Here is a 45,588-nt window from a genome sequence, read left to right as displayed (position 1 = left end):
GAAGGGCACGCCGAAGCTGTTGCCGGTGGAGCGGCTGGAGGCGTCGAAGGCATAGCCGGCGTTGATACCGAAGTAGGCGCCCGACCAGGTGAACACCGGCACGGGGGTGAACACGGGCGGCGGGGCGGCGCGGCGCGGCAGGTCGGCGGCCGAGGCGGCGCCGGTCAGGAGCGCCGTGGCGGCGCTCGCGAGAAGAAGCTTCTTGATCATCTGGTCCTCTGTCTCCCGTTGAGCGGGATGTGTGCCCGGCGACAAGGACGTCAGGACGCGGCTGAGCGATAGTGCAGAGATGCAACAGCCGGCCCGGGGGTCCGGAGCCCCACAGCAGTAAGGTGCGCTAGAGCACATCATTGCGGCGATTTGATCGGCCAATGAGAAACTATTAAAGGATGCTCGACTCAGGACAGACGCTTAATATTCTCTTGCTGTGGCGGATTGAGAGATCTTCTGGCGGCACGCTATCGATGCTCGCTCAGGACGAATCGTAGCTCTCTGGAATTCTAACGCAAGTTGTTTGGCTCGGTGCTGAAGACACGCTTATTGAGAAAGGGCAGTGGGGATCGGATCGCGATGTCGGCGTGTCCCCCGTCGGCCGATTCCCGCCCTGCGCCGCTCCGTGCGCTGCATGGCTGAGACCCATATCCGCCCGCATCCGGGCCTGGCATCGGCCCCCGGCGCCCTGGAGACTGCAGGATCGCTGGAGGCGGTCGTGTCCATCCTGCGGAGGACCGCACGGGCGGTCGCCAGCTCCGACGGGATTGCGGTCGTCCTGCGCGAGGATGACACCGTCTACTACGCGGCGGAAGACGCGATCGAGCCGCTGTGGCGCGGGCGCCGGTTCCGGCTGACCGAGTGCATCTCAGGCTGGTGCATTCTGAACGGCCAGACGGTGAGCGTGCCCGATATCGAGCGTGATCCACGGGTCCCAGTGGCGGCCTATCGCACCACATCGATGCGCAGCCTCGTCATCGTCCCGATTGGCGTTCCCGAGGCGGTGGCCGCGCTGGGTGCCTACTGGTGCGCCTCCGTCATCCCGGACGACGCGACCATCTGCCGGCTGGAGGCCCTGGCTCATCAGGCCGCGGCCGCATTCGGGCGGGTACGGCTTCTGTCCGAGGCGATCGGAGCCCAGGCCTCGGCGCAGCCCTCCGGTTCCTGACGCCCAGGGCCGCCGCCAGACGTATCGACCGCCGCTGGCCGGAGGGATCGTTCGGCCGTTCCGGTTGTTCCTCGCTTCCACGACCCCGTAGGATGTTCGACCTCCCCCATGAAGCGCTTCGTCCTCGTCGGTATCTTCGCGGCTCTCCTGATCGCCATCGTCCTCATTGCGGCCACGTGGTCGAAGGTCACGCCCGTGAACCCGGCCGTGACGCCCGACACCTCATCCACGCCCAATCCGACCGGTCAGCGGAAATGAAGGCTCGGCATCGGCGAGCGTACAGCCTACCGGGCGGCGGGATCCGGTCCGCGGCCGGATGCACCGTCCGAACCGTTGGCCTTGCGGGAACATGCGTTGCGCTGAGGCCTTGAACCGTCACCGGCTGTTCGGCAGGCCGTCAGGAGGGGCGCATGGGACAGGATGTCGACGCGGCACGCGAAGCCTTCGGGACTGTGCCCCCGGCGCGGCCCGCGCGACCCGTAGGAGAGACCGATCCGACGGCGGGCGGCAGCGGACCGCACGCCCCGGGCGCCGCCGTTCCGGATGCCCAGGTGGCGCCCGAGACCGGCGGCTACGACACCCGGCCGCCCCGGCCCATGCCAGACAACCGCAAGGGCGGCCACGGCGCCGGCTGACCTATCCCGGTGTGTCCACCGCAACGATCTGGCTAGAATGCGAGTATAACAGTTGCATAGATCTGCAAATTTTAGCCGATTCCTCAAGCGATCCCGTTAAATCACCTGATTCCGGAACGTCGTGCTCCACGAAAGGTTTGATGGTTCCGAAACCATCACGGAGCCCATCATGCGTATCTCTCTTGCCCTTGTCCTCGCGACCCTGCTCGGATCGAGCGCTGTCGCTCAGACCACGGTCACGGGCACGCCGGCTGCCCCCGATGCCAAGACGAGCCAGCAATCCGGCGGTCAGCAGAGCGTGACGCGGCCGAACACCGATAAGATGACCCCGAACGGCACCGGAACCGGTGCGGGCGGCAGCGTTCAACTTGAGAAGGGCGCGAACAGCTTCACGGAGGGCGAGACCCGCGCACGGTTGGCGAAGGCCGGCTTCATGGATGCCCGGGATCTCAAGAAGGATTCGGACGGCATCTGGCGGGGCACCGCCACGCATGGCGGTCAGACCGTTCAGGTCGGTCTCGATTTCAAGGGCAATGTGGCGGCGCAGTAATCCGTCCCCTGACGCGAATGTTGGCCGGCGAGACAGTTTGGCAGGAGAAAGTTCATGGCTCAACAGACCATCACGGCCCTCTACGACAGCTATGCGGATGCGCGTACCGCCGTTGGCGAGATCGAGGGCAGCGGGATCCCGCACGGCGATATCAGCCTCGTCAGCAACAACGAGGGCGATCGGCATGCCGGTGTCGTCGATGACGGAACCGGCGATGCCGCCGCCAAGGAGCGTGCCAAGGACGGCACCGGGGCTGGTGCGACCCTCGGCACGGTCGCGGGCGGTGCCGCGGGTCTCTTGGCGGGCCTCGGCCTGATCGCGATCCCGGGGGTCGGACCGGTGGTCGCCGCCGGCTGGCTCGTCGCCACACTGACGGGGGCCGGCATCGGCGCAGCCGCGGGGGGATTCGCTGGTGCACTGACGGGTGCCGGGGTGGGCGAGGCGGACGCCCATGCCTACGGCGAGGGCGTGCGGCGGGGTGGAACCCTCGTCACGGTCCGCCTCGACCCGGCGCGGGCCGCGCTGGCCCCAACGGTGACAGCGATCCTGGAGCGGCACGGTGCGGTCGACCTCGATGAGAAGGCGAATGCATGGCGTGCGGAGGGCTGGACGGCCCCGCAGATCACCACGGGCACCGGCCCTGCCGGGACGAACGGCGAGCGGGGTCGGGTCCGGTCCTATCCGGCCACCACCGACCTCTGATCCCTGTCGGTGATTCGGAAGACCTTCGAAGGCGGACCGGGCGATCGTTTCGAATCGATCGCCCGGTCCGCCGCGGCTGGTGTGCGCTGCGGGAGAAATACCGCCTATTCGCTAAGTCATCGTGCTAAATTTACTTCGTTTAAACCTTTGCCGGCCCCAAACGATGAGGTGACACAGCGCTTTTCGAAGGACCTCACATGACCGACACACACGATGAGGCGACCGAGACCTTGGCGGTCGTGACCGCCGAACTCGTTGCCGCCTACGTGTCGAACAATCCCGTTCCGGTCGCGGAGCTGCCGGCGCTGATCGCCCGGGTCCACGGAGCCGTCGCGGGCCTCGTCTCGGGCACCCTGACGGCGGAGGCCGGCACGGCAGCCCAGCCCGACATCGACCGGCCGAGCGCGGCCCAGATCCGCAAGTCGGTCCGTCCGGACGGGATCGTCAGCTTCATCGACGGCAAGACCTACAAGACGCTCAAGCGCCACCTGACCAGCCACGGGCTGGACCCGAGGGCCTACCGCGACCGCTACGGCCTGCCGGCCGATTACCCGATGGTCGCCCCGGCCTACGCCGAGCAACGCTCCGCCCTCGCCAAGGCGATCGGTCTTGGCCAGCCCGGCGCCATGGCCGAGCGCGAGCGCAAGGGTCGGGGCTAGGACCTGAGCGGGATGCTGCGCATCTCTCCGCAGGGTGGGCTAAGATACTCATAAATCGCAGTCCGGCCGTGAAACGCACCCATCCTTCCCCCCTCTGCGGGGGGAGGGTGATGCGCGGCCGCCCCTCAGCTTTATCCGGCACCGATACGCGAACCGATAGCCCGTGCGGGCGGGACGGCCCATGCATCCCCCGGACCGCGCAATGAGGCGCGACGGCGATCACCTTGGCCTTCCTGGGACGAATCTTCACAGGCACCACCGCAGGATCTGCATGCATCACGGCTTCGATCTGTTTAGAACATTTCATGAACATGGCGCATCGGCCGAGGCGGTTCAACCATCGGTGGCTGACAGGCTCGGATGCTGGTGGATCGCCGGGGATGGAGCAGGAAAACAGCAATGCCAACACGGCTCTACCGCTTCCATTGTACGGACGGCCACGAGCTGGTGACCGACCTCGACGGCAGCCCTTTGTCGAACGCGGCGCAAAGCGTGTTCATGCCGAGCGCGTGGCCCTTGCCCTGATGGAACGGGTGGTCGAGCGGTTCGATTGGTCGCGCTGGCAGGTCGAGGTCTACGATGCGCGGGGGGCCGGGTATGGAGCTGGGCCTTCCCCGACGTGAACGTCGATGCGCAGGCCACGTGAATGACACCGAGCGTGGCAGAAACTTGGAACGAGGGAGAACTGGAATGGCCTTCAAGCCGAAATCCGCGGCGGAGACCAAGGCGCGGGATCTGGGTCTCGCCCTGGCCCGGATCGCCGAGGACGAAGGGCTGCCGGCAAATATCGGGGTGGACCGGTTGCGCCAAGCGAGCCCGCGGCTGACGCCGCTCGCGGTCGGCCAGATGGTTCGCAAGGAGCGGGAGACCGTCGCAGAGACGCTGGCTGCACGCGGCCTCACGCTCGTCGACTACTCCGATCACGGACCGGGCCGCGGGATGGTGTTCACCATCGACGCGGACGGATGAGTCTCTCGGTGACCGGCCCGCTCAGGCAGCGGCCGGGCGGCGACCGCGCAGCAGGCGGCCGACACGGCGGAACAGCATGAGCGGCAGCTTGAGCAGCGCCCTGACCGCGAGGACCGCGGCGACCGTCAGGAGCGCCAGAATCGAGTTCAGCATAAGGACGTTCTCCCGGGGCCGGGCTGCCCCGTGGGGCTGATCACCCCAGGGGGCGCCTGGAACACGGCAAGACTATGAACGCGGGCGGTCCATTGGGTCGCAGGCAGCTGGATCGATGCGGTGCAGGCTGCTGAATGGCCTCGATCCGCACGCTAGGACGGAGCGAGCTTATCGGCAGCTTGTTGGAGCGCTCTCCGAAGGGGAGGCCAGTTCGGCGCGCGGACGCGCGACAACACGGAGAGATGAACCAGGCAAGCATGCGACGCCCACGATCCACGGCTTGGAGAGACGGCGATCCATTCCTCGTCCTGATGCGGTTACCGCAGGATGGCGGGGTGGCGTGGGTCTCCCGAACACCCCGGCATGGCGTACCGTGTCGCGACGCGATCAGGAGCGCGTGTGGAGCATCATCCCGGACGCGGAACCGTCACGGTGCCGCAGCCCTTTGCGTGTGCACCATCTGTATCAGAAAACCGGTGACCGCCGTTCGGGATGATGCGCGAGCAGGTCAGATCAGGAACATGCCGGCCGCAGGATCGCCGCCTCCATCCGTCCCGCCCCGCGCTCCTGTCGGGAACCGTAGGACCGTTCGTCGGACGGGCGGGGCCTCGACGCTTCCAACCGGCTGCGGCGAACTCGGCGATCTGGTGCGGACCTACGACTGGGCGCGCACGCCGCTCGGCCCGATCGCCGACTGGCCGCAGAGCCTGATCTTCGCCGTCAGCACCCTGCTGCTCTCGCCGGTGCCGATCGTGCTCCTGTGGGGCCCGGACGGCATCATGATCTACAACGATGCCTATTCGGGCTTCGCGGGTGGGCGCCACCCGCAACTCCTCGGCTCCAAGGTGCGCGAGGGTTGGCCGGAGGTCGCCGATTTCAACGACCACATGATGCGCGTGGTATTGGCCGGGGGGACGCTTTCCTACCGCGATCAGGAACTCACCCTGCGTCGCTACGGCAGGCCCGAGCCGGTCTGGATGAATCTCGACTACTCGCCGGTCTTCGACGAAGGTGGGAAGCCCGCGGGCGTCATCGCCATCGTGGTGGAGAGCACCGAGCGGGTGTTGGCCGAGCGGCGCCTGCGCGAGAGCGAGGCGCTGTCCCGCACGCTCGCCCAGGGCATCCCGCAGCTGATCTGGCGCGCTGGGATCGACGGCGCCTGCATCTGGGCGAGCCCGCAATGGATTGCCTATACGGGCCAGGACAACGACGGCAGCCTCGGATGGGGCTGACTGGAGGCCGTCCATCCCGACGACGTCGCCATCGCCCGGACCGCCTGGCAGGAAGCCGCGGCCAGCGGCCAGCTCTCCTATGAGCACAGGCTCTGCAACGCCCCCGGACAGCGCTACCGCTGGTTCCAGACCCGCGCGGCGGCGGTGCGCGACGGGGAGGGGCGGATCGTCGAGTGGCTCGGCACCTCCACCGACATCGACGACCTGCGCCAGCTTCAAGAGCGCCAACAAGTGATGGTCGCGGAGCTGCAGCACCGCACCCGCAACCTGCTCGGGGTCGTGCGCGCCATCGCCAAGCAGACCATGGCGCTGACCGGGCCGGGCGAGCTGTTCAAGGCGCAGTTCAACGACCGCCTGTCGGCGCTCTCGCGGGTGCAGGGTCTCCTGTCGCGCTCGGACCAGGAGCCGATCACGCTGCGCACGCTGATCGAGACGGAGCTCGCTGCCCTCAACGCCCCCGCAGCGCAGACGCGCGTCCGGATCGCGGGACCGGTGGTGCGCCTGCGCAAGGCAACCGTGCAGACCTTCGCGCTGGCCCTGCACGAGCTCGCCACCAACGCGCTCAAATACGGTGCCTTCACCACGCCGCAGGGCTCCTTAAGCGTGACGTGGCGAATCTGCGAGTCCGAGGACGGGCGCCGGCTCCTTGTGGACTGGGTCGAGGAGGGGCTGGTCCGCCCGTCTGGGGCCCAGGACGCGTCCCTGCGGGGCGGCTACGGGCGCGAGCTCATCGAGCGGGCGCTGCCCTACGCGCTGAAGGCCAGGACCCGCTATGCCTTAAGCGAGACGACACTCCAGTGTACGATAAACCTCCCCCATCCCGAGGGAGACACCGCAGGGAGCCTACCATGAGTTCGGACGGGGCGCTGACCGGCCGGCGGATCCTGCTGGTCGAGGACGATTACTTCATCGCCATCGACCTCAAATCATGGTTCGAGGAAGGCGGCGCGGAGGTGCTCGGCCCGGTGCCCAGCGTGGAGGAGGCGCTGGCGCTGATCGCCGGAACGGCCGCGATCGACGCGGCGGTGCTCGACATCAACCTGCAGGACGAACTCGTCTACCCCGTCGCCGACGCGCTGCGGGCCCGCGGCGTGCCGTTCCTGTTCGCCACGGGCTACGACCCGGCCGTCGTGCCGCCGCCCTATGGAGCCGTGGCCCTGTGCCAGAAGCCGATCGACCCGCAGGTCGTGGCCCGGACCTTGTTCGGCTGAAGCGCCGAACAGGATCCGGACACGCGGGCGCCCGCCGAGGTTACCAGCGGGCCTGCAATCCGGCGGCGATCACCTGGGCGGTGGCGCCGGGGCGCAGGTCGCCGGTGTAGCTCAGCGACAGCTGCACGCCCTCCGCCACCGGACCCGTCAGGCTCACCCCCAGGACCGCCCCGTCCCGGCCGAGCCGGCTCGTGCGCGTCGCGAACGGCACCCCGAACAGGCTCGAGCGCAGAGTGGCGACGGTGTCGCCCAGCTCGTGCGCCCAGTAGGCCCGGTCCTCCAGCCGCAGGCCCGCCGCTCCGTCCGCTGCCGTGCCGTCGACCGCAAGGCTCGTCACACGCCCGCCCACGAGGCTGCGCGCGCCGTCGAGGCCGGCGGTGGCGAAGCTCTGGTTCGCCAGTCCACCCCGCTCCGCCACCCGCGCCCGGGTCAGACGGTCGACGCTGAAGCCCACCTCCGGCACGCACTCCACCGGCAGGCCCAGGCCCAGCGCGGTGCCGGCAAAGCCCGACCCCCCGGCGTCCCAGCCCGAGGTCAGGCCGCTCGCCCGCGAGACGCCGGCGCCCAAAGCCGCGGTCCGGTCGATCCGACCGTCCGCGTAGGGTGGATGCCACCAACGTCCTGATCCCCCGTCTCCTGCTGGAGCAGCAAAGCTGCCAGCCGGACGCCCTGCACGGCTGCCCCCCTCGACCATAACGGCGACCCGTTCGGGCGCCTCGTTCACACCTTCGTGGCGAACGTCGCCGCCTGCGGCGACCTCTTCGACCGGCGCGAAGCCCAGGCGGCCTCGGCGGCGGTCATCCAGCTCTGCGCGAGCTGGCTGCAGGGGCGGGGGGAGGGCCGCACGTCCCGGAATCCGGATGTCCGGATCCGGGTCCGCCGCCTCGTGGAGGCGGAACTCGGCAATTCGCAGCTCACGCCGGCGCTGATCGCGACGCGGCTGGGCCTGTTGCGCTCGACGCTGTACCGGCTCTTCGCCCCGGACAGCATCGTCGCGTATATCCGCGACCGCCGCCTGATGGCCGCGATGCGGATGCTCGCACGCGAGGACGGGTCGAGGCCCGCCCGCATCGGGCAGGTCGCCTACGCGGTCGGTTTCGACGACGAGCGGACGTTCCGGCGGGCGTTCAAGCGCCGGTTCGGCTCCGTGCCCAGATCCGCACGGCGCTGCCTGGAAACCGGACCGCACCAGACTCCCCGGGCGGTGCTGCGCCACTGGATCGAGAGCCTTTGAAACGCTCCGTGGGCGGCTGTTCATCGCCTCGGGGAGCGACTTGGGGAAGCGTTCGACCGGTCGGCCACAATCGTCGCAAGGCGTGCGCATGTGTCCATCAAGCAGACACAGACCGTCCGATTTCACGACACTTTCTCGGAACTGTTCGGCACCCCGCCGTCGATCACGAAAAGTTAGGTTCCACCCGCCCCGGCCTGCGGCCTGCTGGCGGAACTTGACCGCGTCCGGGGCGTCGGGCCGTTCGCAACACTGACGGCCCCCTCGCAGGGCCCGTCCGGAGGGCACGATGGTGGGCGGGACAGGCAGAGCGACCGGGCGAGCGCCTCATGCGTGAGACGCACGACGTGTTCGCCTTCGCGCATATCGGCGACCTCCACCTGCAGGGCGGGGGCGACCGGAACGCCGACGACCTGCGGGCGATCCTCTCCGAGATCGACGGCCTCCACGGGTGCGGCCTCCTCGACTTCGCCTACCTGCCGGGCGACCTCGCCGAGGACGGGCTTGCGGCGCAGTACGCGATCCTGATCAACGCCCTGGCGGCCCATCCGCGCCTGCCGGTCTGCCTGATCGCCGGGGATCACGACCGCCAGTACGGTACGATGACGGATTTCGACGCCCTGTTCGCGCAGGTGGCGGGCAGCGCGCGGGGCGGTGATCACCACGCGCAAGACCATCACTTGTCCAAGTTCGGGCAGCCCGACCCCGTCAGGCAGTACTACTTCGCCGAAACGATTGCCGGCGTGCGCTGCCTGTTCCTCGACATGATCAGCGCCGGCTACGGCCAGAAGGGGGTCGGGCTCGATTTCCGGCTCGGTCCGTGCCAGCTCGCTTGGCTCCGGAACGAACTCGATCAGGCCGGCCAGAAGGGCCTGCCCTGCGCTGTCTTCACCCACACCTATCCGGACGACCTCAACGCGCCGGGCGAGAAGGCGGCGCTGGCCGGCCTGATCCGCGGCCACAACGTCCGCCTCGTCGAGATGGGCCACACCCATTACAATGAGCTCGCCCATGACGGGCGCACGCTCTACGCCTCGGCCCGCTCGGTCGGTCAGAACGAGGACGGCTCGGTGGGCTACGCGGTGGCGGCGATCGATGGCGCCGAGACGAACTGGCGCTTCAAGCCCCTCGACCAGGCACTCCCCGTCACGATGATCACGAGCCCCGCCGATCGGCGCCTCGCCACCGCGGCGCTCGGTCCCGACGCGACGATCACGGTGCGGGCCCTCGTGCTGTCGAACGCGCCGCAGGCGGCTTGGTGCTGCTGGGCGCGGGTCGATGACGGTCCGGCATATCCGATGAGCCCGGCCAGCCCGCGCATCGTCGAGGTGCGGGTCCCGTGGCCGGTCGGGTCGCGCCGCCTGTCCGTCGCGGTGACGGACGGGACCCTGAATCCATGCACCCTGGCGCCGAACACCGACACCGATTCGATCGAACCCGTCTCGCGCTGCTTCGTGCCGCCGCTGGCACCGGACCGACCCGGCAGCGACGCGTTCCGCACGCCGTTCTGGCCCGAGAAGGGCATCCGGGGCGACCAGCTCGGTCCCAACCGCAACGGGCGGGGCTGGTAGCCGGCCTGTACCGAAACGCGGCACACATCCCTTTCCCGACTCACCCGATACAGGACTACCGGAACCGATGGGCGCGCTGACGCTGACCCCCAACATCACGACCTGGGCGATCGCGGCCCTCGCGACCCTTGGCGTCATCCTGCGGCCGTTCTCATGGCCGGAGGCGATCTGGGCTGTGCTGGGCGCAGGCGCCCTGGTCGCCCTGGGGCTGCTCGCCCCCGCCACCGCCTGGGAGGGCGTGCTCAAGGGGACGGACGTCTACCTGTTCCTCGTCGGCATGATGCTGATGTCGGAGGTCGCTCGGAAGGAGGGCCTGTTCGACTGGCTGGCCTCGATCGCGGTGCGCGCCGCCAAGGGCTCGGCCTCCCGGCTGTTCACTCTGGTCTATCTCGTCGGCACGGTCGTCACGGTGTTCCTGTCGAACGACGCCTGCGCGGTGGTGCTGACGCCGGCCGTCTACGCGGCCACCAAGGCCGCCAAGGTCGAGAACCCGCTCCCATACCTGTTCGTCTGCGCCTTCATCGCCAACGCGGCGAGCTTCGTGCTGCCGATCTCGAACCCAGCCAACCTCGTGGTTTTCGCCGACCACATGCCGCCGCTGGTGCGCTGGCTCGGCCTGTTCGCGCTGCCCTCGGTGCTGGCCATCGTGACAACCTACGCGGTTTTGCGCCTGACCCAGGCCAAGTCCCTGCGCGGCCAGACCGTCGCCACCGACGTCGAAGCGCAGCCGCTCTCCCGCACCGGCCTTGTGGCCGGTCTCGGCATCGTGGCGACCGGCGGCGTGCTGATCGGCGCCTCGGCTCTCGGCCTCGATCTCGGCCTGCCGACCTTCGTGGCGGGCTTAGCCACCACCGTGGTCGTGCTGCTGCTCAAGCGCGGCGGCCTCGTGGAGGTCGCCAAGGATGTGTCGTGGAGCGTGCTGCCGCTGGTGGCCGGCCTGTTCGTGCTGGTGGAGGCCCTGGAAAAGACCGGCGTCCTCGCCATGCTGGCGGATCTGCTCAAGGGCTACGCCCACGCCGCCCCGGAAGCCACCGCCTGGGGGGCAGGCGGTCTGATCGCGGTGCTGTGCAACCTCGTCAACAACCTGCCGGCTGGCCTGATCGCGGGGGCCGCCGTCCACACAGCCCAGGTGCCCGAGAAGGTCGCGGGCGCCATCCTGATCGGCGTCGATCTGGGCCCGAACCTCTCGGTGACGGGGTCCCTGGCGACGATCCTCTGGCTCACCGCCATCCGCCGCGAGGGCCAGGATGTCGGCGCCTGGACCTTTCTGAAGCTCGGCCTGCTGGTGATGCCCTCCGCCCTCCTGCTGGCGCTCGCCGGTCTGCTGCTCGTCTGATTTTCACCCCGAGAACCCCAAGGTCCGCGCGTGACGGCTGCCCTCCTCTATCCCTTCATCCTGGTGGCCGGCGCGCTGCAGGCGCTCGGCAATGCCATGAACGCGCAGCTGCGGGGCAGGCTCGTCAACCCGTGGTTGGCCGCGACGGTGTCGTTCCTGCCGATCGTGTTCGTCTTCGCGACCCTGTTCTTCACGATGCCGACGCCGCTGCCGAGCCTCGACAGCTTGAGCAAGATGCCCTGGTACGCCCCGCTCGGGGGCGTGGCCGGCGCGGTGGCGGTGTTCGGCGGGCTCGCCTTCATCGACAAGGTCGGCGCCGGGCCGTTCAACGGCCTGACGCTCACCGCCAATATCCTCACCTCACTGGCGATGGACGCGTTCGGGTTGTTCGGCCTGCAGGCCTCGGGCTTCAAGCCGCTGCCCTGGCTCGGCGGCCTGCTGATGGCGGTGGGCGTCACCTTCATCGCGAAGTCCGGCGGCAAGAGCGAGGGCGGCGAGTCGGGGGTCGGCGGCAAGCTGCTCTACCCGTTCATCATCGTGGCCGGTGCCCTGATGGCGATCGGCGTGGTCTGGAACGCGCAGCTCCGGGGTGCCCTGGAGAATCCCTGGCTTGCCGCGACGGTCTCGTTCATCCCGGTCGTGTTCGTGTTCGCGCTGATCTTCCTGCTGCGTCCGTCGCCGCTGCCGAGCCGGGAGGATGTTGCGGGGGTCCGCTGGTGGATGCCGCTCGCCGGCATCACCGGGGCGGTGGCGGTGTTCGCCGGGCTGCTGTTCGTCGACAAGGTCGGGGCCGGCGCCTTCAATGGCCTCTTGATCACCGCCAACCTGCTCACCTCGATGGCGCTCGACCATTTCGGCTGGTTCGGCATGAAGCAGGTCAAGGCCGGCCGGCCGCGCCTGATTGGCGCCGCCGTGATGGTCGCCGGCATCGTGCTGATCTCCCTGTTCTGAGCGGCCGGAATGTGGGCCTTCCCCGCCTGGCTGCTGCGCCGTGAGGTCCTGCTCCTGGCGGGGGCCGTCCTGCTCGGCGTGGGCGGGGCGGCGGCGTGGTACCTGCTCCAGGCGACGGTGCTCACCATCGCGGTCGCCCCCCGGGACGGCACCGAGCCGGAGCTGATCAAGGCCTATGCCGACGCGCTCGACGCCGCGCACGAAAACGTTCGGCTGAAGATCCTGTCCTTCGACGACGTGCGCGAGAGCGCCGCCGCCCTGCAGGATGGGCGCGCCGACCTCGCGGTGGTCCGCCCCGACGTGCTCCTGCCGACCAATGGGTTGACCCTGGCGATCCTGCGTGACCAGGCGATGATCATCGCCTCGCCGGAACAAGCCGGGATCCCGAGTTTCCCGAAGCTCGCCGGCAAGCGGCTCGGGATCGCGGCCCACCGTGACGCCGACCTGGGGCTGCTGCGGAACATCCTCGGTTATTACGGGCTCACCCTGGAGGAGGCGGCCGGCCCCGCGCGGGATTCCACCGTCCTGCTGGTCCCGGTCGATCAGGAGGCGGTGGCGGGCGCCTTTCGCGAGAAGCGGATCGACGCCTTCGTCAGCATCATCGCCCCCTCGGCGCCCAAGGCGCTCGCCCTGGTGGGCGCCGTGCAAGGGTTCGCCCGCGGCGGCAAGGTGGCGTTCGTCACCGTGGAGGACGACGACGCCGTGATCGAGCGCTTCCCGCGGCTTCAGGCGGTGACCATTCCGGGGGGCCTGTTCGGCGGCCGGCCGAAGCTGCCGGCCGACGACGTGAAGACCGTGGGCGCCTCCTACCGGCTGATGGCCCGAGCCTCCCTGAGCCGCGTGGTGGTGGCCGATGTGACCCGGCAGCTCTTCGAGAAACGCACCGCCGCCACCCAGGTGACGGACGCCGCCGAGTACGTCCAGGCCCCGGCCTACGACACCACGGTAGCGGCGACGAGCGCGCGCATCCCGATCCATCCCGGCGCCATCGACTATTACGAGCGCGACCAGCACGGCTTCATCGAGCGCTACGGTGACACGCTCTACCTGCTCGGCGCGCTGGCGGGCGGCCTCGTCTCGATGCTGGCCTGGATCCGGCGGCGGCTGGCAAGCCTGCGCGGCGAGCGGATCGACGCGATCATCGACCGGCTCCTGGAGATCGCCGGGCAGGCCCGAGCCTTGCGTGATCCAGAGGCGATCGAGGCGCTCACCGTCGAGGTCGATGCACTCGCCATGGATGTGGTCCGCTACACCCGGGAGCGGGAGCCCGGCCCGCCGGTCCTGTCGGCGGCCTCGGTCGCCATCGATACGGCCCGGGCCACGATCGCGGATTGCCGGACCCGAGCCGACGAGGCCGGGGCACGCATCGGCCGCTCCGTGCGGCTGCACGGTTCGGGTCGGACCTGAAGGCCGGGCGCGGCGGTCGCCGGCAAGACGATTCGTGCGTTTCCGGGCCTCAGGCCACTGCATGAGAAGAAGGTGTTTGCGTCAGCTTCCGAGGAGAGAACAAGAGTCTCCACGGGTCGGGAAATTCGAAAGACGCCTCCATTGCCGTTGGGTGGGTCCGAGGCAACATTCCCAATATGCGCACGCAGTCCGAAATCCAGCCCACAACCTTCGATCCGTTCGGCGAACCCGTCGCGGACGGCGTCGCTCGCGCCTGCCCGGAGGTTGCGGGCGACCGGACCGCCCGGCGTGTCGGCGGTGCCGTGTTCTGGACGCTCGCCCTGGTGATCCTGGCCGGACGCATCTACGCCTACGACATGCCGGTGGTGCAGGATGTCGCCGCCCACGCGGTCCAGATGCTGGCCCTGCGCTGAGGGCATCGGCCAGATCTCCTGTATGCTGTGCTGCGCTCCTTGCGCCGAAGATGTGTCCCCTTCGGCGAAGAACGTTTAAATCTGATTTCGTCTTCCCGAATCGCTTGAGCAGAAGCTCGCGCTTCAGGCGGGACAGGCGGTCGATCCAGAAGACACCGTCGAGTTGATCGATCTCGTGCTGAATGGCCGCGGCCTCGAAACCTTCCGCGGTCTGCTCATGCTCAGCGCCCTCGAGGTCGCTATAGCCGAACCGGATGTGGGCCGGCCGGGTAATCCGTTCCCGCACCCCCGGCATGCTGACGCTGCCCTCCTCATGGGTCGCCGTCTCGGGTGAGGCCCAGAGCACAACCGGGTTCACGTAGACGCGCCGCTCCGCCTCCGGAGACATCCGGATCACCACGACCCGTGCGGGCACACCGATATGCGGGGCGGTGAGGCCGATGGCGCTGACGTCCAAGAGCGTGTCCCAGACATCGGTGACGAGCGCCGACAGGTCCGGCCCGAACGCCTCGACCGGGGCGGCCAGATGCGAAAGGCGCGAATCCGGGAACAGGACGAGAGGGCGGGCCGGCATGGGCGGTTCACTTGCAACGGTGTGGCTGCGGCCTTCCTGTATCGTGCCAGGGCGATAGGGCAATCCGGAGCGCGTGCGACCGGTGCCGTCGGGACGGGGAACCGGGAGACCGCGCGCCGATCTCCTCCGGATTCGCCAAGCCGCCTCAAAAACGCACGGGCCTTGCATTAGTCCTGCCGGCGCCACGGGAGTTCATCGTTTGGTCCGGACCGTCTGCCCGCACGATTGCCCCTCCGCCTGCAGCCTCGACGTGCAGGTGGAAGGCGGACGCGTCATCTCGGTCCGCGGGGGCGACAATCCCTACACGGCCGGCGTGATCTGCGCGAAGGTCAGTCGCTACGGCGAGCGCGTCCACCATCCGGATCGGCTCCTCCACCCGCTGGAGCGCGTCGGCCCGAAAGGTGGCGGGCAATGGCGGCGGATCTCCTGGGACGCGGCGCTCGACCGTCTGACCACGGCCTTCGCCGAGGCGGCGGAACGCCACGGCCCGGAAGCCGTCTGGCCGTACAATTCAGGCGGCACCATGGGCCTCGTCCAGCGGGACGGGATCCACCGCCTGACCCACACGATGGGCTATTCGCGGCGCAAGCGCACGATCTGCACGGCGATCGCCATCGCGGGCTGGAGCGCCGGGACCGGGCGGATCGCCGGGCCGGATCCCCGCGAGATGGCGCTGTCGGACCTGATTGTGGTCTGGGGCGGCAACCCGGTGAGCACCCAGGTCAACGCGATGACCCATATCAGCCGCGCCCGGAAGAACCGGGGTGCCAAGCTGGTGGTGATCGACCCCTATCGCACCGGCACCGCGGCGGCGGCCGACCTCCATCTCGCCCCCCGGCCAGGCACCGACGGGGCTCTGGCCTGCGCGGTGCTCCACGTCCTGTTCCGCGACGGCTATGCGGACCGGGCCTACCTCGCCGCCCATGCCGAGGATACGGCGGCGCTGGAGACCCATCTGGCCGCGCGCACGCCCGAATGGGCGGCGGCGATCACCGGCCTGGAGCCCGCCGCCATCGAGGCCTTCGCGGCGCTCTACGGCCGGACGCCGCGCAGCTACATCCGCTGCGGCTTCGGCTTCACCCGCAGCCGCAACGGCGCCGTGAACCTCCACGCGGTGACCTGCCTGCCGACCGTCACCGGTGCGTGGCAGCATGAAGGTGGGGGCGCCCTCTGGCAGCAGGCCGCGATCTTCAACTGGGACAAGACCCTGACGGAGGGGCTCGACGTCAAGGCGCCGGGCGTGCGCGAACTCGACATGAGCCGGCTCGGCGCCATCCTGGCCGATGATCCCGACACCCTGCAGGGCGGGCCGCCGGTGCGCGCCATGCTGATCCAGTCGGCCAATCCCGCCGTCTCGGCGCCGGATAGCGCCCGGGTGCGCGCCGGGCTCGCGCGGCCGGACGTGTTCGTGGCCGTGCACGAGCAGTTCATGACCGAGACCGCGGCGCTGGCCGACCTCGTCCTGCCGGCCACCACCTTCCTGGAGCACGACGACATCTACGGGGCCGGCGGCCACAGCCACATCCAGGCGGGGCCGGCGATCCTCGCGCCGCCCGGGGAGTGCCGCTCGAACCATGCCCTGCTCAGCGCGCTCGCCGCCCGGCTCGGGGCGGACCACGCCGGCTTCCAGCTGAGCGCCCGGGAACTCGCCGACGCCACCCTGGCCCGGTCGGGCTGGGGCGGCCTCGACCGGCTCGAGGCGGCCGGCTGGATCGACGCGCAACCGGACTTCGCCGAGAGCCACTTCCTCACCGGATTCGGCCATCCGGACGGGCGCTTCCGCTTCGCCCCCGACTGGGCGGCGCTCGGCCCCCGCGCGGCCGGGATGCCGATCCTGCCCGATCACTGGCCGGTGGCCGAGCCCGCCGATGCGGATCACCCGTTCCGGATGATCGCCCCGCCGGCCCGCCAGTTCCTCAACACGACCTTCACCAACGTACCCGAATCGCTCCGCCGCGAGGGGCGGCCGACCTGCCTGCTCCATCCGGAGGACGGCGCGCGGCTGGGGATCGCCACGGGCGACGCCATCGAGGTCGGGAATGTCCGTGGCCGGGTGCGGCTGCACGCGCGCCTCGCCGAGGGGCAGCAGCCGGGCGTCGTGGTGGTCGAGAGCCTGTGGCCGAGCGCGGCGTTCGGCGGTGGCAGCGGGATCAACACGCTGGTCGGGTCCGCCCCGGCGGCGCCCAACGACGGCGCCGCCTTCCACGACACTGCCGTCTGGGTCCGGGCTGCCTGAGTCCCAGTCCTGGTTTCGAAAGGTCGAGACCTTTCGCGGGTCCAGGGCAGAGCCCTGGTGCCGGACTTCGTCCGGTCTTGGGCTTCGTCCGGTCTTGGGCTTCGTCCGGTTTTGGGCTTCGCCCGACCTCAGGGCTCCGCCCTGAACACCCGCCAAAGGGCTTCAGCCCTTCTTCACGTTCCAGAACACCGGCACGCCGTCGAGCACCCCCGTCAGGGACGGCTTGTACGAGGTCTGGTTGAAGTATTGGCCGAGCGGCAGGTAGGGCAGGTCGATGAAGGCCTGCCGCTGGAGATCGGCCGCGAGCGCCTTGCGGGCGGCGGTGTCGGGGGCGTCGAGCCATTGATCCCGGAGGGCCTCGATCCGCGCGCTGGTCGGCCAGCCGATCGGCGCGGTCTGGCCGGTCCCCCGCAGGAAGGCGCTGACCGCCGGGTTGGCCTGATCGAGCCCCGCCCAGAAGGTGCAGAAGGCGCTCCAGCCGCCCTGGGCGACCGGGTCCTTCTTGGCCCGCCGCTGCACCACCGAGCCCCAGTCCATGATCTGGTAATCGACGTTGAAGCCCGCGCGGGTGAGCATGTCGGCGGTGACATCGGCCATCGCCTTCAGGCTCGGGAAGTCGGAGGCGCCCATCAGCACGACCTTCTCGCCCTTGTATCCGGCCGCCGCCAGCGCCTTCTTGGCGCCTTCGTAGTCGCGCTTGGCTGTCAGGACGTCGAGCCCGACATCGCTCGCCATCGGCAGGCCGGGGCAGAAGAAGCCGGTCGGCACGTGGGTCAGCTTGGGGTCGGTGCCGGTCACAGCCTGCATGACGTCGGTCTGATCGACCACCTTCAGCAGCACCTGCCGGATCGCCGGGTTGTCGAAGGGCGGCTGAAGCTGGTTCATCCGCAGGCAGCCGATCAAGCCGGTCGGGTCGGCGATCCGCGTCGTCAGCTTGCCCAGCGTCGGCACGAGGTCGGCCGGCGGCTGCTCCCACCAATCCATCTCTCCGGTCTGCATGGCCGAGGCGGCGGTGGCCTGATCGGGGATGACGTTCCACTCGACCCGGTCCACGAACACGCGCTTGGGACCGGAGGTCCATTGCGGTTCCCCACCCTCGCGGGGGACATAGCCGGCAAATCGCTCGTAGACGACGCGGGCGCCGACCACGCGCTCGTCGGCCTTGAAGCGGAACGGTCCGCTGCCGACCATCTCGGTCACCTGGGTGAACGGGTCGGTCTTGGCGAGCCGCTCCGGCATGATGGCGCAGATCGCGGAGGCGACCTTGCCGAGCGCGTCCGGCAGCAGCGGGAAGGGCTTTTTCAGGCGGAACTGGATCGTCCTGTCATCCGGTGCGGAGAGTTCGTCCGTATAAGCCATCAGCGTCTGGCCCATGGCGTCGCGCTTGCCCCAGCGGGCGATGCTCGCCACGCAATCCCGGGCGAGCACCGGGCTGCCGTCGTGGAACATCAGCCCGGGCCGGAGGGTGAGCCGCCAGAGCGTGCCGTCGTTCTCTACCGTATGCCCGGCCACCATCTGTGGCTGGGCGCTGTAGCTGGCATCGGTGCCGTAGAGCGTGTCGAACACCGCGAGCCCGTGGTTCCGGGTGACGTAGGCGGTCGTCCAGATCGGATCGAGCACCGTCAGGTCGGCCTGCGGGATGAACTTGAGGACCCGCGCGGCCGTGCCCTGCGCCAATGCCGGGGCGGCCAGCGCCGCGCCCGACAGGGCCATGAAGGATCGTCTGTTGAGCATGCCAGCCTGTCCACCCGGTGAGGTCCGCGGCAGCGTAGCATGCCCCGGGCCAGGAGAGGCAGGAACGGCCCGAGGGCTGTAACAGTCCCCCCGTCCCGCTGCGCAAACGGCGTCTCGCGCGGAAGAAACGGCATCTCGCGCGGAAGAACGGGTGCAAGAAGCACCTTATTCGAACCGGTATGAGCGCATGTCTCCGACGGCTGGTGGCATGAACAAGGTTTTGTCAACAGAAAGACTTTATTGGCTTCCACACGGCCGGGGTGGTCGCGCGCGGCCAATCAGGACGTCCCTCGGGCGTGGATCCGGTCGGCGAGACACAGCCGCCGTGCCGGTCCGATGACCGGACAGGCTTCTCCAGGATCACGTCACACCATGAATTTCACGGTCTCCGCGCGTGTCTCCGCGCGCCGGTTCGCCTATCAGCACGCATCCGTCCTCAACGCCCTGGACCAGGGCATGAGCTTGATCGCCGCCGGCATGGCCGACGTGACGATCACCGACGGGAGCGGCCGGACCCGATCGCCGGCGGCCCTCTATCAATCCCTGTTCGGCGGCAGCCGCGCCGGTGCGCCGCAGGGCGCGGCGGCCCCCGGGGTGCTGCAGGCCGCCTGATCGGCCCGAGGGTCGTACCCGATCGCGTTTCGATCGCGCACGGCCCTAAACCCGCGTTTTGGCGCACCCCCTTGCGCCGAACCGGTGTTCACTTCGGCGGCGGGCGCTCTGATTCCGGCGTTCCACCGGGGTCGTCACGACTGACCTTGTGAACAAAGAAATTCGGCGGATACGGAATCGTGTTTCTGGACATTCCGTGAGATCACGCCTAACCTAAGAGTGTTCGCGCCGCCGACGTTTCGGTTCGAATGCTTCCAAGGATCGCTGTACATGAAGCGCCGTAGCGCGCGGCCATTTATGGTCGAAGTCAAGAACGCCCGGACCCCCCGCACTGCTCTGAGAGATGTCGAGCCGCAGGCGCGACCCGACAAGGTTCTCTGGCCGGAGCTGGCCCAGGCGGCCGAGCCGAAGCCGAGGCGGGTGCTGCCGGCCCTCGATGCGGCGCCGGCCCCGGGTCTGAAGGAGCCGGATGCCCCGGCCCGTCGCGTCCTGCCGAGCCTCGTGCCCATGTTCCAGAACACGGACGAGCTAGAGCCGGAGCCCGCTATCGCGCCGCGGCGGACGCGGACCCGCCGCGAGAAGGCCCCCGCCGTCACGCCGGCGGTCCGGACGTCCACGCCGGTCGAAGCGCTGCCGGAGATCCGCGCTGCTGTGATCCAACCCGAGGCTCGTCCGTCGAAGCCGCTCGCTGCGGATCCGGCCGGGCCCGAACGGGGCACGCCACCGCGGCCCGCTTCCTGGCGTCGGACGAAGGAGCTCCGGCTCGGCGAACGCTGGAAGCGCCGTCTCCCGCCCTATCTCCGCTGAGACGGACGCGGGCCGTCCAACGGCCCTAGCCGTTCTTGCGGCGACCGGCGGTCGGCTCTGAGGATCGCATCACGCGCGACGGTGTTCGCCCTCGATAGGGGGCGGGCTCTCCCGGCAAACGCGGCCGATCACCGACGTTCACGCTGCCGCCAACTGGGGCATCGAACCGCCGGCCAAGCGCGAGTTGCGGTATCGCGCATCATCCGTGACTTCGCACTCGACCCACGGCGGCAGGATCACCGGCTGATCCTCGCGCTCGAGTTCGATCTCCGCCAGGATCAGGCCCGCCAGCGCGCCGCCGAACACATCGACGTCCCAGACGGCCCCGGCATGCACGACCCGAAAGCGCGTCTTCTCCAGGCGTCGGTTGGCCGGCACGCCCGCCAGCAGCGCCACGCCGTCCGCCCGGGGGATCGCGAACTCGACCTCTTCGCGGGATGTCCCGCGCCGCGGGCTCTTCCACGTCACCAGCATAAGCTGACCCGCTTGGCGGATGCGGATCGTGTTGGCGGTATCGGTGTAGAGATAGCCCTGAATCAGCGGCGTCCCCGACCGGCAGTGCGTCAGCACAGCCGGGCTCGCGATGAATTTGCGCTCGATTTTGACAGCCATGCTGCGACTCTGGGTCGTTGAACCCTGGAACTTTCGCTGACAAATCATCGCACCGCAAGCAGGCCGTCCGATCCTAAGGATCGCGTGGCAAGCATGGCTCTTTGCGCGCCGGAGCGGGATGCAAGACCGCATTTATCAACTATGTAAAGGCAGTGGGAGATCAAAGATTGCAGAATCGCTTCCGGAAAATTCATTCCTCTTGCCCGCGAGATCATCGCTGAAAACAGAATCAAAAAGCCCGAGTCTGAAAAAACGTCTCCGGAAGGCGCAGGCCAAGCCGCTCAAGCAGGTTGCTGCGCTGCCGTTCCGGGTCGGCCCGGACGGCCGGATCGAGGTGCTGCTGATCACCTCGCGGGATACCGGCCGGTGGATCATCCCTAAGGGCTGGCCGATGATCGGCCGCAAGGCGCATCAGGCCGCCGCGCGTGAGGCGTTTGAGGAGGCCGGTCTGACCGGACAGATCGCGGCCGATCCGGTCGGCTGGTACCGTTACGAGAAACGCCTCGCTCAAGGGCGCGCGTTGCGCTGCAAGGTGCGCGTCTATCCGCTCCGGGTCGAGGTCGAGCATCCACACTGGCCGGAGCAGGCGGAGCGGACGCTCCGGTGGTTCGCGCCGGAGGATGCAGCGCGCCTGGTCCACGAGGACGACCTTCGACGTCTGCTCGCGGGCTTCACCGCCGGACCTCGCAGCAGCCAAGTTTGAGGATCCGTGGCGCGAGTTGCATATTCCCGCGGCGGAATGCAACTTCTGATTAGTATTCGATGCGTAACCTGCCGGGCAATATCGCCGGTTGGATTGCTTCGATGTACCGTGCCTTCATCTGCTTGACCGAAGAGCACACCGCCTGGGTGGTGGTCCTCGCCGCCGGCGTGTGCTGGATCACCTGTTTGGTCGCGCTGAAGCTCGAACAGCGGGTCCGGACCCGCACCGGCGGCTCCGACCTGATCTGGCTCCTGGCGGCCGGATTCTCGATCGGCTCCGGAATCTGGAGCACGCATTTCATCGGCATGCTGGGCTACGATCCCGGCGTGGTCCTGGGCTACGAGCCACGCACCACATTGCTCTCGCTCGTCGTCGCCATCGCGGCGGCCTCGGCGGCTTTCCTGTTCGCGCGATCGGGCTCGTCTTCGGAACCGTCGACGCGGCCGTCGGCCTGGGCAGGCGCGGGTGCGGGCCTCGTCCTCGGCATCGGTATCGCCTGCATGCACGTCCTCGGCATCGCGGGGGTGCGGCTGCCCGGGCATTTCACCTGGGACGTTGCGCTCGCCGGCACCGCCATCGTGGCGGGCGTGCTCCTGGCGGCGGCCGGCATGGTGGTCCATGTCCGCGGCACCGACGGTCTCACCCGGGCGGCGGCGGCCACGATCCTGACGCTGGCGATCGCGCTGCTTCACTTCCTGGCCATGGCGGCGATCCAGGTCGTGCCGGATCCGGCCCTGGCTGTCCCGCAACTCGGCCTCGACCGCCGCGTGCTGGCCGGGGTGATCGCCGCCGTGATGGCGGTAATCCTGGGCTTCGGTGCCCTGACGCTGATGCTGGACCGTCTGCACAGCATGAACGTCGCGCTGGCCCGCCAGGGCCGCATGCTTCAGGAGAAGACTCGGCTGCTGGACGAAGCCCTCGACAGCATGGACCAGGGGCTCATCAAGGTCGATGCGGGCGGCATCGTGCGCGTGTGCAACGAGCGGGCGCTGGCGCTGCTCGACCTGCCGCGGGCGATGATGCAGGCTCAGCCGAGCTACCGGGCGGTCCTGCGCTATCAGGCCAGCCAGCAGGAGCGGAACCGCACCGACCGGGCCTTCCGGGTCTGGGTGGCGCGCAGCGAACCGGGGCAGGCTCATGTCCACGAGCGCGCGCGGCCGAACGGCCGCGTGCTCGAAGTCCGCTCCGTGCCCCTGGCGGATGGTGGCTTCGTGCGGACCTTCACCGACATCACGAAGCGCAAGGCCGCAGAGGCCGAGGTGGCGCGCCTCGCCCGGCACGACGTGCTCACCGGTCTGCCGAACCGGGCCCTGTTCCACGAGACCGTGGAGCGGAGTCTGGCCGACATCGCCCGGCACGCGGGCGACTGCGCGGTGCTGTACCTCGATCTCGACGGGTTCAAGGGCGTGAACGACAGCCTCGGCCATCAAGCCGGGGACGCGCTCCTGCGGCACATCGCGGGCGCCCTCGTGAGCGTTGCAGGGGCCGGGGCCGTGGCCCGCTTGGGGGGCGACGAGTTCGCTGTGCTGACCCCCGGCGGGTTCGCGGAGGCCGGCGCCCTGGCCGAGCGCCTCATCGCGCTGTTCGACAATCCGCTCTGCGTGGGTGAGCACCGGATCGGCGTCGGCCTCAGTGTCGGCATCGCGCTCGCCCCCGAGCACGGCATGGCGGCGGAGTGCCTGTACCGGCGCGCCGACCTCGCCCTCTACCGGGCCAAGGCCGAGGGGCGCGGCACGTTCCGCGTCTTCACGCCCGCCATGGACGAGGAGGCGGAGGCGCGCCGGGTGCTGGAGCGCGACCTGCGCCAAGCCATGGATGAGGACGGGCTCAGCCTCCACTACCAGCCGCAGGTGGACGGCCGGACCGGCGCGCTGATCGGGTTCGAGGCGCTTCTGCGCTGGGTCCACCCGGTGCGCGGCAACATCGCCCCGGACGTCTTCGTGCCGCTGGCTGAGGAGACCGGGCTGATCGTCGCGCTGGGCGAGTGGGTGCTGCGCGCGGCCTGCCTCGAGGCCGCGGGGTGGGCGCAGCCCCTGAAGGTCGCCGTCAACCTCTCGCCGCGGCAATTCCAAAGGCCTGAACTGCCCGAGCGGGTCCTGGCCATCCTGGTGCAGACCGGTCTGGCGCCCGGCCGCCTGGAACTCGAGGTCACCGAGAGCATCATCATCAACGACATGGACCGGGCCGTGGGCATTCTCCGGCGCCTGAGGAACTACGGCATCCGGATCAGCATGGATGATTTCGGGACCGGCTACGCGTCGCTGGCCACCCTCCAGGCCTTCCCGTTCGACAAGCTCAAGATCGACCGTTCCTTCGTGGCCCAGATCGGCTCGGAGCCACAGGCGGCCGTGATCGTGCGTGCCGTGCTCGGCCTCGGCCGCAGCCTGGGCATGGGGGTGGTGGCCGAGGGCGTCGAGACCGAGGCGCAGCGGGCGTTCCTCGCCGAGGAGGCCTGCGGCGAGATGCAGGGCTACCTCTTCGGAAAGCCGCGCCCGATCACCGACTACGCGACGGAGCTCGAACCCACCGCCGACCTGACTGCCCGGGCCGCACCCCGCCTCACGCGGGTCGGCTGACGCCGTCGGAGCGGGAACCGAGGCGGCATCCCGCCGTTGGTTCAGCAGATTGGATCGTTTCTAAGTTTTGAACGGTCTGCTGACACGACGCCCGGACGGCCTTTGCAGCCGCCGGTCCCACGGGAGCCTAATCATGAACGCCAAGTGCGAGACCTGCCGGTTCTTCGACGAGCACAAGGGCAACGGCGCCATCGCGCAGAACGATGCCGGCCTGTGCCGCTTCAACCCGCCCGTCAGCCAGCCTGCGCCCGAAGCGAAGGGGCTCTGGCCCGTGGTCGCCTCCGCGGACTGGTGCGGCCATTACACCCCCGAGATGACCGCGGCCGAGTGATCGCTGCGCACGGATGGCGGATGGGGCCGGCCTTCGGGTCGGCCCTTTCCTTTGGCCATGGTCCTTCGATGGCCGCGACGGATGGGCCCAGGTTTGTCCGAACCCCTGATCGTCGAGCGTACGCCGCCTTACCTTGGAGGCGATCCAGGGTGTCAACGTTGCCTTCAGGCATTCCGCTTCGCGACCGCCCGAGTCGGCCGGAGCCCAGTGATGCACCGCCTGCACAGTTCGATTTGAACCGGAGAGATTTTGATGGTGGGAGCTACCGCCACGGCGGCCCCGATACGAACCGACGAGCCTGTCCTGGCCACAGTCACCTTCACGGTGAACGGGCAGCGCCGCGAGCTCGAACTCGACACCCGCACCAGCCTGCTCGATGCCGCCCGCGAGCACCTGCACCTGACGGGTTCCAAAAAGGGCTGCGACCACGGCCAGTGCGGCGCCTGCACGATGATCGTCGACGGCCGGCGCATCAACGCCTGCCTGACGCTGGCAATCATGCATCAGGGCGCCGAGATCACCACGATCGAGGGCCTTGGCCAGCCGGACCACCTGCATCCGATGCAGGCCGCGTTCGTGAAGCATGACGGCTACCAGTGCGGCTACTGCACGCCGGGCCAGATCTGCTCGGGCGTCGCCGTCCTCGAAGAGATCAAGGCCGGCATCCCGAGCCATGTCACCGCCGACCTCGAAGCCACGCCTCAGGTGACGGAGGCCGAGATCCGCGAGCGCATGAGCGGCAACATCTGCCGTTGCGGCGCCTATTCCAACATCGTCGAGGCGATGACCGAGGTCGCGGGAGCGCGGGCATGAAGTCTTTCACATACGAGCGCCCCGGCTCCCCCGCCGAGGCCGCCGCCGCGGTCGCCCGCACGCCGGAGGCGAAGTTTATCGCCGGCGGGACCAACCTCCTCGACCTGATGAAGCTGCAGATCGAGACCCCGCGCCACCTCGTGGACGTGAACGGGCTCGGCCTCGACACGGTGGAGCCGACGGAGGAGGGCGGCCTGCGCATCGGCGCCCTGGTGCGCAACACCGACCTCGCCGCCCATCCGCGGGTGCGCATGGATTACGGCGTCCTCGCCCGCGCGTTGCTCGCAGGCGCCTCCGGCCAGTTGCGCAACAAGGCGACCACCGCCGGCAACCTGCTCCAGCGGACCCGCTGCCCGTACTTTTACGACACCGCGCAGGCCTGCAACAAGCGCCAGCCGGGCTCCGGCTGCTCCGCGCTGGACGGCGTGAGCCGCCAGCTTGCGGTGATCGGCGGCAGCGAGGCCTGCATCGCCACGCATCCCGGCGACATGGCGGTGGCCATGCGGGTGCTCGACGCCACCGTCGAGACGATCGACGCCGCGGGCGCCGCGCGCACAATCCCGATCGCCGAATTCCACCGCCTGCCCGGCGACGAGCCGTCCCGCGACACGAACCTCGAGCCCGGGGAGCTGATCACCGCGGTGACGCTGCCAAAGCCGGTTGCCGGAACACACATCTACCGCAAGGTCCGCGACCGGGCGTCCTACGCCTACGCGCTGGTCTCGGTGGCGGCGATCCTGGGCAAGGACGGCAGCGGCCACGTCGCCTTCGGCGGCGTCGCCCACAAGCCTTGGCGGGTCGAGGCCGCCGAGACCGATCTGCCGAAGGGCGCGAAGGCGGTAACCGAACAGGTCTTCGCTGGCGCCAAGCCGACCCACGAGAACGCCTACAAGCTGAAGCTCGCCGAGCGGACTCTCGGCGCGGCGCTCAACCAAGCGAGGGCCTGAGCCATGAAGTTCGACACCCAAGCCGGCCCGAACCCGATCGACCGCCTGAAGGTCGTGGGCCATGCCACCGACCGGATCGACGGCAAGTACAAGACCACCGGCACCGCGCCCTATGCCTACGAGCGCCACGACGTGGCGCCGGACGCCGCCTATGGCTATGTGCTCGGCTCGTCCATCGCCAAGGGCCGGGTGCGCAGCATCGACACCGCGTCGGCCCGGCAGGCCCCCGGCGTGATCGCGATCGTCACCACCCTCGACACCCCCCGGGTCGAGCGTGGCGTGATGAACGTCGCCTACCTGTTCGGCGGTGACGTGATCCAGCACTACCATCAGGCCGTTGCAGTCGTGGTGGCCGAGACCTTCGAGCAGGCCCGGGCGGCGTCGTTCCTCGTGAACGTCGATTACGCCCCGGAGGCCGGCGTGTTCGATCTCGGGGCTGCGGCCAAGGATGCCGAGCCGGTCCCGGCCGACAGCGGCGAGGGCAGCGGCGGCAACGGCGAGGAGCGCGTCGGCGATTTCGAAGCGGCGTTCGCGCAGGCGCCGGTCACGCTCGACGCGTCCTACAGGACCGCCGACGAGAGCCACGCCATGATGGAGCCGCACGCCACGGTGGCGGCCTGGGACGGCGAGAAGGTCACGCTCTGGACGTCCAACCAGATGATCGGCTGGGGCCACGGCAGCCTCGCCAAGATGCTGAACCTGCCCAAGGACAAGGTCCGTCTCGACGCCCCCTATGTCGGCGGCGGCTTCGGTGGCAAGCTGTTCGTGCGCGCCGACGCGGTGCTGGCGGCTTTGGCCGCGAAGGCAGCCGGGCGGCCCGTGAAGGTGGCGCTGACGCGCCCGCTGATCGCCAACAACACCACCCACCGGCCTGCCACGATCCAGCGGGTGCGGATCGGCGCCACGCAGGACGGCACCATCACGGCGATCGCGCACGAGAGCACATCGGGCAACCTGCCGGACGGCGATCCCGAGACGGCGGTGAACCAGACGAAGTTCCTCTACGCGGGCAAGAACCGCCTGACCGCCATGAAGCTCGCCCGGCTCGACCTGCCGGAGGGCAACGCCATGCGGGCGCCGGGCGAGGCCCCGGGGCTGGCGGTGCTCGAAGTCGCTATGGACGAGATGGCGGAGAAGCTCGGTCTCGACCCGGTGGAGTTCCGCATCCGCAACGACACGCAGGTCGTCCCGACCAAGCCGGATCTGCGCTTCTCACAGCGCGACCTCGTCGGCTGCCTCAAGCTCGGCGTGGAGCGGTTCGGCTGGGCCAAGCGCAACCCGAAGCCCGGTCAGGTGCGGGACGGTCAGTGGCTTGTCGGCCTCGGCATGGCGGCGGCGTTCCGCGACAACATGGTGATGAAGTCGGGCGCCCGAGTGCGGCTTGATGCCAGCGGCACGGTCACGGTCGAGACCGACATGACCGACATCGGCACCGGCAGCTACACGATCATCGCGCAGACGGCCGCCGAGATGATGGGTGTGCCCCTCAATCGTGTGGTGGTCCGGCTCGGCGATTCCGATTTCCCGGTCTCCTCGGGCTCGGGCGGGCAGTTCGGCGCCAATTCCTCGACCGCGGGCGTCTACGCGGCCTGCGTGAAGCTGCGGGAGTCGATCGCCCAGAAACTCGGCTTCAACGCCACCGACGCGGTGTTCGAGGACGGTGAAGTCCGTGCCGGCAACCGTGCCATTCCGCTGGCCCAGGCCGCGGCCGAGGGCGAGCTGGTTGCCGAGGACACGATCGAGTTCGGCGATTTCTCGAAGACGCAGCAGGTCTCGACCTTCGGTGCCCACTTCGTCGAGGTCGCCGTGGACGTCTACACCGCCGAGGTTCGAGTCCGGCGGATGCTGGCGGTCTGCGCGGCCGGGCGGATCCTTAACCCGAAATCGGCCCGCAGTCAGGTGATCGGCGGCATGGTCATGGGCACCGGCGCGGCGCTGATGGAGGAGCTGGCGGTCGATACCAAGCGCGGCTTCTTCGCCAACCACGATCTGGCCGGTTACGAGGTGCCGGTCCACGCCGACATCCCGCATCAGGAGGTGATCTTCCTCGACGAAACCGATCCGATGTCCTCGCCCATGAAGGCGAAGGGCGTGGGCGAACTCGGCATCTCGGGGATCGCCGCGGCGGTGGCGAACGCGATCTACAATGCCACCGGCATCCGCGTGCGGGATTATCCGATCACCCTCGACAAGCTGATCGACCGGATGCCGGACGCGGCCTGATTGCAGAGGGAGCCGACGGCCACGTCCTATGGAATAGGAAGTGGCTGTCGTCGGGGTGTGATCCTCGGGCCGGATCGAAACGGGCGCCGACGCCGCTCCAGTCGGCACCCCGCCGCGCAAGATGAAGGCGCGGATGCGGGTCCGACCACAAACGACTAAATTTTATGTCATGACAGATGATCCGCATGGATCGTGATCGGGTGTCGGCCAATACCTGAGATGTTGTCGGGAATGTGAATGTGGTGGGCCGTAAGACGCTCTCCGCAGCCGGAACACTTTTCGCGGGCTTGGTGTTTCCGGCCGCGCACGACGTGCGGACCGCGTGGCCTGTGCGCTGTTCCTCGTAGGAGCCCGTCAATGGATAAGACAGTCGCTGGCCTGGTCGGGGCCGTCACCCTTCTGGCCGCCGGAGATCCGGCCCAGGCCGCGGTGCCGGCTCCGGTCCGGCTGCAGGCCGTGATGCAAGCCGAGAGCTATGCCGATCTTCTGAAGCCGATTCCCGATGCTGTGGCGCTCCTCAAGGAGTCCGACGCGACGGCGCAGGCCGAGCCTCTATCGGCCGCCTCGGAGGGCGATGCAACGGTCCAGCAGGTTCAGTATTACCACCACCATCACCACCACCGGTTCTACGGGCCGTACTACCATCATCACCACCACCACCATCACCGGTACTACCGGCGGTACCATCACCATCACCACCATCATCATCACGGGTACTTCGTCCCGTACGGGTACTAGAGCGCCCTCAGCCGAAGTGGAAACCGGTTCGGCGCGAGAGAGCGTGTCATAACAAGGACTTAGAGCCGTGCCCGATCGCGTTGCACACGGTACACGACAGTGACACCACCGTCGCCGAATAGGGCGCGGGTCCCCTCTCCCGTGCGGGAGAGGGACAGGGTGAGGGATGAGAACTTTCCGGAAGAGGCGCACCCTGTCAGCGCCTTGAAGGTGCGCGCGATCCTGAACTTTCTCGACCCTCACCCCAACCCTCTCCCGCACGGGAGAGGGGGCATGTCGCGCTTGCCACCCGTGTTGGCAGACGCGTGTCGTGTACCGTGCGCAATGCGGTCGGGCACGGCTCTAAGCAGCCCCGGTGGGGGCACGTCCCCCGCCGCCTGCCGTCAGCCCTGGCTCAGCCCTGGCTCAGCCCTGGCTCTTGGCCGCCCCCAGGATGCGCCGGTAGGTCCCGTCGAACACCGTGTTGGTCGCCGAGGTCCACTGCGAATCCGCCGACAGCGTGTGCCGGCTCGCGTAGATGCGCCGGGACTGCAATTCCCGTTCGGCGGCCTCGTCCTCGGGCATGGGCACGAGCTCGAAGTCCGTGTCCACCGGCACGATTGTGACCTGCATGAACGGCTCGCCCTGCCGGAACACGTGGGTGCGCCCCTCGTCGGGGGCCTTGAAGACCATGAAGTACATCATCGGCCACCAGGGGCGCAGCAGCGCGGGCACCGCGACCGGCACGGTCCCGGTCCGATCGGTGTAGAAGCGCGGGTGCGGTTCGGTCCGGATCGCCCAGCCGTCCTCCACCTTCAGGTCGAGGAGGATCTGGTAGGTGTAGTAGGCCTCGCCGAAACTCCGGAACGGCGGCCATTGCAGCCCGGGCTCGGGCGGCGGTCCGAAATCGCCCTCGAAGACGAGCCTGCCTTCCTGCATGCCGACCCGTAGCTCGGCCGCATAGGGATAGAACAGCTCGATCCCCGCCTTGGCCGCCTCCGAGAAGGGGATGCAGTGCCAGGCGTATTCCTGTGATCCGTCGATCCGGGGCTCGGGTTGCCCCGCCCAGCCCGGGATCTCCAGCCGCGTGCGGCGCGGGCTGAGGCCCGGCTCGTTCAGCCTGAACTTGACCTGCCGCATGCTGATGCTCCCCCGCGACCCGGCTCGCTCCGAGCCACTCCGCAACGCGCCCGGGAGAGGGCCCTCCGCTGAACGGGCGATGCGCGAGGTGCTCTAACTCCCGATCCCCTGTTCTGGTTCGCGACCTCGGGGCGCCGTCCGCACCCCGCCACGGCAACGTGACCGGGCGCGGACCGGCACGCACCGGGCCGCACCGCGTTGACGGGTTACCTTTCGTTTGGAGATCCCGATGGCGGACGCTTTTGCGCCGCGGCCCGCGGTGCTGCTGGTCGAGGATGATCCCGTGCAACTCATGGAGGCGGCCGCGGCTCTGCGGGAGGCCGGCTACGCGGTGGCCGAGGCATCCACCGTCGAGGCCGCGCAGGCGCATCTGGCGGCCCGGCCGGACCTTGTCGCCATGGTGGCGGATGTCGATCTCGCGGGCGCGCCGCTCACGGGCTTCACCCTCGCCAAGGCGGTGGCGGCGCGCTGGCCCGAGCGCGCGATCCTGATCGTATCGGGGTTCGCCTGGCCGGCCGAGGGAGAGGTGCCGATGGGTGCGGGCTACCTGCGCAAGCCATTCACCGCGGACGGGCTCGCGACCGCCCTGCGGGCCGTGCTCACCGCACGCGGCCTGGACGTTTCCGACGCCATGCCCGACCTAGGCGCGATCGGAAACGGGCAGAAGGCCCCCTGATGCCGATACCTCGGTCGCGCCGGTCAACCGTGCCGGGTACCGTTCAGTCGCCGCGCTGGCTCGCCTTCGCGGCGCCGTCATCGGACAGGAGCCAGTCGGGCAGGACCGGGATGACCTCTCCGGCGATCGCGCCAGCGCTCTCCAGGGCCCGTCCCGCCTTCGCCTCGGGGCTCTCGGCCCGGACCTCCGCGAACAACTTGCGGGCCAAGCGATCGAGTTCCTCGTCCGAAAGCTGCTGCCCGTTCGGATCCGCCATCGGAGACCTCCTCGATTCATTCGCTTGTCCCGCGTCGCGGGCGACGTCGGAATAACCCGTCTGCGTCCAGCGTCGGAGCGGTTCGGGTCGCGGAATCATGCGCCATGGTTAGCCGGGTGTGAGCAGGCCCGTGCGGACGCGGTCTTGGAGTGAGAGCGCCCGGACTCGGCGGGATACGCTGGCAATGACGATCAACGTCGCGGGTCGGCTCCACGGGCAACGGTCACTGAGGACCGCCCGACGGATGCTCCATCTCAGCCGGTGCGGCGGCCGCAGCGAATATAGGCGGACGTGCCCCATGCGCTCGTCCAGGTCAGGCAGTCGCCCTCGATGACGAGGCGAACCTGGGAGGACCAGCGGCGGTCCCGGTCCCCGCATTCGGCCGCCATCGTCCAGGCATTGCCGGATCGGTGTGGGTTGCGGAACGTACAGAGGGTGTCGCCGGCCCTGGCGCGCTCGGGCGTGATCGTGGCCGGCAGGTAACCGTGCCGGCGCGACGGGGCGCCGCAGGCCTCGGCCGTCGGGCCCCAGGTCCCGACATAATCGGCAGCCGGGCGAGGCGTCGCGGCTGGAACGGCCGGCTGGGCGGGCGCCATGAGGGCCGGTGCGGAGGCCGACTCGACCACGGGGAAAGTCGCCGCAGGGGTGGCGACGCTCGCCAAAGTGGTCGTCGGATCCTCCGGCCTGGCCATTGCCAGCGCGCGGCGCGGCAAATCCTCCGGCGGGTCGAACAGCGGCTCCCCGACCGCCACGGGCGCCGATATCCGGAACGGCATGTCCTCGGTCAAATAGGCGGCGCAGTAGGCGAACAGGCCAACCCAGCCGGTGGCGAGGAGAATCTGGGGTGTGTAGGAGCGCCGGCCCTCACACTGAGGTTCGACAGGCGCCGCCGCCAGAACGATCGCCGTCACCGAAAACCCTCCGCGCGCCGTCATCGCCGGGCCAGGGCCCGAAACACAGTTTTCGTCACCCATAAGCGACACCGGGCGCCCGCGATCGAGGATTTCTCAGTATCGGGCGAGGGACAGGTTTATTAACGTCCGGTAAATCGTTAACGATGCGTTAACGGCCGATCCGGGGCCGGCTCCGTTGCGCGCGGCACGTCCGACACCTCGTCGGCGCTGACCCGCTGGGCATGGTGGAACGATCTTGCGCAGCCCCGGCCAGCGGCACTGGACGGTGCGGCCCGGGCCTGCCGCCGGAAGTCCTCCGGACGTCAGAAAGCCGTGTCGCGCGTCGCTTCTAGTTTGATCCTGTGAACTGCCAAGTAGAGGGCAAAATATCGCTCGACAGTCTTATTGGATTAAGATTTAGTTAATTCGCCCGGATTGTGGGCGCGATCGAGCTCGTTTCATGGCGTGGACGTCGTTTCGTAACATGCTCTCCTCGTCCGAGGGGGGATCCGAGCCTCAGGGGCCGGCTCATGGATCGGCCCAGTCGGCTTCCCGGCCCGCGGCCGAGCCCACGATGCCGCAGGCCCGGACGCGCCTGAACGCCGAGGCGCCGGCTCAGCGGGCCGCCGTGCCGGATCGAGCCCATTCCTCCCTCGACGCGATCGGCAAGCGCGACGAGATGCTGCGGCAGCGCATCGACGCCATGGTCGACCGGCTGGAGGACATCCGCTCGCTGCAGGACGACTTCGTGTCGATCCTGGAGCCGATCGTCAGCATCAGCGACGAGCTTCCGCGGGCGAGCATGCGCATCGCCGAGCTGGAGACCTCGCTGGCCCAGGAGTTCCAGACCGGCAAGGCGGTCCGGTTGGAGGCCGCCGAGCTCTCGGCCCGCGTCTCGATCCTGACCAACGAGTATTCCGAGGCCTCTGCGCGGGTGGCCCGGGCCGAGGAGCAGCTCCACGCCCGCGACGCCGTCCTGGCCGCGCAGGCGATCGAGCTCCGGGACCGGGTGCTGGCCTTCGAGAATCTGGAGCGGCGCCTCGCCGCCGAGATCGAACAGGGCAAGGCGCTGGTCGCCGAGGGCAAGGCGCTGCGGACGGAGGCCCAGGCCGCCGACAGCGCGCTGACGCGGACGGAGCACGATCTGCAGGCGGCGCGGGAGACCCTGGCGGCCCTCGAACAGGACAACCGGCGGCTGCGAAGCCAGAACGAGGATCAGATCCTGCGCCTCGACGAGCTGGAGTCCCGGTTCCGGACCGTCGAGGGCGCGGTCGAATCCGAGCGGCAGAAGGCGCGGACGGCCGAGGGCCAACTCGCCACCGAGGTCGCGAATCGCGCCCGCCTCGAAGCCCAGTTCGAGACCGACACGGCCGCCCTGCGCACCGAGCGCTCGGCCCTCGCCATGAAGCTGGAGGCCGCCGCCAACCGGGCAGACACGAACGAGCAGCTCCTCGGGCAGGCCCGAGCGCAGCTGCGCGACCGGGACGAGGCCCATCGGCTCGCGGAGCGCAACTTCAAGGAGACCAACATCGCCCGCGTCACTGCGGAGCGGCGTCTGGAGACCGTCCAGGAGGATCTCGCCCGGCAGACGGAGCGCTTCGTCGAGATGCAGCGCGCCCGCGGCGACCTCGACGCGCGCTGCGACATGCTGGGCAAGGCGCTCGCCGCCAAGGACGCCGCCTTGGAGCAGGCCGGGACCCGCAACGCCGCGCTGACCGAGCGGATCGAGCAGCTGACCCATCGCCAGGACGCCGCCCGGATCGAGTTCGAAGCCGCCAACCGGCGTCTCGCCGAGGATCTCCAGAACGAGCGTTCGGAGCGGGCCCTGGTGCAGGGCGCCCTCGACATCGCCCGCGAGACTCGGGCGACGCTGCAGAAGCAGTACGAGGCGCTCAAGCGCTCCGGTCGCGGCTGGCGCCAGCCGGACGGGATGAGTGAGGGCCTGCCGCACGAGCCCGCCCTGCCCGCCAAGCGCGGCGAGCCGAGCAACGTGCACCCGTTCGCATCTCCCGGCACGGCCGGTTGATTCGATGCTGACCTGTGAGGGGTTTTCCAACGATGAGCGATAGGGCTTCGATCGACACCGCCTACAACGGCAGCCCGAACGTGATGATGCGCGCGTGGCAGGCGAAGGCGGACGCGTCCCCCGAGAAGGTGGTCAGTTTCATGGGTCTCGAAAGCCGGAACGGGACCTTCGCCACGACCGAGAGCCCGAACGAGGGCGGCCCCACCGTCACCCGCGAATGGGCCTCGGCCGTCGACCTGATCCGCGAGGCCAGCGAGGCCATCCGGGTCGGCGAGGAGCGGGCGGCCGAGCTGGAGGCGCAACTGGCCCAGGTCGTCGCCCAGGCCGATCTCGAGATCCGGCGCCTGGAGCAGGAGGTCGCCACGGGGGTGCAGAACCTGGCGCGGTCGGAGGAGCGGGTCCGGCTGGCCGAGGTGCGGGCCGCGGAGGCCGAGGAATGGCTCGTGCGTCTCCACGATGCGGCGATCGAGGCCTTCGGCAACCGTGCCAGGCCCGCTCCCGTGACCAGTGTGCCCGACGAGACCGAGTAGCCCCGGTCCTCGTGCGACGATGGCGCAATCGACGACGATAGAGGCCACCGTGATCGCCGAGGCGATACCGCGGGCGCAGGATTCGCACGCTGCGTTCCGGGTCATCGATCCCCGCCTGACCCTCGCGCTGATCCGGCAGGCCGCGGATGAGATCCGCGGCTTCCAGGGGTGGCGCGCCGTCATTCAGCAGCGGGCGAGCGGACTGTTCCGGCGTCTCTACGAGGAGCGCACCGTCAAGGACGCGACGATCCAGGCGCTCGAAGTCGAGCTGTCGCAGATCAACCGGCGGAACGCCGACTTGGTGAGCACCCTCGCGGAGATCTCCTCCGACTACGAGCGCGTCGTGATGCGCTGCATGGAGGCCGAGTTCCGCGTCATGCAGGCCGAGCACAGGGCCTTCGTGGCCGAGCGGTCGGTGTTTCGGCTGGAAGATCTGCTCGACCGCATCGGGGACCGCGCCGGGGTCATGGACAGGGACTGACCCCGGCACGCCGGCGCGCACGAACCTTCGACCTGGGTCAGGACTTATCGGGGGATGAGCGGACCAGTCCAGCCCCCGGCGCCCTATGCCCTCGTGGTCGACGATGACGGTTTCATCCGCATGGATGCGATGGACATCCTGTCGGAGGCCGGGTTCCGCACGTTCGAGGCCAGCGACGGCGATAAGGCCATGAGCCTGCTCGGCCGGGAGCACGCCCAGATCGTGCTGCTGTTCACCGACGTGCAGATGCCGGGCTCGCGGGACGGTTTTGCGGTCGCGCGCGAGACCTCTGAGCGCTGGCCGCACATTGCCATCGTGGTGGCGTCCGGGCAGCTGCAGCCGGGGCCGGGCGACATGCCGGAGGGGGCCCGCTTCATCGGCAAGCCATTCACCACCGACATGGTCCACGACCACCTGCGGGAAATCCTCCCCGACGGGCAGAAGCCGGTGCCGTTGCGGCACTAGGGGCTCAACCGAGCCGGGCTCTCTCCTCCTCGTTGCGGGGAGGCGTTTGGGGATCGCAGAACCCGCGTGGGGGTGCTGCAGAAGGCACTGTCACACGCGATCCTGCACCACCCCTGGCCCCTCCCCACAAGGGGGAGGGGAAAAGCGGCCCGTTCGCCGACCCTCAATTCGCCCGGGCGACCTCCACGAGGTTGTCCGAGAACGACGGGGCGTGGCCCATGTCGGTGAAGGCGCCGGACGAGATGCTGTTGACCGTCCCCTCATTGAGCTGGCGCCAGTAGCCGAGCGTCGCCACCACGATGCCGGCGTTCACGTCATCGGTGATGCGGGCCACGCCCTTGAAGGCGCCGCGGTCGTTGCCGACCTTCACCCGGTCGCCGTCCCGGATGCCGCGCGCATCGGCATCGTGCTGGCTGATCATCACGAACTGCTCGCCCTGGCCCTTCTGCTTGTCCTCCATGTTGGCGTAGCAGGAGTTCAGGAAGTAGTGGCTCTTGGGCGAAACGATGTTGAGCGGGAAGCGCTTGGCCAGCTCTGGATCGTTCGTGCGGGACTCGCGCGGGCCGAGGTAGTCGGGCAGCGGGTCGAGCGCCTCGCCAGGCTGGAAGCCCTCGTACATCTGCCGGAAGGGCGGGGCGACGAAGTTCGTGGCGCCCTCGACCTTGAGCATGCACTTGCCGGTGGGCGTCGGGAAGTTGCCGTTCTTATGCGGAGCCCGGTCGTCCGGCGTGCCCACCTTCAGCCGGGCGAAGCCGTGCTCGCGCATGTAGGCGAGGTCGATGCCTTTGCAGGCGGGGGCGTTCCAATCGACGTAGTGCTCCAAGCACTCGCTATCGGTCCACTTGAAGTTCTCCTCCTCGAAGCCGAGCCGGGCGGCGAGCTGGCGGAAGATCTCGTTGTTGGGGATCGCCTCGCCCGGCGCCTCGGCGCATTTGGTGTTGTAGGTCAGGTAGAGGTGACCCCAGGACAGGATCATGTCCTCCATCTCCGCGCCCATCGTGGCCGGCAGCAGGATGTCGGCGTAGGAGGCGGTGTCCGAGATGAAGTGCTCGGCCGAGACCATGAACAGGTCCTCGCGCATCAGCCCCTCGACGATCTTGTCGGTCTCGGGCGCCTGCGTGACCGGGTTCGAGTTCCAGCACATCATGGACATGATCGGCGGGTCGAGCTGCATCTCGCCGGTCAGCGCGCGGCCGATCTGGAGGTTCGAGACGACACGGGTGCCCTCCGGGATCAGGTCGGGCCGGCACATCACGTCGAACTTGTAGGGGTGCTCCCAGACACCGAACTGCGTGACGCCGCCGCCGACATGGCGCCACGCGCCGGTCAAAGCCGGGATGCAGGTCACGGCCCGGATGGTCTGGCCGCCGCCATAGTGCCGCTCCAGCGCCACGCCCATGCGGATCGCCGCGGGCTGCGCCGTGGCGAGTTCGCGGGCCAACGTGCGGATGTCCTCGGCGGTGACGCCGGTGATCTCGGCCGCCCATTCCGGCGTGCGGGTGCTGGCCCGCTCCTTCAGCTCCGCGAAGCCGACCGTGTGGTTGTCGACGTACTCCTGATCGACGAGGCCCTGCGCGATGATGGAATTGATGAGCGCCATGGCGAGCGCGCCGTCGGTGCCGGGTTTCGGGGCGATGTGCCAGTCGGCGGCCTTGGCGGTGCGCGACGCGTAGGCGTCGATCACCACGACCTTGGCGCCCTTCTTCTGGGCGTCCTTCACGATCGCCCAGTGGTGCAGGTTGGTGCTGACGGAGTTGCAGGCCCAGATCACGATGTACTTGGCGTGGATGTAACTGTCCGGGTCGAGGCCCGCGGTGGGGCCGACCGTGAGCAGCCACGCGGTGCAGGAGCCCTCGCCGCAGAACGTCCGCTCGGTGACGGTCGCGCCCATCCGGTTGAAGAAGGCGTCGCCGCCGTTCAGCCCGTGCACCAGCCCCTGGTTGCCAAGATAGCTGTAGGGCGCGATGGCCTCAGGTCCGTACTGGTCGATGATCGCTTTCCAGCGGGTGACGATGGTGTCCAGCGCCTCGTCCCAGGTGATCCGCGCGAACTGCTTCGACCCCTTCGGACCGACCCGCTTCATCGGGTGGAGGAGCCGGTCCGGGTGATAGTGGCGCTTCTCGTAATCCTTCAGCTTCACGCAGAGACCGCCGCGGGTCATCGGATGATCCGGGTTGCCGCGCACCCCCTGAAGCTGGCCGTCCTTGACGTCGAACAGCATCGAGCACGTGTCCGGACAGTCGTGCGGGCAGCCCCCGAAGAAGGTCTCGGTCAGGCTCTCGGCCTCGGCCACGATCAGGGAGTCCGGCTTGACGATCTCGTTCATGATTCCTCCGCGCCCAAGCGCCCAGCCTTCTTGTCGTGCGGGGGCCGCTCAATGCGGATTTATGATGCATTGAATTCCGAACAATTCCAAATCACGTCTCGTTAAAGCTCCTGAGTAGCGCTATCGTGCTACAAGGCCAGCACTATTCATGCCCGGTGATCGCCCGCTCGGCCATCGGCGAAGGCCGGGTGACGGGATGGATCGTCACGGCGCGTGCGTCACCCACCGCGGCCTCGCGGTGTCGCGAACCGCCGCTCCGGGCCCCATCTGGAGAAGACGCTTCTCAATCGCGGGCCCGGATCCAGGCGGCGGTTGCATCCCGCCCACCGGCCTGATTCACATCGGCGGACTCACGTCCCGCCCGCACCGCCACGAGTCCATCGGTTCATGCGACACGACACGCTGCGCCTCGGCGCCTTCTTCTACGCCACCGGGCACCACGTGGCCGGCTGGCGCCACCCGTCCAGCGAGGCGGATGGTGGCCTCGTGCTCGAACGCTACGTCGGGTGGGCGCAGAAGGCCGAGGCCGCGAAGTTCGACCTCGTGTTCCTCGAAGACGGGACCGGCATCCGCGACAGCAACCTGCGCTCCAGCGAGCGGACGGCGCGCTCGACCCATTTCGAGCCGGTGACGCTGCTCTCGGCGCTGGCGGCTGTGACGAGCCGAATCGGGCTGGTGGCGACCACCTCGACGAGCTTCAACGAGCCCTACAACGTCGCCCGCCGGTTCGCCTCTCTGGATCATCTCAGCGGCGGCCGCGCCGGCTGGAACCTCGTGACCTCGACCACCGACGCGGAGGCCGCCAATTTCGGTGCCGACCGGATCGCGCGCCACGGCGACCGCTACGAGCGCGCGGAAGAGTTCGTCGACGTCGTCCTCGGCCTGTGGAACACCTGGGACGACGGGGCCGTGGTCATCGACAAGACGACCGGCCAGTTCTCGAAGCCGGACGGCTTCCGCCCCCTGAACCATCACGGCACGCATTTCGAGGTGCGGGGCCCACTCAACATCTCGCGCACGCCCCAAGGCCAGCCGGTGCTGGTGCAGGCGGGCGCGTCGGGCCCCGGCAAGGATCTCGCGGCCCGCACCGCCGAGATCGTGTTCACCGCCAACCAGACGCTGGATGAGGCGACGGAATTCTATGGCGACCTGAAGGACCGGATGGGCCGCTTCGGCCGGGAGCGCGACGATCTGAAGGTCATGCCCGGCCTGTTTCCCGTGGTGGGACGCAGCGAGGCGGAGGCACGGGCGAAGTTCGAGGCGCTCCAGGACCTGATCGACCCCGTGGTCGGTCTCGCGCTCTTGGAGCGGATGATCGGCGGCTTCGACCTCTCGGGCTACGATCCGGACGGGCCCGTGCCGGAACTGCCCGAGGCCAACGGCGCCAAGTCGCGTCAGCAATTGATGTTCGACCTCGCCCGCCGGGAGGGGCTGACCCTGCGCCAGCTCTATCTGCGGATCGCGGGCGCGCGCGGCCATTCGCAGATCGTCGGGACGCCCGCCCAGATCGTGGACGAGATGGAAGAGCGCTTTCAAAAGCGGGGCGCGGACGGCTTCAACATCATGCCGGCGACCCTGCCCGGGGGGCTCGACGACTTCATCGAACTGGTTCTGCCGGAACTCCGCCGCCGCGGCCTGGTCCGCACGGAGTACGAGGGCCGGACCCTGCGCGGGCATCTCGGCACGCGGCCGCCGGCCAGTCATCCGCTGCGTCAGGGGTGATCGGGCCTGCGGCTCTCGCTGGGAACGCGCGCCGGCTCGGCTTCTCTCCCTCCCCGCGGATCCCCGACGTGCGGGGCGCCTGCGATAGGTCCATGGAGCCGGACTTGCCGGCCCCGATCAGGCTCACCCGAACGGGCCGGCCCTCCTGTGCGCGCCGCTGCAGCTTGGCGGATAGGGACATGGCGGATCCTCCCCGGCCTTTCAGCGGTCGGTCGGGATCGGGGTCCCGTGCCCGCCGCGTTTGGTCTCGGTTGCCGGCCGGGATTACCAATTGCGGCTGTCCGAGCCTACGCGACGGCGTGTGCCGCGCTCAGTCCGCCCCGGCCGTCATCGTCATCAGCCTGGACCGGTGGACGACCGTGTCCTCGCCCTGCTGGCGGACGGGCCAGGGGAGGTCGAGGGGCGGCCGAGTCGGCTTCAGGGATTTGGCGCCGGGGATGTCGGAGTTGGCCGCGGCGATCATCGTCGCAAGGGCATCGGGACCTTCGAGCCACGCGGATGGTGCAGGGGCATGACGACCCCGATCGAGGGGCGTTGCGAAGGCGACATCGCCGCCCGGCCGCGTGACTCGGCTGGCCTCGGCGACGAGGCGGGCCGGATCCGGCACGCAATCGAGCCCGTTCAGCGCGACGACGAGGCGGAACGTGTTCGCGGCGAACGGGAGGGCCTGGGCATCGGCGATCCAGAAATCCACCCGTTCGGCCTCGGGCGGGAAGTGGTAGGTTTCCCGGCGCTCATAGGTGTCGCCGCCGTGCCGGAGCGGGTAGCGCAACAGGCCCCGATCGAGGATGCCTCGGCCAATCCGCAGAAGGGGCCAGTTCAGGTCCACGCCGAGCACCGGCGCGTCGTAGGCGGCCGCCAGATCGAAACTGGTCCGGCCGGCGGTGCAGCCGATATCGAGCCTCGGGCCGCGCCCAACACCAAGGTGCCGCAGGGCTTCCGCCAGGCAATGCCGGGCCCGGCCGTGCGGCGGCTCCGCACCGTCCGGCTCGCCCTCGAACAGGTCACCGTAATGATCGTGGGCGTATCGCGATTGCTGTGCGCGGCCGATGCTGTGGACCGAGTCCGGCCCGAGCGCTGCACTGATCACCGCCTCCACCGCTGCATCCTCGACATCGCTCGCCAGGACGAGCGGAAGATTCGCCGAAAGCCAGCCGCGGACGTCCGGGACCAGGATCGGGACGCCCGCGATGATCGGGAAGCGCTCACCGCACGCCGGATCGAGGCAGCGCAGGACCCCGGACACGACCGCGTTGCTCGTCGCCTGCGCGCCCGGCTCCAGGACCAGCGCGATGCGGCGGCAGGTCGGGCAGATCGGCTTCAGGGCGTCGAAGTGCAGGCGGCGCATCGGGTCAATTGCCGATCATCACGGCGGCGCGCTGCCGGCGCGAGAGTATCAAGCCGGGCGCATTCAGGTTGCGCCATCGCCCGCCGCCGGCCCGCCACAGTACATCAACCATCATCATCCAATCGTTTCCTGCACTCATTTTAGGCCATCATAAGCCATATCCCGCTTTATGGCCAGCTTTCATAGTTTGTGGTGCCGGTTTCGATAATTAAATGAAAGATATTTAAGCAAAATAACAATTTCAGAAGCTTATTTATCGTTCGAAAAAATCTTACATTGTATATGATCCAGCACACAAAATATTTTATTTTCAAGCGATAAGCTATTCCAGCAGAAGTTTTATTGGATCCCGGTTTGACAGCGGTTGGTTGTTTCGCAAACGCTCAGGTTTCTTCACCGATGCAGCGTCGCGGTCGGCTCGCCTGAAGGCCACCGCACGTAGGAGACACCGCGGTCGGTTGAGCGGCCCTGCACAGCGCTGCAGCGCCCGCCGGTCGGCGTTCGGCCGTTTCGCGTGGACGGCCGCGTGCGGCACGGCCGGCCCATCAGGCGCGGTTCGATCGGCAGGGGTGCAGGCTACGGCGCAGCCGACTGGGTCGGGTGCGGAGCCCGCGTCGTGCCGTCAGGCCATCGCTGCCGTCAGGCGGCTGCCGCCCCGGGCTCGACGTCGGCCCCTGCGGGGGCCCAATCGGCGTCCCAATCCTGCACGCTGTGGCCGGGTGAGACCTCCCGATACAGCCGCTCCGGCGGCTCGTAGTCCGGGGCGCGGATCGGGCTGCGGATCTCGTCGTCCGGCAGGGCGTGCCGCGCCCGGCGCCGGGCCGGATCAGGCACGGGGACGGCCGCCAGCAGCTTCTTTGTGTAGGGGTGCTGCGGGTTCCCGAACACGGCGTCCCGCGGGCCGATCTCGACGATCTCGCCGAGATACATCACCGCCACCCGGTGGCTCACCCGTTCCACCACCGCCATGTCGTGCGAGATGAACAGATAGGCGAGGCCGAACTCGGCCTGCAGGTCGAGCATCAGATTCACGACCTGCGCCTTGACCGAGACGTCGAGGGCCGAGACCGCCTCGTCGGCGACGATCAGCCGGGGGTTCAGGGCCAGCGCCCGGGCAATGGCGATGCGCTGGCGCTGGCCGCCGGAGAACTCGTGCGGGAAGCGCCGCGCCATGTCGGGGGCGAGCCCGACCCGGGCGAGCAGATCCTCGGCGCGGCGCAGGGCGTCCGTGCGGGAGGCGAGGCGATTGATCAGCAGCGGCTCGGCCACCGCGGCGCCGACGCTCATGCGCGGGTCGAGGCTCGCGAATGGATCCTGGAAGATCATCTGCATCCGGCGGCGGCGGGTGCGCAGGGGGCCGGCGTCGAGACCCGTGATGTCCTCGCCGTCGAGCACGACCGAGCCCGACAGGGGCTCGACGAGCCGCAGGATCGAGCGGCCGGTGGTGGACTTGCCGCAGCCGGATTCACCGACCAGCGCCAGGGTCTCGCCCGCCGCGAGACTGAACGAGACTCGCTCGACCGCATGGACGCGGCCGGTCACGCGGCCGAACAGGCCGGAGCGGATCTCGAACCGGGTGGTCAGGTCGCGCACCTCCAGCAGCGGGCGTTCGGCGGCTCTGACGGTGTCGGGCAAGGGATCGGGCGAGAAATCCGGATCGTCGGCAGGCGCCGTGGCGAGGCCGGTGGCCCGGTCGATGATGGGGAAGCGCATGGGCCGGGAGCGGCCCGCCATCGCGCCGAGCCGCGGGACGGCGGCGAGCAGTGCCCGAGTATAGGGCTCGGTGGGCTCGGAGAAGATCCGCGCGGTCGGGCCGTCCTCGACGGCGCGGCCTTTGTACATCACCACCGTCCGGTCGGCGATCTCGGCCACGACGCCCATGTCGTGGGTGATGAACAGGACCGACATCCCCTCCTGATCCTGGAGGCTCTTGATGAGGTCGAGGATCTGGGCCTGGATGGTCACGTCGAGGGCGGTGGTCGGCTCGTCGGCGATCAGGAGCTTGGGCCGGCAGGCCAGCGCCATGGCAATCATCACCCGCTGGCGCATGCCGCCGGAGAAGCGGTGCGGGTAGTCGTGCAGCCGCGCGCGGGCCGCCGGGATCCGCACCGTGTCGAGGAGCCGGAGGGCCTCCGCCTCGGCGGCGGCGCGCGACAGGCCCCGGTGCCGGATCAGCGCCTCGGCGATCTGGAAGCCGATCGTCAGCACCGGGTTTAGGGAGGTCATCGGCTCCTGGAAGATCATGGCGATGGAATCGCCGCGCACCCGCCGCATCTCGGACTCCGGGGCGGCCAGGAGGTCCCGGCCTTCGAAGCGCACGCTGCCGCCGATGCGGCTCGCGTCCTGGGGCAGGAGCCGCAGGACCGACAGGGCGCTGACGCTCTTGCCCGAACCGGATTCGCCGACGAGCGCCACGGTCTCGCGGGGGCCGACATCGAAGGAGACGCCGTGCACCACCGACCGCCAGCGCCCGTCCGAGCGGAAGGAGACCGTGAGGTCGCGGACGGAGAGGATCGGATCCGTCATGGCCTGTCTCCCGGGGCTTTCATGAAAGCGTAGGGCGTCGCGCCCCGTCGGCGAGGGGCGGGGGCGCTGCCCGCGTGTCGTAAGCACAAGACGGTCCACCCACGGCGGTCCGTCCACAGCCAGCGGGACAAGCGGCTTCGGCTCCCGTCTGAGGTCGCACGCCCGCATCGTCCAGTGGCCACATCGCGGAGGGGCGATCAATCCGCCTGCCTGAATACAAAACGCAAAATCGGACCCCTGGCGCAGGGTTTGCGAGGCGCCGCCCGTGATCGCGATGACCGTACTGCCCGTCCACCTCTGGAGCCTGCCTGCCGCCGAGCCGGCGGCTGCGTTGGTGCGCGTCCCGTCCCCGTTGTCACACCGGGCCATTGCGCCCCTGCCTAAGAATTGTTCAAACTCGCCCACAAGGCGTGGGCCGGCGACGCGTGCCTGAGATCCGCACCGCCAGGGAGATCACGATGGACCGCAGGACCTTCCTCAAGGGTTCGGCCGCGCTCGGGCTGGCCGCGCCGCAGGTCGCGATGCCGGCGCTCGCCCAGGGCGCCAAGGTGCTGCGCTTCGTACCGCAGGCGAACCTCGCGAATTTCGATCCGATCTGGGGCACCCAGTACGTGGTGCGCAACGCCGGCACCCTCGTGTGGGACATGCTGTACGGCGTCGACGATCAGCTGAAGCCGCAGCGCCAGATGGTCGAGTCCGAGGAGGTCTCGGGCGATCACCTGACCTGGACGTTCCGGCTGCGCCCCGGCCTCACGTGGCACGACGGCGAGCCCGTCCTGTCCAAGGACGTTGTGGCGAGCCTCACCCGCTGGATGGCCCGCGACCCGATCGGCCTCATGATCCGCGGCGTCCAGGACGAACTGGCAGCGACCGACGACCGGACCTTCCGCTGGCGCCTCAAGAAGCCGTTCCCGAAATTGCTCTACGCGCTCGGCAAGACCAACGCCCCGATGGCGCTGATCATGCCGGAGCGGATCGCCAAGACCGACCCGTTCACGCAGATCACCGAGTATGTCGGCTCGGGCCCGATGAAATTCGTGCGCAACGAGTGGGTTCCGGGCGCGCGGGCGGTGTTCGAGAAATACGCCGGCTACAAGCCGCGCGAGGAGCCGAATTCCTGGCTGGCCGGGGGCAAGCGCATCCTCGTCGACCGGGTCGAGTGGGTGATCATGCCGGACGCCGCCACCGCCTCGGCGGCCCTGCAGAACGGCGAGGTCGATTGGTGGGAGAACCCGATCTCCGACCTCGTACCGCTGCTGCGCAAGAACGCCAACCTGGCCGTCGATATCGCCGACCCGCTGGGCAATGTCGGGTCGTTCCGGATGAACCACCTGTATCCGCCCTTCGACAATCCGAAGATCCGGCAGGCGGTCCTGACCGCCATGAACCAGGAGGATTACATGCGGGCGATCGTCGGCGACGACGACAACCTGTGGAAGAAACTTCCGGGCTTCTTCACCCCGGGTACGGCGCTCTACAGCGAGGCGGGCGGGGAGAATGTCGGCAAGGGCGACATCGCGCTGGGCCGCAAGATGCTCAAGGAGGCCGGCTACAAGGGCGAGCCCGTCACCTGCATCGTGGCGCAGGACCAGCCGATCACCAAGGCGCAGGGCGACATCACCGCCGACCTCCTGAAGCAGATGGGCTTCAACGTCGATTTCGTCGCCACCGACTGGGGCACAACCGGCACCCGGCGCGCCTCCAAGGCGCCGCCCAGCCAGGGCGGCTGGAACATGTTCCACACGTGGCATGCGGGCGCCGACACCATCAACCCGGCGGGCTACCCGGCGGTGCGGGCCAACGGCGACAAGGCGTGGTTCGGCTGGCCGAACGTCCCGCCCGTGGAGGCGGGGATCACCGAGTGGTTCGACGCCGCCGACCCGGCCTCCGAAAAGGCCGCGATCGACAAGGTCAACGCCGCCGCCTGTGAGGGCGTGGTCTACGTCCCGACCGGGTTTTTCCTCGGCTACCAGGCGTGGCGGAAGAACGTCTCGGGCATCGTGAAGGGGCCGATCCCGTTCACCTGGGGGGTGTCGAAGGCGTGATGGTGCGGATGGTGATCACGCTGGTAACAGCTGCGCGCTCTCCCTCCCCCCTTTGCGGGGGAGGGTACCCTGCGAAGCAGGGGGGGAGAG

42 protein-coding genes and 3 pseudogenes are annotated in these 45,588 nt (G+C 69.0%); 33 read left to right on the top strand and 12 right to left on the bottom strand.

Annotation, left to right across the window (positions count from 1 at the left end):
* Positions 1-210 (bottom strand): annotated as a pseudogene (locus tag OXS49_RS17250) (porin family protein); the annotation flags it as partial.
* A 415-nt stretch (positions 211-625) separates the two neighbouring features.
* Here OXS49_RS17250 and OXS49_RS17245 point away from each other — a divergent pair.
* From OXS49_RS17245 to OXS49_RS17210, 8 genes are all read left to right on the top strand, one after another.
* Entirely contained in the window at positions 626-1,159 is a 534-nt protein-coding gene (locus OXS49_RS17245; RefSeq protein WP_267425837.1) for a GAF domain-containing protein, read from the top strand.
* 108 nt (positions 1,160-1,267) lie between these two features.
* Complete coding sequence (locus tag OXS49_RS17240; protein ID WP_243999002.1) at positions 1,268-1,417, top strand: hypothetical protein; 150 nt, start codon at positions 1,268-1,270, stop codon at positions 1,415-1,417.
* Between the two features lie 152 nt (positions 1,418-1,569).
* Positions 1,570-1,794, top strand: a complete 225-nt coding sequence (locus OXS49_RS17235; protein ID WP_243999004.1) for a hypothetical protein — start codon at positions 1,570-1,572, stop codon at positions 1,792-1,794.
* Between the two features lie 169 nt (positions 1,795-1,963).
* Entirely contained in the window at positions 1,964-2,344 is a 381-nt protein-coding gene (locus OXS49_RS17230; RefSeq protein WP_243999006.1) for a hypothetical protein, read from the top strand.
* Positions 2,345-2,398: 54 nt separating this feature from the next.
* Positions 2,399-3,046, top strand: coding sequence for a hypothetical protein (locus tag OXS49_RS17225; protein ID WP_243999008.1), 648 nt, complete (start codon positions 2,399-2,401; stop codon positions 3,044-3,046).
* A 197-nt stretch (positions 3,047-3,243) separates the two neighbouring features.
* Positions 3,244-3,705, top strand: coding sequence for a MucR family transcriptional regulator (locus tag OXS49_RS17220; protein ID WP_267425834.1), 462 nt, complete (start codon positions 3,244-3,246; stop codon positions 3,703-3,705).
* A gap of 399 nt (positions 3,706-4,104) precedes the next feature.
* Positions 4,105-4,230, top strand: a complete 126-nt coding sequence (locus OXS49_RS17215; RefSeq protein ID WP_267425833.1) for a hypothetical protein — start codon at positions 4,105-4,107, stop codon at positions 4,228-4,230.
* Positions 4,231-4,395: 165 nt separating this feature from the next.
* Positions 4,396-4,674 (top strand): adenylosuccinate synthase, encoded by a 279-nt coding sequence (locus tag OXS49_RS17210; protein ID WP_243999012.1) that lies wholly within the window; start codon positions 4,396-4,398, stop codon positions 4,672-4,674.
* A 21-nt stretch (positions 4,675-4,695) separates the two neighbouring features.
* Here the strand turns inward: OXS49_RS17210 and OXS49_RS17205 are convergent, their stop codons facing one another.
* Positions 4,696-4,827 (bottom strand): hypothetical protein, encoded by a 132-nt coding sequence (locus OXS49_RS17205; RefSeq protein ID WP_267425830.1) that lies wholly within the window; start codon positions 4,825-4,827, stop codon positions 4,696-4,698.
* Between the two features lie 647 nt (positions 4,828-5,474).
* On the opposite strand from OXS49_RS17205, the pseudogene OXS49_RS17200 reads away from it, so the two are divergent.
* Together OXS49_RS17200 and OXS49_RS17195 are read left to right on the top strand one after the other, a co-directional pair.
* Positions 5,475-6,911: pseudogene (locus OXS49_RS17200) on the top strand (PAS domain-containing protein).
* Complete coding sequence (locus OXS49_RS17195) at positions 6,908-7,270, top strand: response regulator (RefSeq protein ID WP_267425829.1); 363 nt, start codon at positions 6,908-6,910, stop codon at positions 7,268-7,270. The pseudogene OXS49_RS17200 and the gene OXS49_RS17195 overlap by 4 nt, the downstream one beginning before the upstream one ends.
* A 40-nt stretch (positions 7,271-7,310) precedes the next feature.
* Here OXS49_RS17195 and OXS49_RS17190 read toward each other — a convergent pair whose 3' ends face one another.
* Positions 7,311-7,964 carry an autotransporter outer membrane beta-barrel domain-containing protein gene (locus OXS49_RS17190; RefSeq protein ID WP_267425838.1) on the bottom strand — a complete coding sequence of 218 codons (654 nt, stop codon included), beginning with the start codon at positions 7,962-7,964 and terminating at the stop codon, positions 7,311-7,313.
* A gap of 36 nt (positions 7,965-8,000) precedes the next feature.
* Here OXS49_RS17190 and OXS49_RS33670 point away from each other — a divergent pair, with 36 nt between their 5' ends.
* From OXS49_RS33670 to OXS49_RS17160, 6 genes are all read left to right on the top strand, one after another.
* On the top strand, positions 8,001-8,504 hold the full coding sequence (locus OXS49_RS33670) for a helix-turn-helix domain-containing protein (protein ID WP_267425828.1): 504 nt from the start codon (positions 8,001-8,003) through the stop codon (positions 8,502-8,504).
* Between the two features lie 326 nt (positions 8,505-8,830).
* Positions 8,831-10,072 carry a metallophosphoesterase gene (locus OXS49_RS17180; protein ID WP_267425827.1) on the top strand — a complete coding sequence of 414 codons (1,242 nt, stop codon included), beginning with the start codon at positions 8,831-8,833 and terminating at the stop codon, positions 10,070-10,072.
* 67 nt (positions 10,073-10,139) lie between these two features.
* Complete coding sequence (locus tag OXS49_RS17175; RefSeq protein WP_267425826.1) at positions 10,140-11,408, top strand: arsenic transporter; 1,269 nt, start codon at positions 10,140-10,142, stop codon at positions 11,406-11,408.
* 30 nt (positions 11,409-11,438) lie between these two features.
* The gene (locus OXS49_RS17170; protein WP_267425825.1) at positions 11,439-12,359 is read left to right on the top strand and encodes a DMT family transporter; all 921 of its coding nucleotides are present in this window, start codon (positions 11,439-11,441) and stop codon (positions 12,357-12,359) included.
* A 9-nt stretch (positions 12,360-12,368) separates the two neighbouring features.
* Positions 12,369-13,766: a TAXI family TRAP transporter solute-binding subunit gene (locus OXS49_RS17165; protein ID WP_267425823.1), complete on the top strand. Its 1,398-nt coding sequence runs from the start codon at positions 12,369-12,371 to the stop codon at positions 13,764-13,766.
* A gap of 176 nt (positions 13,767-13,942) precedes the next feature.
* The gene (locus OXS49_RS17160; RefSeq protein WP_244006993.1) at positions 13,943-14,179 is read left to right on the top strand and encodes a hypothetical protein; all 237 of its coding nucleotides are present in this window, start codon (positions 13,943-13,945) and stop codon (positions 14,177-14,179) included.
* An 85-nt stretch (positions 14,180-14,264) separates the two neighbouring features.
* Here OXS49_RS17160 and OXS49_RS17155 read toward each other — a convergent pair.
* Positions 14,265-14,753 (bottom strand): annotated as a pseudogene (locus tag OXS49_RS17155) (peptide deformylase); the annotation flags it as partial.
* A gap of 199 nt (positions 14,754-14,952) precedes the next feature.
* Here OXS49_RS17155 and OXS49_RS17150 point away from each other — a divergent pair.
* Positions 14,953-16,989 (top strand): molybdopterin oxidoreductase family protein, encoded by a 2,037-nt coding sequence (locus OXS49_RS17150; protein ID WP_244006990.1) that lies wholly within the window; start codon positions 14,953-14,955, stop codon positions 16,987-16,989.
* A 162-nt stretch (positions 16,990-17,151) separates the two neighbouring features.
* Here OXS49_RS17150 and OXS49_RS17145 read toward each other — a convergent pair whose 3' ends face one another.
* On the bottom strand, positions 17,152-18,723 hold the full coding sequence (locus tag OXS49_RS17145) for an ABC transporter substrate-binding protein (protein WP_267425821.1): 1,572 nt from the start codon (positions 18,721-18,723) through the stop codon (positions 17,152-17,154).
* Between the two features lie 372 nt (positions 18,724-19,095).
* Between OXS49_RS17145 and OXS49_RS17140 the strand changes: the two genes are divergently transcribed.
* Together OXS49_RS17140 and OXS49_RS17135 are read left to right on the top strand one after the other, a co-directional pair.
* Positions 19,096-19,335, top strand: coding sequence for a hypothetical protein (locus tag OXS49_RS17140; RefSeq protein ID WP_267425820.1), 240 nt, complete (start codon positions 19,096-19,098; stop codon positions 19,333-19,335).
* Positions 19,336-19,605: 270 nt separating this feature from the next.
* Positions 19,606-20,142, top strand: coding sequence for a hypothetical protein (locus tag OXS49_RS17135; RefSeq protein WP_244006987.1), 537 nt, complete (start codon positions 19,606-19,608; stop codon positions 20,140-20,142).
* Between the two features lie 138 nt (positions 20,143-20,280).
* On the opposite strand, the gene OXS49_RS17130 is transcribed toward OXS49_RS17135, so the two are convergent.
* Positions 20,281-20,754 (bottom strand): CYTH domain-containing protein, encoded by a 474-nt coding sequence (locus OXS49_RS17130; protein WP_267425819.1) that lies wholly within the window; start codon positions 20,752-20,754, stop codon positions 20,281-20,283.
* 244 nt (positions 20,755-20,998) lie between these two features.
* Here OXS49_RS17130 and OXS49_RS17125 point away from each other — a divergent pair, with 244 nt between their 5' ends.
* From OXS49_RS17125 to OXS49_RS17095, 7 genes are all read left to right on the top strand, one after another.
* Positions 20,999-21,457, top strand: coding sequence for an NUDIX hydrolase (locus OXS49_RS17125; protein ID WP_244007010.1), 459 nt, complete (start codon positions 20,999-21,001; stop codon positions 21,455-21,457).
* 101 nt (positions 21,458-21,558) lie between these two features.
* Positions 21,559-24,033, top strand: coding sequence for an EAL domain-containing protein (locus tag OXS49_RS17120; RefSeq protein ID WP_267425818.1), 2,475 nt, complete (start codon positions 21,559-21,561; stop codon positions 24,031-24,033).
* Between the two features lie 133 nt (positions 24,034-24,166).
* Positions 24,167-24,364 (top strand): hypothetical protein, encoded by a 198-nt coding sequence (locus tag OXS49_RS17115; protein ID WP_243921467.1) that lies wholly within the window; start codon positions 24,167-24,169, stop codon positions 24,362-24,364.
* A gap of 252 nt (positions 24,365-24,616) precedes the next feature.
* A complete protein-coding gene (gene paoA / locus OXS49_RS17110) occupies positions 24,617-25,177 on the top strand; it encodes an aldehyde dehydrogenase iron-sulfur subunit PaoA (protein ID WP_267425816.1) in 561 nt (186 codons plus the stop codon).
* Positions 25,174-26,124: a xanthine dehydrogenase family protein subunit M gene (locus OXS49_RS17105; RefSeq protein WP_267425814.1), complete on the top strand. Its 951-nt coding sequence runs from the start codon at positions 25,174-25,176 to the stop codon at positions 26,122-26,124. Before paoA ends, OXS49_RS17105 begins: the two co-directional genes overlap by 4 nt.
* Before the next feature lie 3 nt (positions 26,125-26,127).
* A complete protein-coding gene (paoC, locus tag OXS49_RS17100) occupies positions 26,128-28,347 on the top strand; it encodes an aldehyde oxidoreductase molybdenum-binding subunit PaoC (protein WP_267425812.1) in 2,220 nt (739 codons plus the stop codon).
* Between the two features lie 357 nt (positions 28,348-28,704).
* Positions 28,705-29,085, top strand: a complete 381-nt coding sequence (locus tag OXS49_RS17095; RefSeq protein WP_267425810.1) for a hypothetical protein — start codon at positions 28,705-28,707, stop codon at positions 29,083-29,085.
* Between the two features lie 405 nt (positions 29,086-29,490).
* On the opposite strand, the gene OXS49_RS17090 is transcribed toward OXS49_RS17095, so the two are convergent.
* On the bottom strand, positions 29,491-30,204 hold the full coding sequence (locus OXS49_RS17090; protein ID WP_267425809.1) for a hypothetical protein: 714 nt from the start codon (positions 30,202-30,204) through the stop codon (positions 29,491-29,493).
* A 229-nt stretch (positions 30,205-30,433) separates the two neighbouring features.
* Here OXS49_RS17090 and OXS49_RS17085 point away from each other — a divergent pair, with 229 nt between their 5' ends.
* Positions 30,434-30,880 (top strand): response regulator, encoded by a 447-nt coding sequence (locus OXS49_RS17085; protein ID WP_267425808.1) that lies wholly within the window; start codon positions 30,434-30,436, stop codon positions 30,878-30,880.
* Positions 30,881-30,923: 43 nt separating this feature from the next.
* On the opposite strand, the gene OXS49_RS17080 is transcribed toward OXS49_RS17085, so the two are convergent.
* Together OXS49_RS17080 and OXS49_RS17075 are read right to left on the bottom strand one after the other, a co-directional pair.
* Complete coding sequence (locus tag OXS49_RS17080; RefSeq protein WP_244006971.1) at positions 30,924-31,136, bottom strand: hypothetical protein; 213 nt, start codon at positions 31,134-31,136, stop codon at positions 30,924-30,926.
* A gap of 254 nt (positions 31,137-31,390) precedes the next feature.
* Positions 31,391-32,047: a peptidase inhibitor family I36 protein gene (locus OXS49_RS17075; RefSeq protein WP_267425806.1), complete on the bottom strand. Its 657-nt coding sequence runs from the start codon at positions 32,045-32,047 to the stop codon at positions 31,391-31,393.
* Positions 32,048-32,603: 556 nt separating this feature from the next.
* Between OXS49_RS17075 and OXS49_RS17070 the strand changes: the two genes are divergently transcribed.
* From OXS49_RS17070 to OXS49_RS17055, 4 genes are read left to right on the top strand one after another with little or no spacing between them, the layout of a single operon-like run.
* Positions 32,604-34,055 carry a chromosome partitioning protein ParA gene (locus OXS49_RS17070; protein ID WP_267425804.1) on the top strand — a complete coding sequence of 484 codons (1,452 nt, stop codon included), beginning with the start codon at positions 32,604-32,606 and terminating at the stop codon, positions 34,053-34,055.
* A 32-nt stretch (positions 34,056-34,087) separates the two neighbouring features.
* Positions 34,088-34,585: a hypothetical protein gene (locus OXS49_RS17065; protein ID WP_267425803.1), complete on the top strand. Its 498-nt coding sequence runs from the start codon at positions 34,088-34,090 to the stop codon at positions 34,583-34,585.
* Positions 34,586-34,604: 19 nt separating this feature from the next.
* Entirely contained in the window at positions 34,605-35,066 is a 462-nt protein-coding gene (locus tag OXS49_RS17060) for a hypothetical protein (protein WP_267425801.1), read from the top strand.
* 54 nt (positions 35,067-35,120) lie between these two features.
* Positions 35,121-35,531 (top strand): response regulator, encoded by a 411-nt coding sequence (locus OXS49_RS17055; protein ID WP_267425800.1) that lies wholly within the window; start codon positions 35,121-35,123, stop codon positions 35,529-35,531.
* A gap of 163 nt (positions 35,532-35,694) precedes the next feature.
* Here the strand turns inward: OXS49_RS17055 and OXS49_RS17050 are convergent, their stop codons facing one another.
* Positions 35,695-37,857 carry a molybdopterin oxidoreductase family protein gene (locus tag OXS49_RS17050; protein WP_244006964.1) on the bottom strand — a complete coding sequence of 721 codons (2,163 nt, stop codon included), beginning with the start codon at positions 37,855-37,857 and terminating at the stop codon, positions 35,695-35,697.
* Positions 37,858-38,244: 387 nt separating this feature from the next.
* Here OXS49_RS17050 and OXS49_RS17045 point away from each other — a divergent pair, with 387 nt between their 5' ends.
* Positions 38,245-39,579 (top strand): LLM class flavin-dependent oxidoreductase, encoded by a 1,335-nt coding sequence (locus tag OXS49_RS17045; RefSeq protein WP_267425799.1) that lies wholly within the window; start codon positions 38,245-38,247, stop codon positions 39,577-39,579.
* A 310-nt stretch (positions 39,580-39,889) separates the two neighbouring features.
* Here the strand turns inward: OXS49_RS17045 and OXS49_RS17040 are convergent, their stop codons facing one another.
* Together OXS49_RS17040 and OXS49_RS17035 are read right to left on the bottom strand one after the other, a co-directional pair.
* On the bottom strand, positions 39,890-40,927 hold the full coding sequence (locus OXS49_RS17040) for a class I SAM-dependent methyltransferase (protein WP_244006960.1): 1,038 nt from the start codon (positions 40,925-40,927) through the stop codon (positions 39,890-39,892).
* A 639-nt stretch (positions 40,928-41,566) separates the two neighbouring features.
* Positions 41,567-43,453, bottom strand: coding sequence for an ABC transporter ATP-binding protein (locus OXS49_RS17035; RefSeq protein WP_267425796.1), 1,887 nt, complete (start codon positions 43,451-43,453; stop codon positions 41,567-41,569).
* Positions 43,454-43,911: 458 nt separating this feature from the next.
* Here OXS49_RS17035 and OXS49_RS17030 point away from each other — a divergent pair, with 458 nt between their 5' ends.
* Positions 43,912-45,498, top strand: a complete 1,587-nt coding sequence (locus tag OXS49_RS17030; protein WP_244006958.1) for an ABC transporter substrate-binding protein — start codon at positions 43,912-43,914, stop codon at positions 45,496-45,498.
* Positions 45,499-45,588 lie beyond the last annotated feature (90 nt).

Origin of the sequence: Methylobacterium sp. GC_Met_2, from assembly GCF_026540795.1 — a bacterium.
Lineage (GTDB): Bacteria > Pseudomonadota > Alphaproteobacteria > Rhizobiales > Beijerinckiaceae > Methylobacterium.
The sequence above is the reverse complement of the archived record's forward strand: the minus strand, read 5'-3'. Positions and strand labels throughout refer to the sequence as shown.

Bases quoted from the DNA above. Each gene is read 5' to 3' on its own strand.
- OXS49_RS17245 (WP_267425837.1), top strand. From the start codon at position 626: ATGGCTGAGACCCATATCCGCCCGCATCCGGGCCTGGCATCGGCCCCC.
- OXS49_RS17240 (WP_243999002.1), top strand. From the start codon at position 1,268: ATGAAGCGCTTCGTCCTCGTCGGTATCTTCGCGGCTCTCCTGATCGCC.
- OXS49_RS17235 (WP_243999004.1), top strand. From the start codon at position 1,570: ATGGGACAGGATGTCGACGCGGCACGCGAAGCCTTCGGGACTGTGCCC.
- OXS49_RS17230 (WP_243999006.1), top strand. From the start codon at position 1,964: ATGCGTATCTCTCTTGCCCTTGTCCTCGCGACCCTGCTCGGATCGAGC.
- OXS49_RS17225 (WP_243999008.1), top strand. From the start codon at position 2,399: ATGGCTCAACAGACCATCACGGCCCTCTACGACAGCTATGCGGATGCG.
- OXS49_RS17220 (WP_267425834.1), top strand. From the start codon at position 3,244: ATGACCGACACACACGATGAGGCGACCGAGACCTTGGCGGTCGTGACC.
- OXS49_RS17215 (WP_267425833.1), top strand. From the start codon at position 4,105: ATGCCAACACGGCTCTACCGCTTCCATTGTACGGACGGCCACGAGCTG.
- OXS49_RS17210 (WP_243999012.1), top strand. From the start codon at position 4,396: ATGGCCTTCAAGCCGAAATCCGCGGCGGAGACCAAGGCGCGGGATCTG.
- OXS49_RS17205 (WP_267425830.1), bottom strand. From the start codon at position 4,827: ATGCTGAACTCGATTCTGGCGCTCCTGACGGTCGCCGCGGTCCTCGCG.
- OXS49_RS17195 (WP_267425829.1), top strand. From the start codon at position 6,908: ATGAGTTCGGACGGGGCGCTGACCGGCCGGCGGATCCTGCTGGTCGAG.
- OXS49_RS17190 (WP_267425838.1), bottom strand. From the start codon at position 7,964: ATGGTCGAGGGGGGCAGCCGTGCAGGGCGTCCGGCTGGCAGCTTTGCT.
- OXS49_RS17180 (WP_267425827.1), top strand. From the start codon at position 8,831: ATGCGTGAGACGCACGACGTGTTCGCCTTCGCGCATATCGGCGACCTC.
- OXS49_RS17175 (WP_267425826.1), top strand. From the start codon at position 10,140: ATGGGCGCGCTGACGCTGACCCCCAACATCACGACCTGGGCGATCGCG.
- OXS49_RS17165 (WP_267425823.1), top strand. From the start codon at position 12,369: ATGTGGGCCTTCCCCGCCTGGCTGCTGCGCCGTGAGGTCCTGCTCCTG.
- OXS49_RS17160 (WP_244006993.1), top strand. From the start codon at position 13,943: ATGCGCACGCAGTCCGAAATCCAGCCCACAACCTTCGATCCGTTCGGC.
- OXS49_RS17145 (WP_267425821.1), bottom strand. From the start codon at position 18,723: ATGCTCAACAGACGATCCTTCATGGCCCTGTCGGGCGCGGCGCTGGCC.
- OXS49_RS17140 (WP_267425820.1), top strand. From the start codon at position 19,096: ATGAATTTCACGGTCTCCGCGCGTGTCTCCGCGCGCCGGTTCGCCTAT.
- OXS49_RS17135 (WP_244006987.1), top strand. From the start codon at position 19,606: ATGAAGCGCCGTAGCGCGCGGCCATTTATGGTCGAAGTCAAGAACGCC.
- OXS49_RS17130 (WP_267425819.1), bottom strand. From the start codon at position 20,754: ATGGCTGTCAAAATCGAGCGCAAATTCATCGCGAGCCCGGCTGTGCTG.
- OXS49_RS17120 (WP_267425818.1), top strand. From the start codon at position 21,559: ATGTACCGTGCCTTCATCTGCTTGACCGAAGAGCACACCGCCTGGGTG.
- OXS49_RS17115 (WP_243921467.1), top strand. From the start codon at position 24,167: ATGAACGCCAAGTGCGAGACCTGCCGGTTCTTCGACGAGCACAAGGGC.
- paoA (WP_267425816.1), top strand. From the start codon at position 24,617: ATGGTGGGAGCTACCGCCACGGCGGCCCCGATACGAACCGACGAGCCT.
- OXS49_RS17105 (WP_267425814.1), top strand. From the start codon at position 25,174: ATGAAGTCTTTCACATACGAGCGCCCCGGCTCCCCCGCCGAGGCCGCC.
- paoC (WP_267425812.1), top strand. From the start codon at position 26,128: ATGAAGTTCGACACCCAAGCCGGCCCGAACCCGATCGACCGCCTGAAG.
- OXS49_RS17095 (WP_267425810.1), top strand. From the start codon at position 28,705: ATGGATAAGACAGTCGCTGGCCTGGTCGGGGCCGTCACCCTTCTGGCC.
- OXS49_RS17090 (WP_267425809.1), bottom strand. From the start codon at position 30,204: ATGCGGCAGGTCAAGTTCAGGCTGAACGAGCCGGGCCTCAGCCCGCGC.
- OXS49_RS17085 (WP_267425808.1), top strand. From the start codon at position 30,434: ATGGCGGACGCTTTTGCGCCGCGGCCCGCGGTGCTGCTGGTCGAGGAT.
- OXS49_RS17080 (WP_244006971.1), bottom strand. From the start codon at position 31,136: ATGGCGGATCCGAACGGGCAGCAGCTTTCGGACGAGGAACTCGATCGC.
- OXS49_RS17070 (WP_267425804.1), top strand. From the start codon at position 32,604: ATGCCGCAGGCCCGGACGCGCCTGAACGCCGAGGCGCCGGCTCAGCGG.
- OXS49_RS17065 (WP_267425803.1), top strand. From the start codon at position 34,088: ATGAGCGATAGGGCTTCGATCGACACCGCCTACAACGGCAGCCCGAAC.
- OXS49_RS17060 (WP_267425801.1), top strand. From the start codon at position 34,605: ATGGCGCAATCGACGACGATAGAGGCCACCGTGATCGCCGAGGCGATA.
- OXS49_RS17055 (WP_267425800.1), top strand. From the start codon at position 35,121: ATGAGCGGACCAGTCCAGCCCCCGGCGCCCTATGCCCTCGTGGTCGAC.
- OXS49_RS17050 (WP_244006964.1), bottom strand. From the start codon at position 37,857: ATGAACGAGATCGTCAAGCCGGACTCCCTGATCGTGGCCGAGGCCGAG.
- OXS49_RS17045 (WP_267425799.1), top strand. From the start codon at position 38,245: ATGCGACACGACACGCTGCGCCTCGGCGCCTTCTTCTACGCCACCGGG.
- OXS49_RS17040 (WP_244006960.1), bottom strand. From the start codon at position 40,927: ATGCGCCGCCTGCACTTCGACGCCCTGAAGCCGATCTGCCCGACCTGC.
- OXS49_RS17035 (WP_267425796.1), bottom strand. From the start codon at position 43,453: ATGACGGATCCGATCCTCTCCGTCCGCGACCTCACGGTCTCCTTCCGC.
- OXS49_RS17030 (WP_244006958.1), top strand. From the start codon at position 43,912: ATGGACCGCAGGACCTTCCTCAAGGGTTCGGCCGCGCTCGGGCTGGCC.